The sequence below is a fragment of the Methylobacter sp. genome, from assembly GCF_023227905.1.
Classification (GTDB): Bacteria; Pseudomonadota; Gammaproteobacteria; order Methylococcales; family Methylomonadaceae; genus Methylobacter_A.
Map to the genome: position 1 here is coordinate 1 of NZ_JALOCF010000019.1, position 57,671 is coordinate 57,671.

The following is a 57,671-nucleotide window of genomic DNA, read 5'->3' on the forward strand; positions in this document are numbered from 1 at the left end:
CAGAAGGCTTGATCTACGAGGCAAGGTTGATCCTTAAGGGTACGCCCAAGCTCTTTCTGTCTCAGTACCAGGGTAGCTAACCATGGCAGAAGTAAAGATACAAGGGTACGCATTGCGTACCTTTTGGAGATTGGTTTCCGTTGCAAACGGTACGCGATGCGTACCCTTGATGAATGGTTAAGCACCGCCCAACAGTCATATCCCAACCGTTGGCGGCGGCTTTTACATTAGCTCCTCATCATCCAGCACTGGCGGACAACTGCAAAACACATGCCGGTCGCCATACACATTATCGATACGCCCGACCGGCGGCCAGTACTTATCATCATGCTGATCGCTGTCCGGAAAAAAAGCCTGCTTTTTCGAATAAGGCAGCGTCCATTTTTCCAGCAACAAGCGATGAGTGTGCGGCGCATTACGCAACAGGTTGTTTTCGGTGTCGGCAGCACCGGTTTCTACGGCTTTGATTTCTTCACGAATAGAAATTAACGCGTCGCAAAAGTGGTCAATCTCGGCTTTATCTTCGCTTTCGGTGGGTTCTATCATTAAGGTATCGGCAACCGGAAACGACACCGTCGGCGCATGAAAACCATAGTCAATCAGGCGTTTAGCGATGTCTTCAACGGTGACGTTGCTGGTCTTTTTAAAAGCATGACAGTCGATAATGCATTCATGCGCCACCCAGCCGTTTTGACCGGTATATAAAACAGGATAATAAGGCGCCAGCCGTTTGGCGATGTAATTGGCATTCAAGATTGCGGTCAAAGTAGCGCGTTTTAAACCGGCGGCCCCCATCATCGCGATATACGCCCAGGAAATGGAGTAGATGCTAGCCGATCCCCAGGGAGCGGCAGCTACCGTGCCGATGGTGCCATGCTGGCCTTTGGCGGGATTGACGTCTTTAACAACCGGGTGATCGGGCAGAAAAGGCGCCAGATGCGCGCCGACGCCTATCGGGCCAACGCCCGGCCCTCCTCCCCCATGCGGAATGCAGAAGGTTTTATGCAGATTAAGATGAGCCACATCGGCGCCGATCTTGCCGGGGCGGCTTAAACCTGCCAGCGCGTTAAAGTTGGCGCCGTCCAGATAAACCTGCCCGCCGTGCTGGTGGATCAGGTCGCAAATTTCCCGGAACGCCTGTTCAAACACCCCGTGCGTGGACGGATAAGTAATCATTAATGCAGCCAGCGTGTCGTGATATTCGGCGGTTTTTGTGCGCAAGTCCTCAACGCTGACATTGCCGTTTTCATCGCAGGCCACGACCACGACTTTAAGCCCCGCCATTGTGGCACTGGCAGGGTTAGTGCCGTGCGCGGAAGCGGGTATCAGGCAGATGTTACGCTGTGCCTGGCCTCTGACTTCATGGTATTTGCGGATGACCAACAGGCCCGTGTATTCGCCTTGGGAACCGGCGTTGGGCTGCAATGAAAAAGCGTCAAAGCCGGTCAGGTCGCACAGCATGTCTTCCAGCTCGGCAAACAGCTGCTGGTAGCCGTGGGTTTGGTACAACGGCGCGAACGGGTGCAACCCGTTAAATTCAGGGTAGGAAATGGCCTGCATTTCCGTCGCGGCGTTCAGCTTCATCGTGCAGGAACCCAACGGGATCATCGACCGGTCCAGCGCTATATCGCGCCGAGCAAGCCTGCGCATATAGCGCATCATTTCGGTTTCGGAATGATAGCGGTCGAAAACCGGATGTAGCAGGATTTGATCGTTACGGAGCAAGGCTTGCGGGATGCATTCTGCCACTGCGGCGTCCAGGCCATTGATGTTGGGAAGGTCGGTGTTGGCAGGCGCAAAAACCCGCCAGACACTCCTCAAATTTTCCCGCGTCGTGGTTTCGTCCAGCGAAATGCCGATATGGTCCGCATCGATAATGCGCAGGTTGATATTGGCTTCTGCGGCTTGCGCGGCGATGCGCTTCGCCCGGTTCGGGGTGCTGACAACCAGCGTATCGAAATAACAATCGCTCAGCACTTGATGGCCCAGCTGGGTGATTCCTGCGGCCAGAATTTGCGTGTAGCGATGCACCCGCCCTGCAATCAAACGCAAGCCTTCGGCGCCGTGGTAAATCGCATAAAATCCGGCGATCACCGCCAGCAGCACCTGCGAGGTGCAAATATTGCTGGTGGCCTTGTCCCGGCGGATATGCTGCTCGCGGGTTTGCAGCGCCATGCGCAGCGCAAGCTGTCCGTGGCTGTCTTTGGATACGCCGATAATACGGCCCGGAACCGAGCGCTTGTATTCATCCTTGGTGGCAAAATACGCAGCATGAGGGCCGCCATAGCCCATCGGCACGCCAAAACGCTGGGCTGAGCCGACCACAATATCGGCGCCGAACTCGGCGGGCGGTTTAAGCAACACCAGCGCCAGCAAATCGGCCGCGACCGTAACCAGCGCCGATTTGGCCTGGGCGATGGCGGTGACTTCGGTCAGGTCTCTTATTTCGCCTTTGCCGCCGGGATATTGCACCAGCAGCGCAAAAAAGTCGTATTGTTCCAGGTCGTGATAAGGGTCGGCGACGATAACTTCATAGCCTAGGGAGCGGGCGCGGGTCTTGATCACGGCGATAGTCTGCGGATGGCAGTCCTGATCCACGACTATGCTGTTGGCAGCGCTCTTGGACAAGCGCCGCGACATGGTCATGGCTTCTGCGGCCGCGGTAGCCTCGTCCAGCAACGAGGCGTTGGCCAGCTCCATGCCGGTCAAATCGATAATGACTTGCTGATAGTTGAGCAGCGCTTCCAGCCGCCCCTGGCTGACTTCGGCCTGATACGGTGTGTACGCCGTATACCAGCCTGGGTTTTCCAATACATTGCGTTTAATCACCGCCGGCATAGTGGTGTCGTAATAGCCCATGCCGATCATCGAGGTGAACACTTTATTACGTTCGCATATTTTACGCAGATGCTTGATTACTGCGCGTTCGCTGATCGTTTTGGTCAGCTTTAACGGTTCATGATTAAGGATATTGGCCGGAATGGCCTGTTCGATGATGTCGTCCAGTTCGCTTAAGCCCAGCTCTGCCAGCATAGCCTGGATTTGCTGCGGGCTGGGGCCGATGTGGCGGTTGATGAAATTACCGCGCATTTCCAATTGAGCCAAGTCGGAGCGGGATGTGGTCATAATGTCACCGATGGTAGCGATGAGGGACAAAAGGCAACGGGGTCACCGTAACTGAAATCTGATGATCACGAACCATTGTATATAAAGGACCGTCCAATTCAACGGTAAACGGCTCAAGCAACGCCATAGCAATCGGTCGCCCCAAACTGGGTGAAAAACTACCGCTGGTAACATAGCCTACCGCGATGCCTTCACTGTTACAAATTATGCTGCCTTGCCGCACGGGTATTTTGCTATCGATCAGTAGCCCGACGCGGATTTTCTCCGGTCCGTATTGCAACTGATCCCGAATTTTGTCGACGCCGGGAAACGGGTTATCTCCTTTTTTAACCAGCCACTGAAGACCGGCCTCTATCGGCGTGATCGACTCGTTAAGTTCATGACCGTACAAGCATAGCCCCGCTTCCAGTCGCAAAGTATCCCTGGCCGCCAAACCTATCGGTTCCACATCGTCTTCAGCCAGCAACAGGCGGGCAAGCCGTTCCGCATCCTGCTGGGCTGCCGAGATTTCAAAACCATCTTCGCCGGTATAACCGCTACGGCTAATGTTGCATTTTATGCCGTTGATGCTTGTGCCACAGGCTTGCATAAAGGAAAGTTCAACGGCTTTTTCTGAATATTTTCTCATGACCGATGCGGCGGCAGAACCTTGTAAGGCGAATAAAGCCTGGCCTGTCAACTCATTAAAACAGCACCGGTCGGATAAACGGTTATACAGGTAATTAAAGTCTTTGTCCTTGCAAGCGCCATTCACAACAATCATCAAACCCGTTTCGATGCGGGTAACGATTATGTCATCGATAATCCCGCCATCATTGTTAGTCAATACCGTGTATTTTTGTTCGCCGGGTTTAAGCCCGGAAATGTCGCTGGGTATCAGTTTCCCAAATTCATGAACCGCATCATCGCCTAGAATCAGAAACTGCCCCATGTGAGAAATATCAAAAAAACCGGCGTGACTGCGGCAGTGCAGATGTTCGTACAACGTACCTTTACCGTATTGCATTGGCATAAGATAGCCGGCAAACGGCACCATCTTGGCGCCCAGTTCGAGATGCAGATTGTAAAGTGGCGTTTGTTTTAACATAGGTATTTATCGTGGCTTGTGAGCAAACTTTAGTTTAACGATTGGTTCAGTCAATTTACCACGAAGAGCTTGAAGAAAAAACATAACAACAATAGCAAATGGCTGACACGAATTACGAGCCAACATCCCAAGCTGCCCGCACCTTTCTTGTTTTAGTTTTTTAGATTAAAGCCATAGCTTGTATAATCCCCGCTTTGTTTCGGCTTGATATCTTGCTGCACTCATTTCTTATTTAAATTCTCAGAGAACTCTATGGCGCTGTATTGTGGAATCGTCGGTTTACCCAATGTGGGAAAATCAACCTTATTTAATGCATTAACCCGTGCGAAAATCGCGGCCGAAAATTATCCTTTTTGCACTATCGATCCTAATGTTGGCGTGGTTCCGGTGCCAGATCCCCGAATGGACAAGCTGGCGGAAATTGTAAAACCTGAGCGCACGCTGCCTACGACGATTGAGTTTGTAGACATCGCGGGACTTGTTGCGGGCGCATCCAAAGGCGAAGGCCTGGGCAACCAGTTTTTGGCTAACATCCGCGAGACGGATGCTATTGCCCATGTTGTGCGCTGCTTTCACGATGATAACGTCATCCATGTTGCCGGAAAAATCGATCCCCTCTCTGATATCGAAGTTATCAATACCGAATTGGCGCTGGCCGACATGGCTTCCGTCGAAAAAGCCCTGCTGCGCGCAAGCAAGGCAGCCCGAACCGGCAACAAGGACGAGCAGGCAAAAAAAGACGTGCTGGAAAAAGTTTTCAAGCAACTGGACTCCGGTGAACCTGCGCGAACCCTGCCGTTAACCGACGACGAAAAAGCCCTGATCAGAGATCTTTGCTTGATGACGATCAAACCGGCCATGTACATTGCCAATGTTCAGGATGACGGTTTCGAAAACAATCCGTTCCTGGATAAAGTGAAGGCACTGGCCGAAAAAGAAGGTGCCATGGTAGTGCCGATTTGCGCAGCCATAGAAGCGGAAATAGCCCAGCTGGATGAAGACGAAAAGAAAGAGTTCCTGGATGACCTTGGACTGGAAGAGCCCGGCCTGAACCGTGTCGTCAGAGCCGGCTATAAGCTGCTGAATCTGGCCACCTACTTTACCGCAGGCGTAAAAGAAGTCAGGGCCTGGACGATTCCGGTGGGCGCGACCGCTCCCCAGGCGGCTGGCGTGATTCACAGTGATTTTGAAAAAGGCTTTATCCGCGCCGAAGTTATCGCCTATCAGGACTTCATCGACTACAAAGGCGAACAAGGCGCCAAAGACGCCGGCAAATGGCGTCTTGAAGGCAAAGACTACATCGTTAAAGACGGCGACGTCGTGCATTTCAGATTCAACGTTTGACAAAGCGCGAGCGGATATTTATAATTTCCGCTCTTTAAACGACCTGTTTAAATGGCGATATAGCTCAGTTGGTTAGAGCACGGGATTCATAACCCCGGGGTCGGTGGTTCAATTCCACCTATCGCCACCATCCAAATCAAGCACTTAGGTGAATACCAAGTGCTTTTTTTATGCCTAAAATAAAAATTGTCCCAATTTTGTCCCATTCTAAAAAAAACACCCGCAATGCTTGCCGATTTTTCAGGCATATCAAAATGCAATCTATGCGACATTAATTACCAGTCTTGCATTTGTAGCAATCCCAAAAAGGGCAGTGTAAAAACTGCCCGTTATTATCAATCAATAGGATTGAGATTTTTAGCACCATTACAGTAATAATAATCAGCCAAAGTTGTTGTGTCCTCGCTTCCCCTAGCCCCCCACATGCCTGCTGAATATTGACTGTGATTTGATTTGTCAGTAATGACTACAGTATTTGCGTTGTATTTTGTAGCGCGCTGTTTGTGCCAGTCTAGACAGTCTTTACCTTCGGCGCTGCATGGTTCTTGCATCTTGTACACACAGGATTTATCAGGGACTTGGTTTTCGATTCTTACATATTGCCAGTTTGGGTATTTTAAATTTGTGCAGCCCGACGCTAACAGCACAGTGGCGACAATCATTACTTTATTTTTCATTATTATTTTCTAGTTAAATTAATCAGCGCCCACAATACCCCAACATCAACAATCGCTCAAATTAAAATAAGTACAAAAAAGCCGGTGATTAAACCGGCTGTAATTAGTATCGAATCGATATTATTTTGCGTCCATTGCTCGAGTGATACGGATAACTCGTTCTCCTTGCTTCTCAAGCTCTGCGATTTCGGCGGCTTGCTCCGGTGTGCCGTTAAACCTAAATATGTGTATCGGTTTCGCCAGCTTGGGGGTTGCCAATACTTCCAGTGCCGTCAGTCGTGCTTTAAGGTTAGCCATTGTCTGCGCTCCAATGAACGGCATCTGCGCCCGGCATAAACACGCCTAAGGTATTACTTTGGCTTTGAAATATAAACACCATGCGCCCCTCTGCATGTGCCTCGTTTATCAGCTCCCATTCGTCCGGCGTTGGCATATCTTCAACCTCGATAGTGAACCATGCCTTCTTTGGTACAGCCGCTTCCAACGCCGTCAGTCGTGCTTTTAAATTGCTCATTCTTCAATCACTCCAGATTTTACGGTAAAGACGACAACATGTTGACCATTAGCCTCTGCTTGGCTTATCTGTTGCTGTTCTTCGGCTGTAGGGGCTGCACCTTTGCAATATATGATTATGCCGGGTTGCGGTGATGTGGCATCTTCGGCGGTGCGTTCAAGGATTGCTACTCTTTGCGATAGCCTCATGCTTTGCCCTCCAAAGCGGCAATTCTTTGGGTCAGTTCGTCAATTTCGATAATCTTAGACTGTGCCGCCAATGCGGTTATTAACTGGCTGCCAATATCAGGCGGTATCTGTCCGGCCATGGTTGCCCGGATAATCTCGCCGCCTTGTTCAGTCAATGAACCATTAACCGGCAAGGATAGAGGCATAGCTTGCGGCTTTAGTGCTGGACATACCCTATCAAGCAGAACCTTTGCCGCTGCTGTGTCCCCGCCTTTAGCCTGTTGTATCAGTGTTAGGATTATTTCCGGCATAGCCTCGGCAATGGATTTTCTTAATAGGGTGGCGGGGGTTTTGTTCTTCGGCCTGCCTTTGGGGTTTCCGGTCTGTCCCGGCTTAAACTTTGTTGATTGCTTCATCTGATTGAATCCTGCTTATTTCAGGTTTTTTTCTTTAAAATGCCCATACCCCGCACCAGCTAAACCCGCTAAAGTATCTAAAAGGGGTTTAGCTGGTTTAGCGGGTTCAAGGTAGGCGTGTTTTCACAAAAAAACGGGATTAATGTAATACTCTGGTAAAGGTGGCCGCCCGGTAGGGGGTTTCGGTTTTCTCTGCATCATTAGCCAGTTTTCCTCAATCAGAACACTACAGGCCGCCTCGACTTCCTCTTTATCCTTCAATCCATGCCAGCCTTTGTCATAAACGGCTTTAGTAGTGAATGGACTGGACACAATCCCGGCTTTTATCTTATCGGCCAGCCTTACCGCTGCTTCATGCTCTGGACTCTCGGCCATGGCATAAATGCGCCTAGCGTGGGATTCCAGATAATCGCACCACTCAACCGCTAACATTGCCGCTTGTGCCGATACATTGCCCTGCGCCTTACCGTCTGCAATGTCGATACAGTGAAATATTAGGGCAAGGCTTGGCATTAGAGAGCGGAATTTCCCGAAGTGTTCAACCATCAAGGGGTTAGATTCCTGCTGAATCTTGACTGTTTGCAATGCCGTCAGCCATTGATTAAATACCGTCTGCGCGTCATCATCGAACCTAAAATAAGGTCGGTCATCATATTCAGATTGAACTGCGCCGCATCCGGCAAAATCCAGTTCAGCCAATGCCTTCATAATATCGAAGGCTCGGCGCTTTTCGGCCTTGTTCGGTACAGTGTCAATCAATCGCCAGCGTTCCGGCTCATCAGGCCACACGGCAAGCTGTAGGCGTTGCATCAGGCCGTCATTAGCTCCGTTCTGTGCTTGGTATAGATACCGCCTTAACTTGTCCGGCTGTATGCCCCCTAACAAGCTGATACAGATATTAGGGGCTTCGGTTAGGCCGCGCCCTATCTTAAAATCCGTATAGCTGCCATTACCGTTCCAGCCTTCCAGAAAATAGGCGCGTTCGTCTGCGCCGTCCTCTCTGTCCCATTTCACCAATAAGGCGGTTAATTCATCTCTGAACGTCAACAGGCCGCGCGGGTTCTGGTTCTGCAAAACCGTCATGCTCTGTACGCTGGTTTCATTCGTCTTGAATAGTCGGCGCGTGGGTTCTGGTTGTGCGTTCTCGGTTAGTTCAAGATAGTCAGCCTTTAATTTCTGCAAGTCATCCCCTTTGACTACGCCATCTTTGCCTTTACCTTTTGCCACACTTTTTAATTTAGATTTAACATCATCAACCATTGCGCCGTTAGCCATAGCGTCAAACTCTGCCCCGGCCTTGTCACGCTCGTACTGTTCGCCATATTCAGCTTGCAGGCGTTCCAACAGGTTCATGGGTTCTTTCATGCTTGGGCTTTTCAGGACAACCGAAGGCCGCCCGATAGCTGCGCCCCACACATTAGGGATAATCTCCCAGTCATCCAGTCTTTTAGGTCTGATACTGCACCCCGCGCCTATGATTGAGCCAGCAATAACAAGGCTTGAAATGGCCGCAAAGTCCGGGGGTGTCTGCATCCGGTGCGATACATCAGCCAGCCATTGCCGGAAAGGTTCGGGTATCAATTCAGGCGACAAGGCTTGGACGGGTGGCGTTTTGGTTTCAATCTCGTTAGGTTCTTCCCATTCAAAAAGGCTAGAGCATGAACCCGCTAAACCCGCTAAAGTCCAATTATCCGGTATTGGCTCGGCGGTTTTAAGTTCTGCCCGTAGTTCTTCCCTTAATGCCTCGTGCCAGTGTTCATCAATAGCCGTGTAGCCGTCCCAACCACTTATTAGGCTTTGCAGCCAGTCCACCACATCACCCGCAACAGGCAATCCAGACAATACCACTACTTTGCACTGTGGCGGCGATTCCAAAGCCATTAACGCCCGGTAAATGTCCTGCATGTAGTGTTCGCCCGGTTCGTCTGCATCTGGCAACAGATAAACCAGCTTATAACCGTTCAAGGGTGTCCAGTCGGCTTGTTTTGCCGCCTGTGAACCGCCAAGGCTGCTAACGGCTACAATACCTATACTTTGCAAGGCTGCCGCTGATTTTTCGCCCTCTGCGATAAAAACCGCTTTATCTGTTGGGTGCGCGGCCAGCTTATCAAGCCCAAATATAGGCCGTGGGTTTAACTCGATACCCATTGTCCAGCCTGAACCGCTAGGCTTAAAGAATGGCACTACTTCCTTTTTGCCGTCTACGCCCTGATACCGGGCAACAACCCCGAAGGGTGCGCCGTCCTTAGCGCAATAGTTCCACGAATGAATTAAAGGTTTGCCGTTATATGCTAGGGGTATTTTCATATTAGCCCCCAATCGTCAGCTAGCTTTGCCAGTGCTTCGGCAAACTCAAGGCCGTATAAAGCCATAGAGAAGGCTAAAATATCACCGCCAGCCATGCCGCATGAAAAACATTTAAACGCGCCTGTCGTCAGATTTACCCGAAAGCTGCCGGGCTTATTGTCGCAGTGGAAACAACACAAGCCGCCATTATTCCAGCCCTGCCTTTTTAATGGCGCGTTGGGTAGTTCGTGCCGGTAAAAATCTACCGGGCTTAGTCGTTGTTTGATAAAATTAACATTCAGTTTTTTGTTAAGCATTGCCGCCCCCTAAGTTTGCCGCTTGGGGGCTTCCACTCATACCGCCAAAAATATCAGTCTGTGAAGTCTGATACATGCAAGGCAGTAACCTATAAAAAGCGCATTTACCAAACCCTTCACGCCGATAAGACACTATAGGCATACCCTCCTTTTTCAGCTGATGAATGGTTGCGCTCAGTCGCCAGCCGCCCGCGTCTTTAGTCTGTTCAAGCGTTGAAAGTTCTTCGCCAGCTTCAAGCCGTTGTCTAACTTCGTCTTTTGTCCATTTTGCTTTATTTACAAGACCTCCCATGATTAAGCCGCCTTATTCTGTGATTCAATCCATACTTGGAATTTGTCAGGATTAATAAGAACCTTTCGCCCGATTCGAACTATTGCGCCAGATTTGGCAAGACCATTTTGGTTTTCATTAAAGATTAGGGAGCGTAAGCCTCCACGAGTAAAGGCCGGCTGTTTTTCTACGAATTGATTAACTGTTAAATAGATTAGAGCTGTCATAATTCACCATCGTTTATTGATTAATAAAGTTTGTCGCCAGCGTTTACCGCTTTTGATGGTGAAATGATAAGCATTTGATTTATATAACAAAACAAGTGAAAGCGGGTATTACCCCCATGCACCCCCATTGATAAATTTAAGGCAAAAAAAAGGCGCAATTAAGCGCCCTCTTGGATAATAGTTATTCTAAGTCATTTAAACTTCAATAGTTTTTGTTCCTGCCAGAAGTCATTAAAGGTGCTTTCTGCCATAAGAAAAGCAGTATCAAAGCCGCATAACTCAGTGTATATCAGATACTTGGTATAGCCTTTAAATTGCGGATAATCTTTTAGTCTAACAGGCTTGTCGCCTTGTTGCTCTAGCCCTTTGCTAGTCATCCAGCGTATTAATGCCTCCAACCTCAAATTAAACTCTTTTTCGTCATCAGGTTTAACCCACTTACCAATCGTGCCAACATTCCCCACGGCTTCGGTGAGTGAGTCATCCTTTACCAATTCAGATTGCTCATAATCTATAGGTTTTAAGAACGGATTCAACATGGCATCTATACGGGCAAAAAGCGCTGCATCTTCATTAGAGATTGTTCGTCCGATATATTTAGTCAAGTGGGTTATTTCATAGCCTTTTGACTCAGCCCATTTAAGCCAGTTGGCCGGACTATCGTTTTCCTTAAGAATACCAGCTTTGATAGCAACATTAGCTAACCTTATGAAAATTGAATAAACACGCAAGAATCCTTTTGCTTCGTCACTTTGCGGGGTTCCATCAGGCAACTCTTTTGCTTCTCGCTTATGTTCTTCAATGTCTATATTAGGCCAACCAATTGTTATTAGTTTTCCAGCAAGGTCTTTGCTCCACTCGTCAGCCATAGGCCAGGTTTCACCGTAAGGGGGGAATACACCCACAGCTGTATCTAGGTATTGATTTTGCCCATTAGGTGCAGTCCTTTTTCGTCCGCTTCCATCTATATATTCAATCATCAAACACCACCAAAGATTTTAGCGTTCATACTGGCAACCACATTACTTACATGGCCGTCTGATAAATGCGCGTAACGCTTAACCATTTGCAATGTTTTATGTCCCAAGACTGCCGCTATATCGGCCATACTTGCGCCATTCATCGCCAGATATGAAGCTGTGCAATGTCTTAAGTCATGCCATGTAAAATCCGTTATCCCCGCGTGTTTTCTGGCTGTTTCCCAAGGCTGCTGTAAATCAATCGGGTTCAATGGGTTTTTAATGCCCGGGAATAGCAATGGCGTATCAAGCCGCCGAACTCTGGCATGTTCCCGTAACAACTCCAAGCAATGCCCAGCCAAAGGTACGCGCCGCCGGTCGCCGTTCTTGGTTTCATGCAGAATTAAAAAGCCGTCTTTTAAATCAACATCCGACCATTTCAGGTTGAATAACTCGGCCTGTCTCATGCCGGTAGACATTGCCAGAATCACACACGTATAAAGCAATTTGTTTCTGGATTTTTTGCAGGCAATTAATAGGCGCTCGCGTTCGTCATCATCCAAGAACCGGACACGCCCACGCGCCGCCTTTGGCTTTTTGATGTTTTTCATAGGGGAATCTTCCAGCCATGCCCAATCCCGAACCGCTGTAGTAAACACGGTACTCAGTGAAGCCATATATCTCAATACAGTGGTAGGACTGCGCGGCTTGCCTCTAAATTCCTCATTTAAGAGCTTTTCTTTAACCAGCGTTAAAGTGTCGGCTGTAACATCGGCCAGCAACATATAACCGATTTCCTCTTTCCAGCGTCTTAGGTGGAGGCCGGTGTGGTCGTCTTGAACCTTGGTAAGTTTCGCGCCGGATAGGTAGCGGTCAATCATTTCGGCAACTGTGTGCTTTTTGGCTTCCACGGTTTTGAAATGCCGCCCTTCTCTGATTGCCGACTCAGTGTCTTGAATCCACTTGTTAGCGTCAGTTTTTCGCTTAAAGGTTGCGGTTTGTGCTGGATAGCCTTTTAGCCGGATTTCTGCCGTATAGCGTAATGTTCCGTCTGTAGCTGTGCGGGTTTTTATTCGTGCCATGATTGCCTTTATAGGATAGCTGTAGTTTCTTGATTTCATAAACACCATTTCTTGCACTTATCCGGTTTTTCCATCTCAGATTAATTGATTTTATAAATTCACTTTTTCTCACATTAATTGCACCTAGTGATTTACCTTCTCACATTAAGTGATTTTATCTTTTAGAATTTCCCACATTAATTGATTCTATCCAATACCAAAAAATTAGAGGTTTGGGCAGCCTTACACTACAAAATCCCAAGCTTGTGTATTTCCTTATTGAACTCATCTGCCCTGGGCGCTGGCAATTGCCCATTGAAATATGCCTTGATTTCGTTTCTCCGGGCATTCAAGTGTTCGCATAAAGCCGTTGTGTTATAGCCGTGCCGGGCTAATTTGGGTTCCAGGGTGTTTAAGTCTGGCGACAGCACGGCTTCTATAATCTCGACATCGACCGGTTTTGTGCCTGTGGTTGCCCCCTTTATCAAAGCCAGCGTCAAGTAATGGCAGATTTGTAACGGAGTAATTAACCGTTCCGCTAATAGATTGATGGCATCTGGTGTAACGATTTCATGAATTTGAGCCTTGGGCTTGCTGCACTGCGTCAATACCCATTCAATATAGCGCTGTTTCTGTTGCCCCCAACTGTCCAGGCTAAACAATTTGGCCCTGGCACCGACTTCTTCCATGGCGGGCCTGTTGAGGTCATTGCCAAGTTTCGGATGCCCCACCATGATAATAGTCAAAGTACCTTTGGCGTCCTCAATCGTTTCTATTAATTGTTTTAAGCTAATTAACGTCCGCCAATGGAGATCGTGGGCACCATCTATAAAAAAGGCGATCGGCTTGTTAATTTTACGGATTAATTCCTGAAGTTTCCTTTCCCTGATTTCGGTCTGAGTTGGCACTTTAAATTCTTTTGCCGTCGGCAAATCTGCGAACAGCGCGGCGTACAAAGTATTGATGTTGACGCGGCGCTTATCGGTTGCCAACGATTTAGCAACGATCACCTGATTCTTCTTTTTAAGGCTATCCTGGAAATGCCTGATAATGGTCGTCTTTCCGACACCGACAATGCCGGTCAGAGCGATTATCCCCCCTGATAAAACCGCGATTTCGAGACTACTTAATACACCTTTAAATGCTTCCGTCTCAAAGTAATCGGTTTTATCCAAGTCTTTCACTAAGCCATAGTATTGCATCATTTCACCATACATTAATCACCTCCCAAGTGCTCCACCGAGCTTAACGTAAAATACGCACGAATTTTTTCCAGTACCGTCTTCTTGTCCAGCGATTCATCGAGGATCGTATTGATGGCATATAACTGTATGTCGGTTAACCTGGACAATGGTTTGCCCAGATAATCAGCAATAGCCATCTTGGCATCCAGCTTGTTTTTAAAGGTGGCCGATTGCAGGAAATGGCTATCATCAAAGGGGGTGGATTTCGGTGTTTCCATAGGCACAATATTGGCTTGGGTCAACAGGACTTGGTCGCTGCTCTTGCTGCCGGATAAAGCGGAACGTGGCAAGCTAATGGTTTTGGCTAGTTGCCCAATCCGATCCGCCTTTATTTCAATGTTGCTCTTTTTGTGCTTACGGAACTTGCCGAACGGAATCGGCCCTTCTTCAGGATAAAATGGTCCCTGTTTTTCGTTATTGAACTCGACATAGAGTTCATTGTCGAAGATTCCCCATAACAAAGTGATGTCTTGCCCCGCCATCTCATGGCTCAATTGATAACGAATGCCGTCAATACCGACACAGGCGTTACTGTCCGCTTTATGCTGTTCGGGCTCGCGGGCAAAGGTGCGGAATCGATCCCAAGAACACATTTCCTTGAACCCTGGCTGTGGTAGGTTTTGTAACCAATCTTCCGTACGGGAATGATCTTCATGCCGGTGATCCATCGCGTTATATTCCAGTAAATACTGGTGTAACCATGTATTGGCTTCTTCCATCGTTTCCGGCTGTTGGAGATGGTACAGGGTTTCCAAGGAGGATTTGATGGTCAGGAACGAGCGTTCAACCTTGCCCTTTGAGCGCGCAGTGGTGCGTCGGCCATCACTGCCTTTTGGCATATGCACCCGCACTTCGACACCCAATTGCTTCATGACCCACAGAAAGACGCGGCTTTTTGACACCGGGCCGGCATCCATATAAATGACCGATGGGATACCCTGGAAGGGACACTGTTTGTCTTTCTTGGGGGACATCGCATTAAATAGGAACAGCAGCGCGGTCATCGCGTCTTCGCCTTTGATCACATGGTATTCTTGATAGCAGAAGCCACTGCGGTCATCAATGACTCCGGCCAAGGCCAGGTATTCCGAACCCTCTTTTAGAACCTTGCCGAAAAATGCCGGTTTTTTCAAATCTGAGGGCGAGAAATCAAATTGCCAGCATTCATTGCTATGGGTGGCTTGAAAGTGCGTCCAAGGCGGCTCGATGGTCAGAGTGTGATGGTCATAGCCCCATTGTGTTAAATAGCGGCTAATCGTGCTGAGTTTGAGTAGGCCGGGTTCAACTTTAACCAATCCTTCGGTGGTTTCAATGCCGTGCTTTTCGAGGAGTTCTATACAGGCTTTAGTGGATAAACGACGCCCATTTTTGTTGGTCGTCCTCAGTTTCAGCGCGGCAATCAATTCGCAATAACGCCGCATGTCCTCTTCGGTCAGTGTCCTGGGTTTATTATAATCGCTGCGGAATGCCAAATAAGGCAATTGATGCTTCCGTAATTGCCGTCGGAGTGTGGAGGGTGAAATGCCAAATGATTCGCAGGTTTGCTTAATAAGCTGTTTGCGTTGGGTATTTCTGGGCGACAGGGCATCCAATTGGTTTTGAAGTACTATCAGCACTTCAAAAGGGATGCGTTTATGCGGCAAGACCTTTACCCTGTTTAGTCCGGGTAATCCCGTGCTTACCCATCCAGTTGCGCAAATTGGCAGAGGTGGTGCCATAACGTCCGGCAATAAAAAACAGGGTGGCACCATTGGCCAGCAAGGCTTCGATTTCGGGGCGGAACGGGTCGAGCTTGCTCTTACCCGGCCCTTTGGGACGGCCTAACGACATACCAGAGGCTTTCTTTGCGCGTAAGGCTTCTTTCGTCCGTTGCGAAATCAAGTCTCGTTCGATTTCAGCGGCCATCGAAAAGGCCATCGCGATAATCTTGCTCTGGATGCTTTGATCAAGCCGCCAATTGCCTTTCACAGAATAGACATGAACACCCCGTTCCATGGCAATCGATAAAATTTCCATGCATTCCAGCATACTCCGCCCTAACCGGGACATTTCGCTAACAATCAGGCTATCACCTTTTTTGAGGTCTTCAATGATCTGAGCAATTTTGCGTTTATGCCAGGAGATTTTACCGGAGACTTTTTCTTCAAGGAATTTAACCTGGCCCAGATTATGGTGGTTGGCCAGCGTCAAAATATCCGCCTTGTTTTTTTCTACATCCTGGTCTGCGGTCGATACCCGCAGATAACCGATAGTTTGTGCCGTCATTTTGCCAAAAATATCTATAAAATCATTAAAGGTAAAGAAAACCCTAAAAACAGGCTTTATAATAACTTAAATAAGATCGAAAACACAGTGCTTTTCATTACCTAAAGAAGGCATTAAAAACGTTCGTTTTTCCTTTCGTATTTTATGGCCAACAAAGCCAAAGCTGACGCTGGCTTCTTAACTTTGAAAGCTAACTATCGGCCACAAGCGGACAATCAAGACCAGAATATTCTATCCTCAAAAGCAGACTTTCAAGATGTTTTGTTATCGTCGACAAACAGATTTTATTCAATGTTTGCATGTAAGCCCCAAACTGGAACAATTATGCATTTCAGTGATCAAAATAATAGTTGGCTGGCGAAACTGGAATCAGGTAAAGCAATATTTCGGCTAAGACCCTAGAGGCGCTAGCCGTAGAGACCCACTTTTTAAATCAGTCTGTAAGGAGATTAACATGAAAACATTCGCCCTATTATTCATAATCGCTTTTATAGCATTGAACAGCCCCTTCGCGTTTGCCGCTGAAGAACAACAGAAGACGATGACCGAAAAGGAGATGCAAGAACGCCTGAAGCAGATGGAAAAGGAAATGACTGAAATTCGCCAGACAAAGAACCCCGAAGAGCGCACACGGCTAATGAATGAACACATGGGGCACATGCGCGGCATGATGACGGATGACATGGGATGCGGCACGGGAGGCCATATGATGGGACATGAGCCAAAACAATAGAGTACCGCAAATTTGGATTCACTTCGTTCGACCCAACCTGCTTTACTGTAGCGAAAAAATCAGAGAGGGTGGGCACATGCTTTTTGTGCCCACACGAAATAGGATGCCACTATCTACGAGGATGGGCAAAACAGCGTTGCCCACCGGGCTACAAAACCGAACATTTTTATTTGTTGCTAACAGGTACTAAGAACAATCCTATTTAGCGTGTAGCAGCCTCAATCCGTTTGCAACGACCACTAAAGAAGCCCCCGTGTCGGCCGCAATGGCTTCCCATAAGGTTGCCAGGCCTGCAAAAGCTAATAGTGCAAAAGCGGCTTTGATCGTGAGTGCAAAGATAATATTTTGCCGGATAATCGCCAGTGTTCTTTTGGAATGGCTGATTAGCCAAGGGAGCTTAGAGAGGTCGTCACCCATTAATGCAATATCCGCTATTTCTATCGCCGCATCCGAACCCAATACCCCCATGGCAATACCCAGATTGGCCCTCCCTAAAGCCGGGGCATCGTTAACACCATCACCGATCATCGCAACCTGTCCATATTTTTCGACCATTTGACTGACGATCTCAACTTTATCGGCCGGCAACAATTCAGCATGCACTTCATCAATGCCGATTTTGGCCGCGATGTTATTAGCCGTAACCTGATTATCACCGGTCAACATCACCAGGTGTTTGATTCCTTTTTTTCGGAGGGCTTGTAAAATCGCTTTGATTTGAGCACGAGGCTGATCAGAGACGGCAATCAGGCCGCAAATGTGCCGGTCATTGCCAATGGCAATAACAGTTTGACCGGTTTGTTCAAGTGCAATCGCTTTTTCACTGATTTCCGACACTTCCTGACTACGCTCTAATAGATAACGACGCGATCCTAACCAGAAATCAGTGCCATTAAATAGTCCGGTAACACCTTTACCAGGCAGAACCGTCACGTTGTCAGCGCTGGCTATACTGATACCTCTATTTTCTGTGTATTGTAAAATGGCTTTAGCCAAGGGATGGTTACTTCGTGCTTCCAGTGCCGCCGCACGACTTAACAGTTCTTCTTCGCTATGGCCATTAAAAGGATAAATACCGGTGACTATCGGCTCACCGCAGGTCAGCGTTCCGGTTTTATCAAAGGCGATCGCATTAAGATGGGCGGGTGCTTCGATATAAATACCACCCTTGATGAGAATGCCTTGTTTAGCGGCGCTGGCCAATGCCGCGACAATACTGACCGGCGTTGAAATGACTAACGCACAAGGGCAGGCGATCACCAGTAACACTAAGGCACGGTAGAACCACTCGTTCCAGATGCCCTCTAAAAACAACGGCGGAATGATAAATACGGACAGTGCTAAGATCATCACCGCCGGGGTATAAATGCGCGCAAACTTCTCCACCCATTGCTCGGCTTCTGCTCGCTGGCTATGGGCTTCTCCAACAAGGCGAGTGATATGCGCCAGGGTGGTATCCGAGACGAGTTTGGAGGATTTGATCTCCAGTGTTCCTTCACCATTGATACTACCGGCAAACACTTCATCGTCAACTTGCTTGGCAACAGGAATGCTTTCACCGGTAATAGGTGCCTGATTGACCGAACTGAAGCCTCCAATCACATCGCCATCCAAAGGGATTTTATCGCCCGGCGCTACTATGAAATGGGTGCCGATGCTGACTTCTGCGGCGGGTACAATACGTTCCTGTCCGCTTTCATCCTTGATCGTAACCGTAGAGGGTGCCAAATCCAGTAAAGCTTCTACCGCATGACGGGCACGACCAATACTCCAGCTTTCAATCGCCAGGGACAGTGAAAATAAAAAACTCACGGTGGCTGCTTCAAACCACTCATCAATGAACATGGCACCGATGACGGCAACCGTCATCAACAAATTCATATCGGCACGCAATCGTCTCAGCGCATAAAAAGCTTTAACAATCACATGCCGGGCACCTAAAACCACCGCCAGGCCAAAGGCGATTTTTTCAGGCAAAGGCATGGCTTGCTGAGTATGGGCGTTCAATAAGCTAGTGAGATAGTCAGTGATAACCTCCCAGTTTAGAGACCAGTTTTCAGGATGATGGAGAAAAGTTTGTACATCACTAAAAAAGCCACCGGTCATAGCGATATGAATCAACATGCCGACAAGGATAAACAAACCGCTGAGCGAGGTATAAACAGTCTTCGAACGGTGAAGTTGTTTTACATCAGCTTGCGCCTGACCCGCCTGCCAGCGCGTCGCCTTCATCCCGGTTAAGGCAACCGCTTTAATGATGGTTTTTTCAGTCACAGGCTCGGCGTCAGGCAAAAGTGTCATTCGCCCATTTAAAATATCAAAAACCAGATTGTCACTGCCACCTACTATCGGGCCTATCGCGTTTTTTAAAATGGCGACTTCTTCAACACAGTCCAGACCTTCGATCTTGAAAGTCATGCCACTCGCAGGCATGGATACGCTTGGCTGGCTGTTATCCGGTTTCTTTCCTGCACAACAATCCACATAGGCCAAAAGACGCAAGGCATTGATCACGACGACGACAGTCGAGCCTTCGTGTATCAATACCGCTAGGCCGATACCGGCCCAGCCAAACAGGGTGGCAGGAATCAGCAATGCCACCACGCCCAGCGACACGTACAGGTTCTGGCGAATAATGCGCCTCGATGCGCGGCTCAAGGCCACGGCAAAGGGCAGTTTGCTCAGATCGTCAGCCATCAGCGCCACGTCCGCGGTTTCCAGCGCCACATCGGTGCCGGCGCCGCCCATGGCAATCCCGACCGTGGCACGCGCCATGGCCGGCGCATCGTTGACCCCGTCGCCGACCATGGCCACTTGGCCGTAGCGTTGCCCGAGTTCTTCCACGGCCTTGACCTTGTCTTCCGGCAACAGTCCCGCTTTCACTTCGTCCAGGCCAACCGCGCTGGCGATGGCGCGGCCCACGCGTTCGTTGTCGCCGGTGAGCATGATGGTCTTGCGGATGCCGATCTGGCGCAGTCGCTCCAGTACCTGCTTCACTGTTTCACGCGGGGTATCAGCCAAAGCCACGACGCCGAGAAACTGCCCGTCGGCCTGGATGAGCATGATGGTTTTACCTTCCGCCTGGAGGCGCTCTGCGTGCTGCTGAATTCCTTCCGGGATGGCTTCGCCGTCAAACAATTTGGTGTTACCAATGGCCACCTTTTGCCCGTCAAATTCGGCTCGCACTCCTTTTCCGGTAACGGCCTCGACTTCCCCAGCCTCACTCCAACTCAAACCGCGCCCCTTCGCCTCCGTCACCACCGCCTGCGCCAGAGGGTGGGCGCTGCGGCTTTCCACGGCGGCTGCAACGGTCAGTAGATGTGCCTCGTTTCCGCTGACGGCGACGACATCGGTCACCTTGGGCTTGCCGATGGTCAGAGTGCCGGTCTTGTCGAAGGCGATGGCCGTGAGCACGCCGAGATTTTCCAGATGCACGCCACCCTTGATCAGCACACCGCCGCGCGCGGCGCGCGCGATGCCTGACAGCACCGCCGACGGGGTGGCGATGGCCAGCGCGCAAGGGGAAGCCGCCACCAGTACCGCCATGGCGCGGTAAAAGGATTCAGCAAAGGGGAAACCAAACAGCGGTGGAAGCGCGATGAGCAACCCGACTCCTACCAGCACGGCCGGGACAAAGATCCGTTCAAAACGGTCAGTGAATCTCTGGGTAGGCGATTTTTGCGTCTGCGCTTCGGCCACCATCTCCACCATGCGCGACAGCGTGCTCTCCTGCGCCAGCTTGGTGACCTCGACGACCAGCGCGCCCTCGCCGTTGACCGTAGCGGCGAATACCTTGTCGCCCGGCTGCTTGTCCACCGGCATGGATTCGCCGGTAACCGGAGCCTGGTCCACCGCCGAGTTGCCGGACGCCACTTGGCCATCGGCGGGGATGCGCTGGCCGGGCTTGACGATTACCCGGTCGCCGCGCTGCAATGCTTCCACCCGCACCTCGATCTCAGCGCCATCCCGCTGCACGATGGCCGTCTTGGGCGCAAGTTCCGCCAACGCCTCGATGGCCTTGCGAGCCCGATCCATGGCCATATGCTCCAAGGCATGACCCAGGCTGAACAGGAACAGCAGCAACGCGCCTTCTTCCCAGGCGCCGAGCGCCGCCGCGCCGGCCGCCGCGACAATCATCAGGATGTCGATGTCAAAGCGGCGGCTGCGCAAACTCTGCCAGGCATCGCGCAGGGTATAGAATCCGCCTGCCGCGTAGGCGCCCAACAACAGGCCGAGTGCCAGACCGCGCGGCGCGGCGGCGAGACCTGCAAGCCAGCCGGCCAGCAATAGCAAGCCGGCAACGCCGCTAAAAATAAGCTCGCGATGCTCGGCGAACCATCCGGCCTCGCGGCCTTCTTCCAGCACGGCATAGCCGAGCGCCTGGATGCGCCGGACAATTGCCGAACGCTCAATTTTCTCGCTGTCGAATTCCAGGCGCAAACGTTCCGCGGCGTAGCTCACCGAAGCTTCCAGCACGCCGTCTGTGCGTTGCAGCGCGTGCTCGATCACCGTGGCGCAGGTAGGGCAGTCCATGCCGTCAATGCGCAGGCTCTCATGACGATAGCGGTTGCCGAGCTTGACCCCGGCCGCATGCGCCAGCTCGCGCACCCGGCTCACGCTGAACTGCTGTGGGTCGTAGTGCAGGCAAAGGCGGGCGCTACCATCTTCGCGGATAACATGCACCCGCTCCAACCCTTCGGCCTGCAACAATTCAGTCAGCCGCCCCACGCAGGCGTCGCGCTCATCGGCGACATCCGGCAAGACCAGGGACAAGTCCAGTTTAAGTTTTTCAGCCATGATGCTCCTTTGTAGTTGATTTAAAGATGACAAAAGTTGTTTATGCTAAACGACGACACTTTCTTACTCGGGATGGTCTTGGTTGCCAGGTTTTTGGCTAAGCCGCTTCCAGCCGGGCAGGTGATGAAGCGCGAGGGTTGCAAAAATCAGCCCTCCCGTGATAATCGCCAACACATACATCCCGAAAGCGCTGGCCATGCCCACTGCCGCTGTCGCCCAAAGCGTTGCGGCAGTCGTTAGTCCAGCAATACCCCCCTTATCCTGAAAAATGACGCCCGCTCCGATAAAGCCTATGCCCGAGACGACTTGTGCCGCGATACGGGTCGGATCATTGGCCACATGGACGGATATCAAACAAAATGCGCAAGCACCGATAGAGATCGCCATGTAAGTTCGAATGCCCGCATCACTCGTATGGCGCTCTCTTTCCCAGCCGATCAAGCCTCCTATCAGCGCAGCGAGAATCATACGCAAGGCATAAAGAAGTTCAGTTTCAGTATCCATTTTTTTCGTTTATCTCCTCATTTATAGACAAAGGCCACAAGGACCAGCTCCGCCGTACTCTGCCAAAAATCCTGCACAGTCAAGACACGCGCATTGCCTTGCTAAAATCGGCAAGCAGCGGGTGGACAGCCCCATACCGTCACAGTGCTTCTGGCAACTGCTTCGCCTTTGCCGGCGAAGGCGAAGACTCATCAGTGAAATCCTCCTCTTCCTCATCTCTTCGATGTGCCAGTTGATATAGAATTGGCAGTACGAGTAGCGTTAGTATGGTCGATGACAGGATGCCGCCGATCACCACGGTTGCCAGTGGCCTCTGTACCTCGGCTCCGGTTCCCGTGGCAATCGCCATCGGCACGAAGCCGAATGATGCCACTAATGCCGTCATCAGTACCGGCCGCAGTCGTGTCAGAGCACCCTCATAAATCGCCTTATCCAGCGACATGCCTTCGTCGCGCAGGCTACGAATAAAAGCAATCATTACCAGACCGTTCAGCACCGCCACACCGGAGAGCGCGATGAAACCAACCGCCGCCGAGATCGACATCGGAATATCGCGCAACCATAGCGCGATCAAACCGCCCGTCAGCGCAAAAGGAATACCGCTAAACACCAGCAGACCGTCCTTGGCGTTACCAAACATCATGAACAGCAGTGTAAAGACCAGCATCAATGCCACCGGAACCACGATCTGTAATCGCTGCGTAGCCGATTGCAATTGCTCGAACTGCCCGCCCCAGGTCGTCCAGTATCCGGACGGAATCTTGACTTGCTGCTGAAGCTTTTCCTCGGCCTCGGCGACGAACGATCCGATGTCACGACCACGCACGTTGGCGCTGACAACAACCCGGCGTTTTCCATTTTCCCGACTGACTTGGTTAGGTCCTGGAGCCACCTCAAGGCTCGCAACTTCTGCCAGCGGAATATAGGTCGTTCGGCCGTCGCCGAATTGCGTTCGTGGCAATGAGATCGGTAAACGTTTGATCGCTTCCAGATCGCTGCGCAGGTTCTCAGGTAAACGGACGATAATGTCGAATCGACGGTCACCCTGGAACAACGTACCGGCTTCTGTCCCACCAATCGCGGTCGCCACGGCATCCTGAACATCGCCGATGTTCAAGCCATAACGTGAGGCTTTCTCCCGGTCAATGTTGACCGTGAGCATCGGCAGTCCTGTCGTTTGCTCGACTTTAACCTCCGATGCGCCAGGAATTTTTTCCATAACCACTGATATTTTAGTGCCTGTATCATTCAGAACATTCATATCATCGCCAAACACCTTGACTGCCACGTCGCTACGTACGCCTGAAATCAGCTCATTAAAGCGCAACTGGATAGGCTGGGAGAATTCATAAATATTGCCGGGGAGTTTGTTGGCCGCTGTTTGCACCGCAGTCAGTAGTTCATCCCGCGTTTTATTAGGATCAGGCCACTGCTCACGAGGCTTGAGCATGATGTAACCATCCGAGATGTTGGGGGGCATGGGGTCTGAGGCGATCTCGGCGGTACCGGTTCGCGCAAATATCCGGTCAATTTCCGGAAACTGCTGTTTCAGAGAATCTTCAATCTGCTGTTGCATAGCGATCGATTGTGACAAACTGGTGCCTGGGATGCGCATCGCCTGAATAGCAAAGTCCCCTTCATTTAGACTCGGCACAAACTCACTGCCCATCCGCGTCGCCAAGAGACCTGACAGGATTACCGTGACGACAGCAAACGTCAACACCACAGGTTTGTTAATCATCACCTGATCCAGCGCTGCCGCATAAACACGCTTAGCCGTCTGCATCAGCCTATTTTCTTTTTCGGCAACTCTGTCACCAATAAAAAGAGCCACCGCCGCTGGGATAAAGGTGACCGACAGAATCATGGCACCCACTAAGGCAATGACAACCGTGAAAGCCATTGGATGGAACATTTTGCCTTCCACGCCGGTCAAGGCGAAGATCGGCAAATACACCACCATGATGATGGTCTGACCGAACAAGAGCGGACGCCGCGCTTCTTTGGAGGCAATGAAGACCTCCTGATAACGCTCATTGCGGGTCAGAGTACGGCCTTGCTGCTCCTGGGCAGCGCTAAGCCGCCGCACACAGTTTTCCACGATCACCACGGCGCCGTCAATGATGACGCCGAAGTCGAGCGCACCCAGGCTCATCAGATTCGCGCTAACCTGGTACGTCACCATGCCCGTGAAGGTGAACAGCATTGACAACGGAATCACCATCGCCGTGATGATGGCCGCGCGGATGTTGCCAAGGAACAGAAACAGAATCACAATCACCAGCACGGCACCTTCGGTTAAGTTCTTCTTGACCGTATTGATGGCTTTATCAACCAGCACGGTTCGGTCATAGACAGTAATTGCCTCAACACCTTCAGGCAGTGTGCGGTTAATCTCCTCCATTTTTTTGTCAACCGCCTGAGAAACACTCCGGCTATTTTGGCCGATTAACATGAAGACCGTTCCCAGCACCACCTCGCGGCCATTTTCAGTGGCGGCTCCCGTGCGCAGTTCCCGGCCGATCTCGACCTCACCCACGTCGCGGATACGGATCGGAACACCCTGCACACTGCCGAGAATGACATTTCGGATATCGTCTATCGAGTGAACCTGTCCCGGCGCACGGATCAAATACTGTTCGCCGCGCTTCTCGATGTAGCCAGCACCGACATTGTTGTTATTGCGATCCAGGGCCGTCACGATGTCCTGTAAGGTCAAACCATAGGAAGCCAGCTTTTCTGGTATAGGTGCGACCTGATATTGCTTGGCAAAACCGCCGATAGAATTGATCTCAGTTACACCCGGCACGTTGCGCAGTTGCGGTTTGATGATCCAGTCCTGAATCTCGCGCAGGTCGGTTGCCGTGTAGGGCGAACCGTCGGGCTTCTTGGCGCCGTCTTTGGCTTCGACGGTCCACAGATAGATTTCCCCCAGACCGGTCGAGATGGGCCCCATCGCGGGGGTTACGCCGGAAGGCAGTTTATCTTTGGCTTCCTGGATGCGCTGATTAACCAGTTGCCGCGCAAAGTAAACATCAGTGCCGTCCTGGAAGATCACCGTCACTTGTGATAAGCCATAGCGCGACAGTGAGCGGGTTTGCTCCAGATGGGGCAAGCCTGCCATGACGGTCTCGATCGGATAGGTAACACGTTGCTCGGTCTCCAGCGGCGAATAGCCCGGCACCGATGTATTGATCTGCACCTGGATGTTGGTGATGTCCGGAACGGCATCAATCGGCAGTATCTTGTAATTGTAGATACCGAGTGCCGCCATACTGAGCACGGCCAGAAGAACCAGCCATCGGTGCTCGATGGCCAAACGGATGAGTCGTTCAAACATGATGGAAAGCCTCCAGTACTGAGGGTTTCTTCACGAAACCGAAAAAATCGTGCGCTAAGCTTCGCCGTTCCAGCCCAACACGATGATCGCCATCCCGAGTAACGCAATGCCTGCTCCAACCCAATCCAACACAGACAATCTCTCTCCATCCACCACTCTGAGCCAAACCAGAGCGGTAGCCACGTAGACACCGCCATAAGCGGCGTAGACCCGACCACTGGCGGCCGGGTGCAGCGTGAGCAGCCATACGAACAGTGACAGGCTGATCATTGCCGGCAGCAGCAACCATGAGGAACCACTCTTGCGGAGCCACAAATAGGGCAGAAAACAGCCGATGATCTCGGCAAGGGCGGTAAGGAGGAAAAGAGCTGCGGTTTTCAGTATCAACATAATTCGCCCCCTTGGGTGGTAATAATGATGATGCGCTCTCTTCACGAGGACGCGGCGTGCATAACCTCGAACGATTATAACGATCTGAACTGGCTAGTACCTCAATGCTCATGTGAAGCTCCTGCTTTACCTTGCTCGGATTTAATGATGAAGCTGCCATTGACAGCGTATTCGGTGCCGGGCTTGAGTCCTGTCACGATCTCAGTCACTTTGCCATCGGATAGTCCGGTCGTGACCGGTTGGGCGATAAAGCCGCCCGGCACGCGAATAAAAATCGTCGGCTTGTCGTTGATAGTCTGGATGGCATCGGACGATACGGAGATCGGCACTTCGGTTTCTTTGGCAACAATCTCGACAGTGATAAACAGTCCGGGGCGCCAGGCCATCTGAGGATTCGCCAACGTCACGCGAGCCTTGGCGGTGCGAGTCTGTTCGCCGAGAAGTGAGCCCACATAGGACACTGTTCCTGATGCTACGGAGTCGAGTGCCGTGGCTTTGATCGTGACCTTCTTGCCGACCTGGACGACATTGAGGTCTTTTGCCGACACGATAATCTCGGCCCACACGGACGACAAATCGGAAATCGTGAAAATGCTTGCATCTTCTTTCACCGCCTCACCCAAGGCGACATGCTTTTCAACCACCATGCCGTCGAACGGCGCTCGAATTTCATAGCGGTTGAGTGTATCGGCGTTGGTCGATACCTTTGGACTTGCACCAAGCGCTAACAGCTTCTGTTGAGCATTACGGACTGCTATTTCCGCTTCGTTCATTACTTGTCGGGCCTGCAGAAAGTCCTGTTCCGCCGAAATTTTTGCTTCCCACAGGTGCTTTTCCCGCGCAAAGGTGGTGCGGGCTAATTCCAGGCGTTTCTGCGCGGAAAGCAACTCGCTGCGTTGTTCCGATAATCCGGTACTTGCAATAACCGCCAGCAATTGACCTTTCTTAACCTGGTCGCCGAGGTTGGCCGATATGGCCTCAACCACACCGGCAAGGCGAGGGACGACGTGCGAAGTTTTGTCTTCATTGAAGCGGATTTCGCCAGGGAGTGTCGCTACACTGCTAATGGATGCAGCACCTGCCGTCTGGATTGTTACGCCCGTTTCCGTGATCTGCTGATCACTCAACTCAATTTTCCCCTCTTCCTTGACCAAGGAAAATTGATACGACTGGTTATCATGCTGAGCGGTCAAGGTAGCTTCGAATACATGCGGTTCTTCGATGGACTGGACACTTTGCAAAAAATCTTTTTCCGGCACAAAATCGACCCTCTGTTTCTCGCCATCCGGACGCGTTACAATCGCCGAGACCTTGACGGCGTTTGGCGGGAGAGGCTTTTCGTTTTTGAGCGGATAGGCACGGAAGTGCGCTTCACCATTGTCTTCTACCAGCGAAGTTTCCAACGCAAAGCCATCTTTGGTGAATAGCTCGCCGCCATGTGGGCCTTTAGTCTGACCGGTTGTTTTTTCTTGGGTCTCTCCGGGTTCATTATTGACAGTAGGCGCCTCCAGACGGAAGATAAAAAAGGCCAACACGATGCCAACCGCGATCAAGCCAAAAATAGCCAAAACCTGATTTTTTTTCATTGCACTGTCTCCTGTTTACGATGGGTCAGAGTCTCATCAAAACTGCCGCCGATCAAGCGTTCTAACTCAACTGCCGACTTGTGATAATCAGAAAGCGCCAGTAAATACTGGCTTTTTGCTCCAAATAAGGTGCGCTGTGCATCCAGGACATCCAGAAAACCAAACTTACCGAAACGATAGCCTTCGCGGGCGGCATCGTAGGCGCTTTGGGCGCCAGGTAAAATATCCTGCCGGAGCGCAGAAACTTCGGCATAAGCCGTGCTCAGCTTCTGATAGATTGTATTTAATAGGGTTGTGATTCGCACTTCTGCGCTGCGGTGATCTTCCTCCGCTCGGCTTAGCCGGTGCTCGGCTTCGCGGATACCGCCTTGGTTGCGATTAAATACCGGCAGCGGCATGGAAAACCCGACGACTAGCGCGTAATCATTGGGCATGAGGTACTTGCTCGCGCCTAAGGTTGCGGTCACGTCCGGGATGGCTTTTGATTTTTCTACACTGATCAGCGCTTCACGCTGGGTGATTTCGGTAGCCCAGCGGGCTAAATCCGGATTGTTATCAAGTCGTCGGCGCAATGAATCCAGGGAAGGTAGCGACATAACGGCATCTAAATCTCCCTTGACGGCCTCAAACCGGGGTTCGGTGTTGCCCCAGGTTGCGGCTAAACGCTTTCGCGCGGCTTCCAATTCTCTCTGGGCGCGTAACCACTCGAATTGAACTGAGGCCAGGGCAACCTTGGCTTTGGTTTCTTCGACAGGTGAAACCTTGCCCGCTTGTACGCGTGCAGAGGTCGTCACCATCATCTGATTTGCCAGTTCTTGAATTTGTTTCGTGAGGGTCAGGCGCTGTTGGGCCGTCAGGACCTCAATGAAAACTTGGGAGACTTGTGTTAGAACATCGACGCGCTTGGTTTCATAATTCCAATCTGCCAATTCTTTGGTCAGGGCGGCAGCCTCCATTCGGGCCGCACGCTTACCGCCCAATTCAATTAACTGACTGAGTTCTAAAGTCACCACATCGCCGTCAAATCCCTTGATGACTTGATTGCCAAAGTTTGCCGCATTAGCGCCGAATGTTGGATTCGGAAAAAAACTCGCTTGCAGGGCAGCGGCTTCCTGAGCGCGGGTTTCCCAGGAAAAAGCGGCCAAGTCTGGATTCTGGGTCAATGCCAAGGCCAGCGCCTGAGGTAAAAGCAAGGTTCCAGTCGGGTCCCCGGACGCACTTGGATCGCGACCCACTGGGTTCTGGTCTTCCAGATGGGCGAGCGGCATTGTCTTGGCTGTCGGATTAGCACCGACCGGACCGGTTGTAATGATTACACTGAGGGCGATGCCAAAGGGCAGCGCATAATTTGAGTACATGAATAGTCTCTCCGTAGCGTGAATGGAACGAACGCCGAGTAGACAAGCAGGCGCTAAACCTGCACCATCGACTGGCGGGTTACGGCTATGAAGAGCGGGCTAAATCAGAAGAACAGTACTGCGAATGGCAAGCAGATGGGAATCGGTGAACAGCGGATCGGGGAAAAAAGACCGCCGTGTAATGACCCTGGCGTAGGGGATGAGGAGAAAAACAAGGAAAACCAGGGGCAAAAGTCCAAGATCGACCGATGCTTTGGATAAATCTGTCAAGGGAATATGAGCGCCGTGGTCATCGCCGACCACGGGAAAGTCCTCGCAAGGCGAATCCATGTCCGTAAAATAGGCACCGGTCTCGGCCTTGGTTGGATAGACTTTATCCGTATCGGCCCCATGGTCATGGCCGGCACGCTCCACGGCCACATGACCGTCCGTCCCGAAACACAGCACAAAGGCCGAAGCATCGCTATGGCCCAAGCCGAAATGGCCTAGAACCGCGAGCATCAGCACAAAAGAGAGCCAGGTTTTGGAGCGACGTAGCATATTATTCATTGTAATGAGTGTATCCTATCGCTAAAAAGAATTCAAACCTTGAACTATTTTTCGATGCATTTGCACCATCTGTTTTTACCCAACTGATAGGATGGCTTGCGGAACACGATCTCGCCCCAAGCGCCGCAAAATGTTCGTCGTGATAACTGGTAAAAACTTACCAGTTAGTCGTCATAACTCAAGTATTATGAAAGTCATCTTTTGGGGATCGGATATACTTGGTTGGTTGACTGTCCGCTGTTGAGGCGGAATCGGATGGTCGATGAGCGGGATGCCGAATGTCGCTTATGGGTCGATAGCGCCAATTGATCTTCATCATCCGAATGACTCCTTTTTACAGCATTATAAGATCACTTAATGTGAGAAATGCTAGCCGATAAAATCACTTAATGTGGGAAGCTAAAAGTTCAGGTGCAGTTAATGTGAGAAAAAATGAATTTATAGAGTCAATTAATCTGAGATGGAAAAACCGGATAAGTGCAAGAAATGCTGTTTATGAAATCAAGAAACTACATCTAATCAGCATGGTTTCTGTCGGCTTAAGGCAGTTGGTAAGTAATAATATTCTTGCGCTCCACACTCTACCTATTAAAATGATAGGTATGTCTAAAGTAATTCCAATAAAAATGAATGATGCCGATGCACTCTCAATATTGCACGGATGCGTCGCTAATGATTCCAGAGTCTTTATTTCCCCACATGCAAAAGAACGCATGCTTGAAAGGAATATTACTCTTAAACAGGTACTTGCCTGCATAGAGAAAGGGAGAATTACTGAATCACCATATCGAGATGTTAGAGGTGACTGGAGATGCAGTATAGAACATTACACATCTGGCAACGCCGTAACCGTAGCGATTGCCTTTAAATATAATAACAGCGGTGAACGCATAGTCGTTGTGACTGTGTTTTGAACGAGGTAGCAGACATGTATCATTATCAAGAAAGTGGATTAAATAATATTTGGTTGGTTAATGGTTATGACATTATCGACGATCCTGACTATGGCGAGTGCGTATCAATAACTGATGTTGCCGGGCTGAACAGAGCTATAGCCCACAATCTTATGTTTAATAAGCCAACACTTAATGGCTCTGAGTTCAGGTTCTTGCGCAAAGAATTAGACCTATCGCAAAAAGCATTAGCAGACTTGCTTGGCAACGATGAGCAAGCGGTAGCTCGATGGGAAAAAAAAGGAAAGGTGCCAAAATGGGCCGATAGATTACTCAGAGCATGTTTGATTGAATTTTATGGGGAAGATACTGGTATTTTAGAATTAATAGCAAGGATTAAAGATATTGATGAAAAAGACCAGGAAAAAGAAATATTTGAAGATTACGACACTGGTTGGAAGCGAGCCGCTTAAATAGCACAGCACCCACGCAAAACCCGCTACGGCGGGTTTTTTATTGCCTGGAGTTCATGGCTTTCTAAACATCACCTGCGTTTACCTTTAGAGGATCGACATTCACTGAACTGCGTAAGCACCTGTATGGGGCCAAGAGAAGACTGGCCAACAAGCCACTGAACTCCTCAAATCTGAGGAATTAAAAAGCAGGAATTCCCGCTATTCATTCAAAACAACAATTTAAGCAGGGCTTGCTGGATGATTATCTCATTCAACAACTAAGAAACCCATCGCTTAAAATGGTTCTTGCGTAAGTCCTAAATGATTTTCAGGATTTTAAATATTCAATAGTAAAAAACGGCCCATCAAGGGCCGTTTTAATTTGTACCGTATCAAATTAACCTGCATTTTGGTTTGGATTAGGATTTGGCGCATCGTCGCTAAAACTGCAAATCCCGATTAGTAAAAACCACTGCCGGTTGCTTGCCCAGAATGCGGACCAGAACCGAGTTCATGGTATTGGGATCGTTATCAAACCCCCCATGGGTATCACTCTTGGCTATCGCTCCCGCTTTACCCTCTTCTCCCGAAATAACGATGCCCGGCAAGCCGTTGACTGGACTGCTCAGCAAGCCCAGCACTTCCGCGTCCTCTTCAAGAAACTTGTGCATACCCAGCAAAGCCACTTCCCGAGCACCTTCGAAAGCATTGCTAACCAAATAAAGCAGGGATTTGCCGTAAGGCCCGACATCATCATCGAGCTCGCCGACCTTGCTCAGGATATACAGGCTGGGTTGAGGGCACGTGCCATCCGCTATCTTTGGGACAACCACTTTCTTGAACAAATCCATTCTGATCGCGGGCGCCATAAACTGGAGCGTCTTCCAGGATATCCCCAGGCTAACGAGCGGGTCGATAGCGTGAGCGGTGAGTATGGAGCCGGCACTGTGGGCGACTACATGGAGCTCCCATTTTGCTCCAGCCCCTTTACCGAAGCTCGCTTTTGCCTCCTTGGCGAACTTTACAATGAGCTGCATTGCGCCGGTGCCGCGCTCAGAGGCGAGCCGTGCATTTTCCTTCATTTCCCGCCACAAACTGCCGCCAGGATAAGCCAGGGTTAATTCGAGCACCCGATCCCTGGCTTCCCGCACATGGTCAAGAAACATGCCGCGCGCCCGCTCATCGGCCGCAGTGAACTGGTCCTCGAGAATATTCATCGTCGAGCTGAACCAGTCGCTCTCCCACATGATGTGCAGCGGGTAAATCTCGTTGGCGAGGCAAACGTCGCGATAAGCAATAATGCGTTTGGCGACATCCTCTTCGCTGTTCAAACCCCCATGGATGAACAGCATCACCCGGCGCTTCTGCCAGCCCTTGGTTCGCTCGGGAATGGTTTCCACAAACAGCCTTCTCAGGTCTTCTTCCGTCGTCCAGTAGTCGCCCCGGTCGGATAAATCACCGTTGTTGCCAATATTGATCACGTAGGGCCGTATCTCATTCAACGGGATCACTTGCCCGGCGCGGAAAGCGCCGCTCATCACATCAGCCGCGCCTTGAGCCCAAAGGTCCGCTTTGACCGGCACACCGAGCTGTGCGACCCAGACATCGGTGGTATGGAGCATGAAATCTTCGTAGGGCAACAAGGCAAACCCATCCTTGCCCCAACCCGGACCCCAGGAATTTTGTATTACGAATCCCTGGGTACTGTAACCGACAATCGCGATGGCATGTCCCGCATCGGCTTCCCCCTTCCGCTCGATCACGGGAAGTTTAATTTTAGATGCTTTGCTGCCTCGGCCCGACTCGAATGTGGCGGTGCCTGGCCCCGGCTTTTCCCATCCTGAATGCACCATCAATGTCGCATAGACGATGCCGACTTCATGAATGGCCGCATGCACATGGCGAACCTGCCTGAAATCGACCCGGTAATAGGCGCCGCCCGGCGTCAGGATTGCGGCATCGGCACGCTGCTGGTCAAAATGCTGGGGGCCGTGCAAGTCGTCAGGCCACAACGCACGCGTACACACCCCGTGGCGTTCCCAACCTTTCATGGCGCCTCTCGCGGAGGAACCATCATAGTTTTCGCCCGGCCATTCATCATAACGGCGGGCAAGCTCATAAAGCATGCGGGGGCTGATCTGCCGCTTCACCTTGCGTTGATGGAGCAAATAGTTGATCACCGCCGCCAGGGCAAAGCCCGTGCAGGCGCCTTCCGTTCCTTGATCAAGGACTTCCGGCACAAAGGCGCAGTTGCACACCTCATCCGACAGCGCCTGAAGCGTAGGGTGATAGACCCAGTCCCGAACATCGATCTTGTCCGGAAATGCGTCCAGCGTCCTGCCGATTTTTTGCCCTACGCTTTTTTTGGCAGGCTCCTCACGTCTTGACGGCGATTCCGGCCGCGTCGTTTTAGGCTCCGATTTCACGGCAACTGCCCGTACCGATTTGTCCTCCTTGGCGGACACACGTTTCTTTGTCATTAGTATTCTCCTCAGTAAAGCTCACCTATTCCCGCAATCCCTGCTGTCGCCTTGTTTTAATAACGTCCGGCCGGATTGCATCGCTATCTCAGGTATTTAATAACCGCATATTTTGAAAAATTCCTGCTGTATAGGCCATAAGCGGGACTGGCATAGCTGCCGTAAACATTGACCGATGCGCCGCCGGCTTTGTAATACTCCGACAGTTGAGATTGCGTATTAATTTTTACCACCGCGTCGCCACCCGCTGCACGAGCCTTTTCCACGACATCCTCACGAACAGACTGCGTATCCTCTCCCGTCCAGCCGGTATCACGGTTGTCGTCGATAAAACCCAGTATCTTGAATTTACGGGGCGGCTCGCCGGTATCCCAAATTTCCATGCCATCAATAACGACCTTGGCCCCGCCCTTACCTTCTATTATCCCTACCTGGGTACTTTCAAAAACCTTGTATTCAGTGGTTGCACATGCGCATCCTGAAAGCAGGAGCACGGTAGTTAATGCTGTCATCGTTGTTGTTTTCATATAGTTCCCTTTATTTCCATGCCGACACCCAATCGCAGTGATGAGGCGTTAACGGTAAATGCTAAAGAAATAGTTGCAAACGGTACGCGGTGCGTACGAGATTGTGAAAATATTCGTTTTTAGAAAAAATTAAAGAATTCACCACGAAGGCACGAAGGACACGAAGCTTTATTTCTTCGTGTCCTTCGTGCCTTCGTGGTGAAAAATGTTTTTAGCCTAATTTGGATAATACTTTCACAGTCTCGTGCCCTTTCCTCATTAGGTCGTTCAGAGCGTTCTTTTCCATCTTCTAGGATATCGACTGAATGACATCGACCAACAGGTTTGGATAAACACCGAACCAAATCAACGCTATCGTTAAGACGGCCAGCAGGGTTGTGGAAACCCAATCGTAAGCAGGCTTAATTTCCGTGATTTTGATGTCCATCGACATAACCACGATAATCCTCAAGTAGTAATAAAGCCCCAGCCCGCTGCCGACGATAATCGCGGCCAACAATCCCCACAATCGGCCATCGGCAGCATCGGTAAAAATATAGAATTTACCGATGAATCCGGCCGTCAGCGGAATCCCCGCCAACGACAGCAGCATTAGGGTAAAAACCGCAGCCAGCCACGGCCGCCGCCAAAACAACCCCCGGTATTCGGATAGTTCGTCCGCTTCCGTCTGCGGCGTTGACAGCACCGAAACAACCCCGAAAGCGCCGATCGTGGTAATAAAATAAGCCAGCAAATAAAAACTGACAGACTCGACCACCCACCCTGAAGGAACCCGGCCGCCGGCAATGAATGCAACCAACAGATACCCCATGTGAGCGATAGATGAATAGGCCAGCAAGCGCTTGACATTATTTTGCAGCAGCGCCAGCAGATTGCCGCCCAGTATGGACAAGCCGGCAATGCAGCTTAAGACGTTCAGTAAGGGCGCATAAGCGTAACTGTCGGTGCTGATGAAATACCTCAGCAGCAAGGCGAAAACCGCGCCTTTTGAAACAGTCGCGATAAATCCGGCGATCGGCGCGGGCGCACCTTCGTAGACATCCGGCGTCCATAGATGGAACGGTATCAAGGAAAGCTTAAAGCCCAGCCCGGACACGATCAGGATAATTCCGCTCAGAACCGTGACGTTCATATCCGATCGGCTTGCGATATAACGCCCGATGCCGCTGAAATAAAGTTCCCCGCATTGCGCATAGATCAACGCCATGCCCATCAACAGGAAGGCCGAAGACACGCCGGACAGAACCAGATATTTGGTCGCCGCTTCCAAAGGCCGCACCAGATTGAGCGGGTAGCCGATCAACACAAACAGCGAGATGCTGAGTATTTCAAGCCCTATAAAAAAGCTGGCAAAATGACTGCTGGCGACCAGCACCGCAGCACCCAGCAACGCAGTCAGCAGCAGCAACGGAAGCTCTTCATTCTCTCCTTCGCGCACTTTGAAATAGTCGTAACATAATCCCAGCACAGCAAGGCCTGCCGACAGCAGCAGCGCCATATAGAACAATGCGTAAGCATCCATCCTGAGCAATAATGTGACCTGAACCGGACTTATCCGCCATACGATGGCCAGCGCCGCCAGTCCCGCGATGATGCCGACCGCGGCAATGCTAAAGGACAAAATAAAACTCCGCCTGACGGCAATGCCGAGCATAACCGCAATCGCAGTCCCGGCAATAATGAGGATAGGCGCAAGCGCGATAAGCTGGTTACTGTTCATTCTCGCCCCATCGCAATAGAATTTTTCATTGCCGGAGCCGAGACATTCAACACGGCTTGAGGACTCAGGCCAAGCCAAACCGCCATCAGTACCAGCAACCCTAACGATACCCATTCACGGCGACTGGCATCGACTAACGGATAAGACTGACGCAGCGGGCCGTAGAAGGCTTTTTGCATCACAATCAACGCATAAACCGGGGCCAGAATCAGCACCAGGGCGGCCACCGAGGTCAATATCCTGTTGACGCCGAAGGCTCCCTGCAACACCAGAAACTCGCCGACGAAGTTTCCTAACCCGGGCAGTCCCAGCGAGGCCAGCGAAAAAAACAGCGTCAACACGGACAATAGGGGCAATACCGACCAGAGCCCGCCCATATTGCCCATTTCCCGGGTATGCAAGCGCTCCTGCAATGCCCCGGCTATCATAAACAGCGCGGCAGCGCTGATGCCGTGCGCCAGCAGAGTAATCACCGAGCCCTGCAAAGCAAACAGGTTCCAGGAAAATACCCCAAGCAGAATAAAGCCCATATGACTGATACTGGTGTAGGCAATCAACCGTTTCAGGTCGGATTGCGCAAACGCCATGACTGCCGCATAAAGCACGCTCACGGCTCCCAGCGTCATCGCCACCGGGGCAAAACGGTGCGCCGCATCCGGAAACAACGGAATGACGAAGCGCAGCAAGCCGTAAGCGCCGGTCTTAAGCATGACACCGGCCAGGATCACGCTGCCCCCGGTTGGAGCCTGCGTATGAGCATCCGGCAGCCAGGTATGGAAAGGCACCGCAGGCAGCTTGACGGTAAACGCGATAAAAAAGCCCAGCATCAGCCAGAATGCGGCATCGGGTTCCAGCGCAGTATCAAGCAATTCAAAATAATCGAAGCTGTAGCTTCCAACGTTGTTATGGCGTATCAGCACCAGGCCTATGATCGCCAACAGCATCAGCAGACTGCTCACCTGGGTAAAAATGAAAAACTTTACTGCCGCATAAGTCCGGTTTTCATGGCCCCAGATGCTGATCAGAAAATACATCGGGATAATCATTAATTCCCAAAAGAAAAAGAACAGGAACAGGTCAACGGCCAGAAAAACGCCAACAGTACCGGCCAGGCACGCCAACAAATTAAAGAAAAAGAAACCCTGGCGGCGGTCGATTTCAGTCCAGGAACTGCTGACCGCCATAAACCCGAGCAATACTGTCAGCGTAATCAACAGCAGACTTAACCCGTCCATAACCAAATGAAAACCGATGCCAAAGCGCGGAATCCACGGGCCGTGAAAATCGGCGAGCCAGACCGGCGACAAGCCCGCTGCATACTCCGCCCACGAGTGCGGCACTATCAGCAACGCCGCCTCAACAGCAAGAGTGGCGATCGCTATCCAGCGCGGCGCGCTTTGACGCCAACGCTCTGAAAATAAGGCAACAAGCCCGCCCAGCAGCAAAACGCAGATAAGCGCCGGCAGTATCATGACAGCCACCCTATCGCGATAATGACCACGGTGCCGAGCGCCATAGATGTAGCGTACCAACGGACGCACCCGGTCTGGGTTGCACTGATCATCGAGTACATTCCTTGGCTGAGCAACGCTATCGCAGCGTAAATGCCATCCACCGCATCGTCTTTATTGAGCCTGGCGACCGCTTTAAAAGGCCGCACTATTAGCATGTCGTAAAGCGCATCCATGCCCCAACCGTTAAGCCAGAATACCCGTATTCGGTTTGCCCAGCCTGAGCCGATGAATCCGCGAACAGAAAAGCCGCCAAGGTAAAACAGTATCGCAATCAACAAGCCGATAAACGGCGCTGCCAGGGTAATGACCGAAACAAGACTAAAACTGTCCTCAAGATTAAACAACGCAGGAAATACAGAGTCCAAAGGGATACGCAGCATGCCGCCCAAGAGTGCCAATAGAGCCAGCAAGGCTAAAGATAATCTCATACGCCAGCCAAGGTGGTTTTCAACGGCCTGCGGCTGGATACCGAAAAAGACCACGAACACAAGACGAAAACTGTAGATGCCGGTAATTATTGCCCCCAAACAACCGGCCGCCCATAAGCCCGGAGAGACGCTGTAAGCTGCCGCTAAAATCTCGTGTTTGCTGTAATAGCCGGAAGTAAAAGGCAGTCCGGACAAAGCGGCGCTGCCGATTAAAAAGCTCACGAAGGCCAGGGGCATGGCTCTACGCAACCCGCCCATCTTGAAAATATTGTGCTCGTGATAAAAACATAAAATCACCGCACCGGCGGCAAGGAACAATAGTGCCTTGAAGAAGGCATGAGTCAGCAAATGAAAAATCGCCGACGACCAGGCCCCGATGCCTAAAGCCAGAAACATGTAGCCGATCTGGCTGATCGTCGAATACGCCAGAATACGCTTGATGTCGGTCTGCACAAGCGCCGAGCAGCCCGCCATCAGCAAGGTCAGCGCGCCAATCACCGCAACGGCGAATTGAACCGGCGGCGCCATCGCGAACAGGGCATGGGTCCGGGCAATCAGGTAGACGCCGGCAGTGACCATCGTGGCGGCATGAATCAGCGCACTGACCGGCGTAGGGCCTGCCATCGCATCGGGCAGCCAGGTATGCAGCGGCAATTGCGCAGACTTCCCCAACGCGCCGCCCAGCAGCAAGGCCGCGGCAGTTACCGGCAACAACGCGCCGGTAGTCCAATGGCTCGTAGCGCGGAGCATCAGGGTCTGGATATCAAACGTGCGCAGTTGCATGAACAACAGGATCATTCCCAGCAATAAGGCCATGTCCCCTATCCGCGTCATTACAAACGCCTTGCGCGCGGCATAGCCGTTGTTCGGGTCTTCATACCAAAAACCGATCAGCAGATAACTGCCGAGACCGACCCCTTCCCAACCCAGGTAAAGCAGCACCAGATTGTCCGCCAGCACCAGCACCAGCATCGCGGCCACAAACAGATTCATATAAGCGAAAAAACGCGCATAGCCGGGATCGCCTTTCATAAACCCGGCGGCATACAAATGAATTAAAAAGCCGATCCCGGTCACGACGAACAACATCGTGACCGATAAAGCGTCGAGATAGAAGCCGAACGGTACCGACAGACTGCCAACGGCCATCCACGATCCCAATACCCTGCTGTAAGGTTGCAGTGTTCCATTCAGGAATTCGGCCCCGAGCAAGACGGACAATAACGCCGAGATCGCCACGCTTCCGACGCCTATCCACGAAATAGTCAGTTTGGAAAGCCGCCCGCCCGCCAACACCAGGATCAAAAATCCCAGCAACGGAAACAACGGCACCCAACCCAGCAATTCGATCATTTTCAGCCGCTCCTTTTTTCCGTTGCCATTAAGTTAAAGCACGAATGTTTGTGGGGGCGACTCTTCAGTCCCCGTTTGTTAAAATCGCTCCCACAATATAAAAGCAATTCCATCACGTTCACCTATCCCTTCATACTGGTCAGCGAATCCGCATCCAGCGTATGGAAACGGCGGAAAATTTGCAGCACCAAGCCCAAGCCGACGCCCACTTCAGCCGCAGCCAGCGTTAATATCAGCAGGAACATGATTTGCCCGTCCGCCTCGCCCCAGGACGACCCCGCGACAATAAAAGCCAGACCGGTAGCGTTGAGCATGACTTCCAGGGACATCAAGATCATAATCAGGTTACGCCGGACCAATACCCCGACCAGCCCCAGCACAAACAGCACGACAGACAGCAACAAGCCATGCTCCATAGGAATCCCGTTCATGGCCTTCTCCCGTTTTTTGTTACCTTGAGCATCGGCTTTCCCAAGTGATAAGCGCCGACCAGTCCGGCCAGCAACAACATCGAGGCCAGTTCCACGGCCAGCAGATAAGGCCCGTACAATGCTATCCCCACCTGTTTGGCGTCCACTACCCGGCCGGTTTCGGCGCTTTCGCCATAACCGACGATAATCAGCATTTCCACGAACAGAATCAATGCCAGCAGTGTCGGCCCGATCCAGACGCCCGGCTGTAGCCAAAGACGTTCCTGCTCAATGGTCTTTTGGCCTTGGTTGAGCATCATAATCACAAAAACGAACAGCACCATAATGGCTCCAGCGTAAATAATCACTTCCAGCACCGCGGCAAAATGCGCCCCCAACAGAAAGAACAGCACGCCGACGGCCAGCAGCGATAAAATCAGGTACAGCAAGCCATGCACCGCATTGAGCCGGGTGATCATCATCACCGTGGCGAAAACGGCAACGGCGGAAGTGAGATAAAATAAAGTCAGCGCCATAAGCTTGGCTCCATCAGGGCAATAAAGTTTTTACATCAACCGGCGGCGCCTCATTTTCGGCCTGTCCCTTGGCTTTGCCGCCAATCGTCATCCCGGCCACGCGATAAAAGTTGTACTCGTGATATTTGCCGGTTCCGTCGATTAGCAGATGCTGTTTTTCGTAAACCATGCTCTGCCGGTCGTATTCGCACATTTCAAAATCCGGCGTCAGTTGAATCGCATGGGTCGGGCAGGCTTCCTCGCACAATCCGCACATAATGCAGCGGGAAAAATTAATGCGGAAGAATTCGGGATACCAGCGCCCGTTTTCGTCCTCGGTTTTCTGTAACGCGATGCAATCCACCGGGCAAGCCACCGCACAGAGATTGCAGGCCACGCACCGCTCTTCGCCGTCAGGGTCGCGAGTCAACACAATCCGCCCTCGGTAGCGGGCAGACAGCGCCGGTTTCTGTTCCGGGTATTCGACCGTATCCGGCTTGACGAAAGTGTGTTTTAAAACTTCCCATAATGTTCGCAATTGGCTTAGCATCGTTTTTCCCTCTCGATTCGTCGGTTATGAACTTTTTATTCACCACAGAGGACACGAAGAACACGGAGACAAACTCTGTATTGCGTCTTGCGTGCTTTCGTGGAACTTGTTTTCCACCGTCCACCGTAGGCCGGAATAAGCCTGTCCGCGCATTAAGCGCTGGACAGGTGTTTCCGGCATTCCGATTGCCGGAAACAACCGCCCTGGCTGCCGCCGGGCGGTCTTATTCCGGCCTACACTCTTTTTCCTATCCCCCACATCGCCTTAACCCTGCAGTGCCAACACAACGCCGCCGGTAACCAGCAGATTCAACAGCGCCGCCGGTAGCAGCACTTTCCAGCCGAACGCCATCAATTGATCGTAACGAGGCCTCGGCAACGAGCCTCGTAACAAGATAAAAAACATGATGCCGATAGCGGTTTTCAGGCAAAACCACAGCAACGGCGGTAGCCACGGCCCCAGCCAGCCGCCGAAAAAAAGCGTCACGATCATCGCCGAACTGAGCGTAATGCCGAGATACTCGCCGACGAAGAACATGCCGAATTTCATGCCCGAATATTCGGTATGAAAACCGGCCACCAGCTCTTGTTCGGCTTCCGGCAAATCAAGCGGTGTCCGGCGGCTCTCGGCAACGACGGCAATCAGGAAAATAATGAATCCGAAAAACTGCGGAATGATGAACCAGCCGTCCCGCTGGGCTTCGACAATCTCCCGTAAATTAAAGGTGCCGGACAGCATCACCACGCCCATGATAGAAATGCCCATAAACACTTCGTAGCTGACGGTTTGCGCCGCTGCGCGAAGGCCGCCAAGCAGCGAGTATTTATTGTTGGACGCATAACCCGCCAGCACAATGCTGTAAACAGCCAGCGAAGTCAGCGCCAGAAAGTACAGCAGCCCGAAGTTGAAATCGATAATGCCGACGCCCGGCGCAAACGGAACGACCGCGAAACCGGTCAGCATGGTGATGAAGACGATAGTGGGCGCCAGGATAAACACCGGCTTGTCGGCAAAAGGCGGCGTCCAGTCTTCCTTGAAAAACATTTTGATCATGTCTGCCGCGACCTGCATCAAGCCGAACGGCCCGACCCGGTTGGGGCCCAATCGATCCTGCCAGACCGCCAGCAAACGCCTTTCCACCCAGATCAGCATGGCCGCGACGACGATCACCGAGACCAGAATGCCGACAATATCGGCCGCTTCGCCAAGACCCGCATTCATAACTGCGCCTCCTGATTAGCTTTTTTTAAAACCACCTGAGTCCAACCTTGCATAAACTGGAACGCAGGCAATCCCGCCGTGATTCCCAACAAACCGGGAGGCAGCGTAAGCTCGATCTGCACCGGAATCTTTACAGCCGAGTTTCCTGCGATGCTGCTGATTTCCACTGGCTCGCCGCTTTCGATTCCCAAAGCTTCAGCATCAGAAGGATTTAATAAAACGCAGAAATGGGGCAATCGTTCGGCCACCGACGGCGAATGCAGACTGAGTTCCTCGGTAGCGAAAATATGCGGCAACGGCACGATTCGCCAGCGGCCCGGCGTCGGCACGAACCCGGGCGGAATATCTTCAAACCAGGCTCGGCTACCGGCCGCTTCGATCAACCTTACCCCTGCATCTCCGCCGGATAGATGCCCGCCTGTTTCCTGCTGGAATTTATTGATCGCCTGGTTGGAGTTCCACCCCGGCGCCCAAATAACCGGCAATAAAGCCGGCGGCACTTGCGCGGTATCGCCTTCCATCGAAAAAGCGAACGGCGTTTCGCTGTCTCGAAGCTGGGCAGGTTCGCTGACATTGACATCGGCGTGCATCGCCGTACGGCCGCTGTAACGGTGCGGTTGCCTTGGGATCTTGCTGCCTTTGACTTTGTAATCCGCCTCCGGCGCGGCACGAACGATATCGGACAGAGTGGGGAAGGCACTTGCGCAAGCGGCTGTAAGCGCATCGTGATGCGGCCATTGGCAATCGTCCATGACACGGGTCAGCCACTGCCAACCGGCGCATATCGATTCGGCTCCCGGATAAACCGGGAAGTAACGCTGAGCCCGTCCTTCGTTATTGACCCAAGTGCCTTCGGATTCGGCGAAAGTCGTCGCCGGCAATACTAGTTCGGCATGACCTGTGGTTTTATTTTCCAGACTGTCTATCGCCACGACATGATCGGCAAGCTGCAAAAACAAGTCCACGTTGCGAACCGGAGCCCGGCGGTAGAGATCGTTCTCAAGAATGATTACGCTGTCGGCCAAACCGTTGCCGACCCGCTCGAAAGCTTGCGATAGCGGCCTTCCGCCCATCATGGCCAAACCCAGGCTGTTACATTCGGGAACCGTAAAAGCCAGTTGTTTGTCGGCTGACGGCAGCGCCTTGGCGACGTTATAGGCGGCCTGGATAACCGCAAGGCTTGCGCAGCCGGTTCCCGACACGATCAATGGGCGCTCTGCCTGTCTCAAGGCGTCGGCAATGCTTTTAGCCAGCGCTTGTTCGGCATCGCCTAGAGCGGCAGGCGCGGGAGCCGAGGGATCGAGCTGATGGGCGATCGCAAAACCCAGGCGGGCAATGTCTTCCGGGCTGCCCCGGAAAGTTTTCGCGTCGACATCATCCAGGCGCGTTGCGCAAATGCTGGCGATAAACACCGGCGTTGAAACATGTTTATCTAAATTCCTGATCGCAATATCCTGCCAAGGCGCTATGTGCACTTTAAGACCAAGGTCGAACGAGGCGTTGCGCGCCGCCTGACGCAGCGACAGCGCCAGCCTTGGGGCGCTGTGGGTGACGTCTTCGCCGAGAATCAGCACTGCATCGGCTTGTTCAACTTCGCGCAGGGACGGCGAATGAATGCCGCCGTGCGTCATCAGTTCGACAATGGTGTTAAGTAAGCTATGTTCGGTATCATCCAGACCGAGGAAGAAGTTTTCTTCACCGACCAGCGCGCGCAGCGCAAAATTGGCTTCCAGCGAGGCGCGCGGCGAAGCGATGCCTATCGGCGGTTTGGCGCTTTTCAGCAGGTTGCGGAAATGAATTTCCGCAGTATCGACAGTGATATCCGGATAGCCTTTGAGCTGGGCTTTCCGGATGCGCTCGGGACTGTTGACGAAGCCATAGCCGAAACGCCCCCTATCGCAGAGAAAGTAGCCGTTGATATCGCCGTTATAACGGTTGATGATCCGCCTGAGCTCTCCGTAGCGTTCGCCCGGCGCGGTATTGCAGCCCAGGCCGCAATGAACGCAAACCGACGGCGCGGTTTGCAAATCCCATTTGCGGACATAATGCGCGCTGAAGGTCTTGTCGGTGAACACCCCGGTGGGGCAGACTTCGACCAAGTTGCCGCTGAATTCGTTTTCCAGCGCGCCATCCTCGAAACGGCCGAAATAGACGTTGTTATGTACGCCCAAAACTTGCAGATCTTTGCCTCCGGCGTAATCGTCATAAAAACGCACGCAACGGTAGCAGGCGATGCAACGGTTCATTTCGTGATTGATAAACGGGCCGAGATCCTGGTTGTTATGGGTTCGTTTCAGGCCCCGGTAACGCCGGAAAGTATGGCCGGTCATGACCGTCATATCCTGCAAATGACATTCGCCGCCTTCCTCGCAGACCGGGCAGTCGTGGGGATGATTGGTCATCAGCAGCTCGATATTGTCGCTACGGAACTTTTGCGCCTGTTCCGCATCCAAGGAAACACGCAAGCCCTCGGCTAGCGGCGTCATGCAGGCCATGACCAGCCGTCCGCGCAGGTCTTCCGCATCCTTGTACTGAATGACTGCGCATTGCCGGCAAGCGCCCGCCGAGCCCAATGCCGGATGCCAGCAAAAATAAGGCAGGTTCAGACCCAGCGACAGGCAGGCGGACAGCAGGTTGTCGCCGTCCTGAACGTCATACGACCGGCCGTCGATTTCGATGCGGGCCATTACGAAGACTCCTTATGAACGCTCATGAAATGATTTCCACCGCTTGCCCCCTCTCCCTCAGGGAGAGGGTTGGGGTGAGGGGATATATAACGCTCAAAATCCTCGCGAAAATACTTCAGCGCGCTTTGCAATGGCTCCATGGCTCCGGGAGCCAATGCGCAAAAAGTATTTCCGGGGCCCAGCATGCGCGTGAGTCCGGCCAAGGTATCAAGGTCTTCAATGCGCCCCTTCCCTGCAATGATGTCTTTCAGCAAGGTTACCGTCCACGGCAGTCCGTCCCGGCACGGCGTACACCAGCCGCAGGATTCCTGGGCAAAAAACTGCTCCAGGTTCAGCACCATTTGTACCGGGCAGGTCTTGTCATCGAGCACGATCATGATCCCAGTACCCATGCGGCTGCCGGCTTTGGCTACAGCATCGTAATCCATGACCACGTCCAGATGCTCGGGCAGCAAAAAATCGGTTGACGCGCCGCCGGGCAAGAAGCCGCGCAACTTGTAGCCGTCCTGCATGCCCCCGGCATAGTTCTCGATAATTTCCCGAATCGGGATGCCCATCGGCAGTTCCCATAAGCCGGGATATTTAACGCGGCCGCTTACCCCGAACAGCTTGGTGCCCTTGTCTGCGCCCCGGCCCAGCCCCTGATACCAGTCGACGCCGTAATGCAGAATATGCGGCACATTGCATAAGGTTTCGACATTATTGACTACCGTCGGCTTGCCCCAGAGCCCGGTGACCAACGGAAAAGGCGGCTTGGCGCGGGGCGTGGCCCGCCTTCCCTCAAGGGCATTCAGCAGCGCCGTTTCCTCTCCGCAAATATAACGCCCTGCGCTGGTATGCAGGGCTATCTCCAGGTTGAAATCGGAATTCAAGATATGTTCGCCCAGGTAGCCCTTGGATCGGGCTTCCTGCAGCGCATTGTCCAGACGCTGCCGGGCAAGATGATATTCCCCGCGCAGGAAGATATAGGCGGCATTGGCCTGAATCGCATAAGCCGCAATGATCATGCCCTCGATTAACTGGTGCGGGTCTTGCTCCATCAGCATCCTGTCCTTGAACGTTCCCGGCTCCATTTCATCGGCATTGGCAATCAGGTAGTGGTTTTGTGAAGCTCCGCCATCCAAGGCAATCAAACTCCATTTGAGACCGGCACTAAAACCCGATCCGCCACGGCCCCGCAATCCGGCATCCTTGACCCATTGTTGTACGTCTTTCGGTTGCAATTCCGTAAGCGCCTTGCGCAGCCCTTGATAACCCCCGGTGCTTTCATAATCGGCCAATGTCGCAAAGACGCGGTCCGGGAGGATGTTTTTAGTCAGCGGCTTATTCATCTGTTCCATAGCGCGTTACCTTCCGAGAATCTCGTTAACGGCATCTTCGGTAAGGTCGAGCCTCAGCTCATCCCCAACCATCGCGACCGGCGCATGGTCGCAAGCGCCCAGGCAAACAATCGGCAGTACGGTGTATTCGCCGTCCGCAGACATTTCACCCAGTCCGACATTCAGATGACGGCACAGGAGTTCGCCTACCCGGTCGCCGCCCAGCATCCAGCAGGTGACACTGTTGCAATAATGGATGACAGTCTTGCCGACCGGTTGGCGGTAGATCAGGTTATAGAAGGTCGCCACCCCTTCCAGTTGCGCAGGCTGCATATCAAGCAACTCGGCGACAGCAACCAGGCACTCATCGGAAACCCAGCGCCGGTGTTTCTGGACGATTTTCAGCGCCTCGATAGCAACCGCAGCTTTATCCGGGTAATGGCTTATCTCGGCGTTAATCTCCTGGATTTCTTCGGGGCTTAAAATTAGCTTGTTCATGTCAGCGGTCCACGTCAGCCATCACAAAATCGATACTGGCCAATATCGCAATCAGGTCGGCGACCATCATCCCGCGGCACATCATCGGTATCATTTGCAGATGCGGAAAAGAAGGGGTGCGTATACGGGTGCGGTAGGACATGGTGCCGCCGTCGCTGGTCACATAATAGGCGTTCAAGCCTTTGGTGGCCTCGACGGTTACGCTGGCTTCGCCGGACGGAATCACCGGCCCCCAGCTGGTATTCAGGAAATGCTGGATAAGGGTTTCTATATCATGCAGCGTTCGGTCTTTGGGCGGCGGCGTGGTCAGCGGATGATAGGCCTTATGCGGCCCTTCCGGCATGTTATCCACACACTGTTTGATGATGCGCAGGCTTTGGCGCATTTCCTCTACCCGCACGGTGCAACGGTCGTAACAGTCACCATTATTGGCGGTGGGTATTTCAAATTCGAAATTTTCGTAGCCTGAGTAAGGCCGCGCTTTGCGATAATCCCATGCAAATCCGGTAGCCCGAAGGTTCGGACCGGTCACGCTCCAATCGATGGCTTCTGCGGTGTTGTAAGCGCCGATTCCCTGTGTCCGGCGCTTCAACGTGCTGTTTTTCAGCACCAGCTTGTCGTATTGATTCAGCCGGGCCGGAAAATAATCGATAAACTCGCGCAGGCGTTGATCCCATCCTTTGGGCAAGTCCATCGCGACGCCGCCGATCCGGAAATAACTGGAATGCATGCGCGCGCCAGTGATCGATTCAAGGATATCGAACACCTTTTCGCGGTCGATAAACATATAGAAAATCGGCGACATCTGCCCCAAGTCCTGGGCATAAGTACCGTAAAACAGCAGGTGGCTGGCAATACGATAGAGCTCGCAGATCATCACGCGGATGACCTGGGCGCGTTCCGGCACTTCGATTCCGGCCAACCGCTCCACGGCTAGCACATAAGGCAAGTTGTTCATCGAACCGCCCAGATAATCGACCCGGTCCGTATAAGGAATGTAGGTGTGCCAGGACTGGCGTTCGCCCATTTTTTCCGCGCCGCGGTGGTGATAACCGATGTCCGGCAGCGCGTCGACAATCTCTTCGCCATCCAGTTGCAACGCGATACGGAACACGCCATGCACGCTGGGATGATTGGGGCCCAGATTCAGGAACATGAAATCGCTGTCTTCGCTTTGCCGCCGCATGCCCCAATCCTCCGGTATGAAACGCAAGGCATCCTGTTCGATGTCCTGCTGCTCATCGGAAAGGCTAAAGGGTTCCACTTCGGTCGCGCGGGCATAATGGTCCTTGCGTAACGGATGACCCTGCCAGGTCGGCGGCATCAGAATGCGCTTCAGATGCGGATGGCCTTCGAAGGTGATGCCGAACATATCCCATACTTCGCGCTCGTACCAATTGGCCGAAGGCCAAAGGTCGCTGATAGTCGGAAGGGACAAGTCGGGGGCGGTCAACGCAACCTTGAGACGAATGTCTTGGTTGCGGTCAAACGAAAGCAAGTGATAAACAACGGTAAACTCACTATCGGGGAACCCTTGCCGGTGCGCACGCTGACTCTCGTCAATGGCGGTCAAGTCGAACAGCAAGGTATAGGGAGAAGCCGCCTGCAATTTTAGATAGCTGAGAATCGTGCGCAGGTTAGTTTTTGAAATCCAAAGCGTGGGGATGCCGTCGCGGGTCGGCTGGATGGTAAAGTCATTAATGCCCGCTCGTTCTGTCAGTTCGCGTACGATTTGCGGAGCGTCAGAAAGCATGGCGATGCTGTCAGTGTTACCGTCCAATGTGGTCATCTCCTTAATTCATCGATTGAAATATTCACCACGAAGCCAAAAGTAGGCGACACGAAGAACACGAAGTAGGTAGGGTACGCATCGCGTACCAATTTCCTGGATCAAATTCCAGAAAGGTACGCGATGCGTACCCTACGGTGCTGCAATCTGACAATAAATTTAGTTTGTCTTCGTGTTCTTCGTGTCGCCTAGAAGCGCCTAGTTTTGGCTTCGTGGTGCACAAACGGCGCGCCCTACACATCGGCTATATCTCGTCCGGACTTCTCAACTGCTGCGTACGCATCCTTTCTTCCGTCAGCAAATCGCGGTAACTGGGTTTGAGTGGTTTTATCACCGTTTGCTCGCCGACCGTCCAGCTTAACGGGCGCCTTTCCTTGCCTATGGCATCCTGCAACAGCAATAGTCCTTGCTGTAATGCCTCAGGCCGGGGCGGGCAGCCCGGTACATAAACATCCACCGGCAAAAATTTGTCCACCCCCTGCACGACGCTGTAAATATCGTACATGCCGCCGGAGTTGGCGCAGGAGCCCATGGAGATGACCCAACGCGGCTCCAGCAACTGGTCGTAGAGCCGCTTGACTACCGGCGCCATTTTCCTGAAAACCGTGCCTGAAATGACGATCAGGTCTGCCTGACGAGGCGATCCCCGGATCACTTCAGAGCCGAAACGGGCAATGTCATGGCGGCTGGTGAATGCGGTTGCCATCTCCACATAGCAGCAGGACAAGCCGAAGTTAAACGGCCAGACCGAATTGGACTGCCCCCAGGCAACCATGTCCTCAAGTTTGGCGAACAGGAAGTTGCGCCGCAACGCCTCTTCATAAGACTGCTGCCCGGGTTGCGGAGCCGGATCTTTATCCGCCTCGGTTAGAGTCCAATGCTTCATAGTTGCTCCTATGATCCGCTGTCGGATGAATCAATGCGCTGCCTGCGGGTGCGCCAATCAAGCGCGCCTATGAACCACAGGTAAATTAATGCCGCGATTAATACGCCGATAAAAATCAACGCTTCGATAAAACCGGCCCAGCCTGCCTCTTGCAGCGCCACCGACCAGGCGAACAGGAACACGCTTTCCATATCGAAAATAACAAAAAAGATCGCCAGCAAATAAAACTGGACGGAAAAACGGATATGAACATCACCGACAGGCACGATGCCCGACTCAAAAGGCTCGTCGGCAGCTTTGGCGCGATGCCTCTGCCCGAGCAGATACGCACCGCCGAGCATGATGCCGGTAATAGCAACTACGGCTCCGAAATAGATGATCAATTGCAGCAGATTGGCGGCGAGAATAGCTTCGGAATTCTGCATATCAAAGAGCCTCGTTTTATCGATAAACCAATTAAAGATATGAACTCTGCTACGGAAGCGCTTTCAGCCTATGATCCTTTTTCGCGCCAAATGCCCGGCACCGCTGGTAAAGGCGTTCATGGCCCTGTTTACGTATGATTCCGGCAATATCCAATCCTGAAAATCAGCTGGAATGGATGAGCTGTGTTTACAGGTTAGAGAAGGCTAATCGTTTGTACAATCCGTAAAAATGCCTATTGATGAGTAGCATTCATTGATATGAGCGTCCCCTCGAAATTGCAAGATTCTATAAACCACCTATTGGGCCTTTGACAAGCATGGGCAGCAGGTTGGTGACAGACCGGAAATATGCGCTGTAACGAGCCGCTAAAGCTCGTAGTTATACGTATTGATACTATGGTTTTGTTGTGAAATTATAAAACTCGATTTTTCATTGATCCGTTCCGCATACAGGGTGTCGCTGGCGGCAGGGTTCTAGTTTGGCTTGCCGGGTTCGTTCCTGGCTTGAACCGTAGCCGACACTTAGAAAATAAGCACTGCAATATATCCGACTGCATGTTCAAGAGATAGGCTGCCCAACCGACTGAGGAGAGCCAACGATGAAACGCTTAGCGATCGCAATCGCCCTTTCAGGCATTATCTGCTCTCTGAATGGTTGTGCCGTTTATGCCCGTCCATACGACAGCGTCGGCATTTCTTATGGTTACGCCCCTTACGGCGGATACAGCTATGGGACTTATGGGGTTTACGGCCAGTACGGGTATGGTCCCCGCTATTACCGCTACAGTCCGCGCTATTACGGCCACAGATATAGTCCACGTTATTATGGTGGAGGCTGGAAGGGCTACGGTCGGCCCAGTTATGGCTGGCAGGGCCGTAGTTGGCAAGGACGGGGTTGGAGAAGCCCGGGAGTGCAAGGGCGCGGCTGGCGTGGACAAAGTCCGCGAAGCCCGGCTTGGCGAGGAGGAGGCAGAGGTGGCTGGCGAGGACAGGGTTCGCGTTGAAGCCTAAGTTGATGCGGCAAAGCCCGCTCCTTTAGTCCATTCGGTAAATGAGAAAACTGATGTTACGCAGTCAGTTGAATTTAAATTGCTTTAACAAAGGTGTCGCTAACGCGACGTTTATTTAAATCGGGTTCTCGCACCCGAAGGCGAGATACTTTTACACCCTGTGCGTAACATCAGTGAGAAAAGACAATGATGCCAGGAAGATTATCAATTGCGCCAATGATTCTTGTTGCGTTATTAATCAGCGACGGCGCCTTGGCGCGTGACGGCGGTCAACACGAAGACCGCTCGGCTGACGTCAGCGGGAGCGGTTCCGGCAGCGCCCGTGGGCGCGCTTTTAATGAGGGCCGCAAAAGCAATCCCGGTATTGGTCATAAACGCGCTTCCGGAGAAAGTCATGGAAAATCTCGACAGCACAACCGTGACAGGGAAAGTCTCCTGATAGAATCCCCCTACTCCCGGCCGGAGTTCTATTACTGGCCTTATTATTCCTTTCAGCCCTATTATTCTTCACCGTCTACGGTAACGCCTTTTAGCCCGCCTTCTTATATCGATCAAGGAACGGCACTTAGTGTGCCATCGTTCGGGCCGAACAGCGGGGACTATTGCTCCAGCCCTGCCGGCTATTATCCCTATGTGCAGGAATGCCCGTCCGGATGGCGGAGAATTACTCCCCAGCCCATAGAGCAGCAGCCCGGCTATTGGTATTACTGCACTCATCCTTCGGGCTATTATCCTTATAACAGGGATTGTGCAACTATTTGGCGGAATGTTGTTCCTTAACGGAGGTATATCAAATGTTACAGATTCTGATAATTATAATTTCCGCTGTCTTGCTCAGCGCTTGCTCGACAATGCCGAGCGGCCCCAGTGTTTTAGTGCTGCCGAGCGCCGATAAAAACTTTGACCAGTTCCATAATGAAGACCTGCTATGCAGAAACCTTACCCATAAGCAGGTTGCGGCAGTGGAAGATGACATCGATTCCAAAGATGAAGCCCAACAAAGTTATGACATCGTCTATATCCAATGCATGTACAGCAAGGGACATCGAGTTCCCGTGCCGGGATTAATGTATGACATGGAACAAGAAGAATTGGATCAGCTCCCGCCGGATATGCCTGTACCTCCGGACATGCCCGCATCGCCTCAACCCACCAAACCGAAGCAACGTTAAATTAGCGTAAATCCTGCGCCAGCAAACCGGCATTGCCGCCTAAAGCGGCAGTGTTTACCGAGACTGTTTGCTCGATGGCGAAACGGCGCAGATAATCGGGTCCGCCCGCCTTCGGGCCAGTGCCGGAAAGCCCCGTGCCGCCAAAAGGCTGCGCGCCGACCACAGCGCCGATCATATTCCGGTTAACGTAGATATTGCCGACTTTTACGCCCTGCCGGATCGCATTAAAGGTGCTGTCTACCCGGGTATGCACGCCCAGTGTCAGGCCGTAGCCGGTCGCATTAACCGCATCAATGACTTGATCGAGTTCCGATTGGCGGTAGCGGATCAGGTGCAATACCGGACCGAACACTTCCCGGCTCAATTGCGATAAAGACTGTAGCTCTATCAGGCTGGGCGGGAAAAAACTGCCCTGCTCCAAACCGTCCGGCAGCGGCAGTTGGTAGAGCAATTGCGCCTGTTTCTGCATGGCTTGCAGATGTTCAGCCAATGGCGACAGCGCGGCATGATCGATAATCGGGCCTATGTCGGTTTGATAAACGCCGGGGTTGCCGACAGTTAGTTCCTGCATAACGCCGATCAGCATGGCGATGGTTTTATCGGCGATTTCCTCCGGAACGAACAAGGTCCGCAGCGCCGAGCAACGCTGCCCGACACTGTTGAACGCCGAAACAACCGCATCCTGCACCAGTTGTTCAAGCAACGCCGAGCTGTCGGCAATCAGCACATTCTGTCCGCCGGTTTCGGCAATCAGCGGCACGATCTTTTGATGATGCTCGGCTAATTGCCGGTTGATAAACTGCGCCGTTTCCGTGGAACCGGTAAAAACCACGCCCGCAATTCTGGGATCAGGCAATAAATGCTCGCCAAACGAACGGCCGTCCACAGGCAAGAACTGCAACACCGATCCGGGGATGCCGGCTTGGTGCAGCAAGCGGACGCAATGCATCGCAGTTAATGCGGTCTGGCTAGCCGGTTTGGCGACGACCGTATTGCCGGCGACCAGCGCCGCAGCGATCTGGCCGACAAAAATGGCGATCGGGAAATTCCACGGGCTGATGCAGACATAGACGCCGCGTCCGTAATGGTAAAGCCAGTTCTCCTCGCCGGTGGGGCCGGGCAGCCGGATCGGCTTTCCGAACAACTCCAGCGCGGACTGGGCATAATAGCGGCAAAAATCGACCGCTTCCCTGACTTCCGCCAACGCATCTTTGATGGTCCGGCCGCCTTCCCGTACGCACAAGGAAACCAGCTCCAGCCGGTTTGCTTCCAGCAGATCGGCAGCCCGTTTCAAGCACTCGGCGCGTTGCGAAACAGGGCACAGCCGCCAGCTGACGAATGCTTCAGCGGCTTCGGTGACCGCTTCGCCAATAGCCGCCGGTTCTGCAAACGTTACCGTGCCGACCGTTAGCCGGTTATCGTAAGGGTTGACGATAAGCCGCTCGTTGCCATCGCAGGGGCTGCCGTTGATTAACGGCATGGCCGTCCAGTGCATATCGGCCAACCCGTCCAGGGTTTGCTGCACCGATTCCAACTGCTCGGGGTCGGCCAAATTCAGCCCGGAGGAATTTGGCCGCTGTTCGCCGAATAAATCGCGAGGCAATACGATCATAGGATGACTGGGCGGTATCTTTACCGCCGCTACCGGATCGCTGACCAGTACGTCGATGCTAATGTCCGACCGGCTGATTTGATTGATAAAAGATGTATTGGCGCCGTTTTCCAGCAAGCGTCTGACCAGGTAAGGCAGCAACTCATGATAAGCGCCGACCGGCGCATAAACGCGGCAAGGGATCTGCCAGTTCTGGACTTCGATGATTTCCCGGTAAAGGCTCTCGCCCATGCCGTGCAAGCGCTGAAATTCGTAACCCGGATGCTGCTGCCCGAGTTGATGGATCGCGGCAACCGTATGGGCGTTATGGCTGGCGAACTGGGGATAAAAGACATCCGCCCTGGACAGAATAACCTGCGCGCAGGCCAGATAGGATAAATCGGTCGCCGACTTGCGGGCAAACACCGGGTAATCGGCCAGGCCGTTTTCCTGCGCCCGTTTAATTTCGCTGTCCCAGTATGCGCCTTTGACCAGACGCAAAGGAATCTTCCGGCGTCGGCCTTCGGCCAGTTTAGCCAGCCAGCGGATCACCGGCAGCGCCCTTTTTTGATAGGCCTGCACCGCTATGCCCAGCCCCGGCCAGCCGTCTAAATCGGGATGGTTGAAAACAGCGGCAAAAATATCCAAGGACATATCCAGGCGTTCGGACTCTTCCGCATCAACGGTAATCGCAATATTAGCCGCGCGCGCCGCCTGCGCCAAGGCCAGCAGTTTATCGCTTAACTCTTTGACGGCGCGGGCATGTTGCAATGGTTCGAAGCGGGGACATAAAGCGGATAATTTAATCGATAGGCCCGGATTGGCGTGAATATCGGCAGAGGCCGCATGTCCGGCCAATGCATCGATAGCCGCACGATAGGCATTGAAATAACGCTCCGCATCGGCCTTCGTCAGCGCCGCCTCGCCCAGCATATCGAACGAATAGCGGAACACCGGGTCCTGCTCGCTGCGCTGAACGGCTTGCTGTATGGTCTCCGCAAAGACAAACTGCAAGGCCAGATGCTGCATGGCCTGCTTGACTGCGGCGCGTATTAGCGGCGCGCCCATCCGGGCCAGCAGTTGGTCGAAGGCCGGAGAGCCATTATGCGTATGCGCTTCAAAGTCTCCGGCAAATAACAGCGCTCTGGTCGCCAAATTGACCAATAGAGAATCGCTGTGATGCAAATGGCTTTGCCAGTCGACGCCGCTGAGCTTTTCCTGTAACAGCAGGTCTTGCGTACGGCTGTCGGGAATGCGCAGCAGGGCTTCGGCAATACCCATTAAAATAATGCCTTCACGGGAGGTGAGCTGATATTCCTCAAGAAAGGCTTCAATCGCGGATTGCTGATGTTTTTTTGCCCTGACTGCGGAAGCCAGCGTTCTGGCGCACTCGGTTATCGAAGCCGGGTCGTAACCGTTTAATGCCGATATATTCAACAATGGCGCGAATTGCAGTTGCTGTCCGCCCCGCCTTTCATTGAAAGGCCGGGGAGAGGGCTTTCTGAAAAGCGCAAACCGCGCCCATACGCAATACAGTAATTCGCTGATAAGGCTTTTTTCATCGGCTAAATGCGCCTGATGAATTATTTTTCGTAATTCGGCTAAAGATTTTTGAGTCATAGAGCTTAACCCCATCAGCAAGAATCCCCGGTTTCTTGGCAGACCCTCTTAAAAACCGGAAATTGGATCAAAAAAGTAGTCCGATCAATTGCTTTCATTGTTCCATAGCGGTCAAGCAAGTCAATCCCTTTTGTTGCCGCTTTGCCAAACCCAGTTAATCAGCGTCCAAAGAGCCTTTCGCCGGCATAAGAATTAATCGTCGATGTGATGCCCGTCACAGAAAAAACATGACCCACGAAGCCAATAGTCAGATCTGTCTGGCCGTTAAAGGTAAACCAAAGCTTTTTAAAGCCGGATTTTTGTGGCTCTTGTCGGTAATGAGCCGCACCAGCTAAGCGGAAGCTCATGCGTGGATAAGTAATAGTACCTATTGAACGAGAAATTAAAGTCTTTATTCTGTTTTGTATATTTGCTTTTTTAACTTTCTAAAATTCAGATCCTGTTGTAGCTTCCGTTTTTCTTAACAGCACATGGAGTGAAAGCTGCTTTAAGCCATCCTGAAAATGGCGTAACTTGTTCACCTTTGATTCCTATACCCGACAAATGCAGCCACTTATTGATTTTTTTGGGATTAACGATTTCACCCCGCATGGTTATTGCCTGTCGTGGAAGCCGCTCTTGCTTTGGCTTCACGTCATCTCAGACGTGCTAATCACGCTCGCCTATTATTCCATCCCCCTGACTCTGGTCCACTTCATTCGGCAGCGTAAGGATTTTCCCTATCCGTGGCTGGCCGTCATGTTTGCCGGATTTATTATCGCTTGCGGCACCACGCATTTACTGTCGGCTATCACGATCTGGACGCCCTTGTATTGGCTGGACGGCTTTTTTAAAGCCCTAACGGCAATTGCATCGGTCTCTACCGCTGTACTGATGATATGGGTAATCCCCCGCGCTTTATCCTTGCCCAGCGTCGCTCAACTGCAAACTGAAATACAAAAAAGAAAACAAACAGAAGAGGCGTTGCGGGAAAGTGAATATCGCTGGAAATTTGCCATTGAGGGCTCCGGCGACGGCGTATGGGACTGGGATATTGTCTCCGATGAGATCAAATATCCGTCGGGGCGTTGGAAAGAGATGCTGGGGGTATGCGGAAAACGAAACCCTACTCAACAAGAGCTTTTAAATCTTGTTCATCCCGATGACCAGTCCGGCTTTATACAAGCAATACAAGCCTATCTGGGTGAAAAGTCAGTCATTTTTGTCGTTGAACATCGCTTGCGCTACAAGGATGGGAGTTACAAATGGGTTCTGACACGCGGCATGGTGGTTAGCCGTGCCGAAGACGGCAGTCCTTTGCGCATGATCGGCACGCATCAAGATATTTCCGTTCGTAAACGCGCGGAAGAGGCGCTACGGCAAAACCAGAAGAAACTGCAAGAAGCGCAACGGATCGCACATGTGGGCAGCTGGCAACTGGACGTAACGGCTAACCATATCATCTGGTCGGAGGAACTTTACCGCATATTGGGTTTAAACCCAGGGCTACCGCCACCGGATTGCACAGAGAACTCCCGGTTATTCACTCCTGAGAGCTGGAAACGGTTGAGTACTGCTCTGTCCCGCATACAGAAAACGGGGATTCCCTATGAACTGGAGCTTGAAATAGTCAGAGCGGACGGAATACACGGTTGGATATTGGCACGCGGGGAAGCCATCCGCAACGACAGTGGGGCCATTGACCGTCTTCATGGCGTGGCGCTGGATATCACCGAGCGCAAACAAATGGAGGAGAGACTGCGCGACAGTGATGCTTTTAATGCCAGCATACTTAACTCATTGACCGCACATATCGCGGTGCTGGATGCGCAGGGCGTTATTGTTAGTGTTAACAACGCATGGCGGCAATTTGCAAAAGAAAACGGCTTACCGGAATCCGGGCAGGATCTGCTGGGCTTTAACTATCTGGACGCATGTAAAAACGCCTCTGATCAACCGTGCGGCGATGAGACAAGCACCGCTCAAACAGGTATTGCCGAGGTGCTGGAGGGTAAACTGAACATATTTCATTTAGAATACCCGTGCCACTCGTCCAATCAGCAGCGCTGGTTTAATATGACCGTATTGCCATTGCAAGGTTCCCGCCGCGGGGTTGTGGTTAGTCATGAAAACATCACCGAGCGCAAATTGATGGAAAATCAGCTCAAAGCCAGTGAGGAGAAATTCCGTTCGATTATTGAAGCGACCCCGGTGCCGATAGTGCTGAATGATGAACAGTTAAACATTACCTTCCTGAATCCGGCATTCATACAAACCTTCGGCTACAACATAGATGACGTCCCCACTCTGGCAGACTGGTTTTCGAAAGCCATTCCTGATCTTGACTATCGCCATTGGTTCGAAACTACCTGGCAAACCTCACTGGAAAAAGCCAGGCAGGAACATTCCGACTTTTCGCCTTTAGAGCTGGCTGTTTGCTGCAAAAACCAGCACATTAAAACCGTGTTGGCGAGCGCAGCGGCGATTCACCGCGATTTTACAGGCGAACATCTGGTGATCCTGTACGACATTACTCGCCGCAAACAGATTGAAGCCAAACTCAACGCCATTTTCGACGCCTCGGTGGAAGGCATTATCACTTATGACACATTCTGCATCATCGAATCGGCGAATGCCGCCGTGGAAACCATTTTCGGCTATCAACCGGAAGAACTGGTTGGATGCAGTGTTTGCAAACTGATGCCCTCATACTGTAATTTACTTAAAACAGTGAACGGCCAGATTCAGGAGATTGAAGGCCTGCACAAAAACGGTTCCGTGGTGCCGTTGGATCTGTCCGTAGCGGAATATTCAATTAATGATACCCATTATTTTACCGGCATTGTGCGCGACGTCAGCCTGCGCAAACGCCGGGAGCAGCAAGATAAGGAACATCTGGACGAACTCGCCCATGTCACGCGCCTTGGGCTGATGGGCGAAATGGCGTCCGGCATCGCGCATGAGGTCAACCAGCCCCTGTCCGCGATTTCCAGCTATACGCAGGTCAGTTTAAACCTGATCAATACTGAAACCCCCGATCTGGTAAGGCTTATCGAGATTCTGCACAAAACCCAGCAGCAGGCTTTACGGGCGGGACGGATCATTCATCGCATGAGGGAATTCGTCAAATCCCACACCCAACATCGTTCGGCCGCCGACGTTAATGCATTGATTCACAACTCTGTCGATCTTTGTCTGGCTGAAATTAAACAAAACCATATAAAACTGACATTTACGCTGGAAAACAACCTGCCGCCCATTTATGTCGATCAGATACAAATTGAGCAGGTCATTATAAATTTGGTCAGGAACAGCGTTGATGTCTTAAAAGAATTATCCGTGGAGCAACAACGCCAGTTATCTATCCATAGCCGGCTGACGCTCAATGACAGCATACAGGTCAGGGTCAAA

48 protein-coding genes and 1 tRNA gene (1 of these 49 running past the window's edge) are annotated in these 57,671 nt (G+C 52.0%); 9 read left to right on the top strand and 40 right to left on the bottom strand.

The window, feature by feature from the left end:
* Positions 1-222 precede the first annotated feature (222 nt).
* Together gcvP and gcvT are read right to left on the bottom strand one after the other, a co-directional pair.
* Positions 223-3,126, bottom strand: coding sequence for an aminomethyl-transferring glycine dehydrogenase (gene gcvP, locus M0R47_RS09550; protein ID WP_292553660.1), 2,904 nt, complete (start codon positions 3,124-3,126; stop codon positions 223-225).
* Positions 3,127-3,130: 4 nt separating this feature from the next.
* Positions 3,131-4,213, bottom strand: a complete 1,083-nt coding sequence (gene gcvT / locus M0R47_RS09555; RefSeq protein WP_292553662.1) for a glycine cleavage system aminomethyltransferase GcvT — start codon at positions 4,211-4,213, stop codon at positions 3,131-3,133.
* 252 nt (positions 4,214-4,465) lie between these two features.
* Between gcvT and ychF the strand changes: the two genes are divergently transcribed.
* The gene (gene ychF / locus M0R47_RS09560) at positions 4,466-5,557 is read left to right on the top strand and encodes a redox-regulated ATPase YchF (RefSeq protein WP_292553665.1); all 1,092 of its coding nucleotides are present in this window, start codon (positions 4,466-4,468) and stop codon (positions 5,555-5,557) included.
* Between the two features lie 53 nt (positions 5,558-5,610).
* A tRNA-Met gene (locus M0R47_RS09565) sits at positions 5,611-5,687 on the top strand.
* Between the two features lie 205 nt (positions 5,688-5,892).
* On the opposite strand, the gene M0R47_RS09570 is transcribed toward M0R47_RS09565, so the two are convergent.
* From M0R47_RS09570 to M0R47_RS09635, 14 genes are all read right to left on the bottom strand, one after another.
* On the bottom strand, positions 5,893-6,234 hold the full coding sequence (locus M0R47_RS09570; protein ID WP_292553668.1) for a hypothetical protein: 342 nt from the start codon (positions 6,232-6,234) through the stop codon (positions 5,893-5,895).
* A gap of 120 nt (positions 6,235-6,354) precedes the next feature.
* Positions 6,355-6,531, bottom strand: a complete 177-nt coding sequence (locus M0R47_RS09575) for a hypothetical protein (protein ID WP_292553671.1) — start codon at positions 6,529-6,531, stop codon at positions 6,355-6,357.
* The gene (locus tag M0R47_RS09580; RefSeq protein ID WP_292553673.1) at positions 6,524-6,748 is read right to left on the bottom strand and encodes a hypothetical protein; all 225 of its coding nucleotides are present in this window, start codon (positions 6,746-6,748) and stop codon (positions 6,524-6,526) included. The genes M0R47_RS09575 and M0R47_RS09580 overlap by 8 nt, the downstream gene beginning before the upstream one ends.
* Positions 6,745-6,936: a hypothetical protein gene (locus M0R47_RS09585; RefSeq protein ID WP_292553676.1), complete on the bottom strand. Its 192-nt coding sequence runs from the start codon at positions 6,934-6,936 to the stop codon at positions 6,745-6,747. The genes M0R47_RS09580 and M0R47_RS09585 overlap by 4 nt, the downstream gene beginning before the upstream one ends.
* Entirely contained in the window at positions 6,933-7,331 is a 399-nt protein-coding gene (locus M0R47_RS09590) for a DUF5681 domain-containing protein (RefSeq protein ID WP_292553679.1), read from the bottom strand. Before M0R47_RS09590 ends, M0R47_RS09585 begins: the two co-directional genes overlap by 4 nt.
* Positions 7,332-7,454: 123 nt before the next feature.
* Positions 7,455-9,638 carry a DUF3987 domain-containing protein gene (locus tag M0R47_RS09595; RefSeq protein ID WP_292553682.1) on the bottom strand — a complete coding sequence of 728 codons (2,184 nt, stop codon included), beginning with the start codon at positions 9,636-9,638 and terminating at the stop codon, positions 7,455-7,457.
* Positions 9,635-9,934 carry a CHC2 zinc finger domain-containing protein gene (locus tag M0R47_RS09600; protein ID WP_292553685.1) on the bottom strand — a complete coding sequence of 100 codons (300 nt, stop codon included), beginning with the start codon at positions 9,932-9,934 and terminating at the stop codon, positions 9,635-9,637. The genes M0R47_RS09595 and M0R47_RS09600 overlap by 4 nt, the downstream gene beginning before the upstream one ends.
* Positions 9,927-10,226 carry a helix-turn-helix domain-containing protein gene (locus M0R47_RS09605; protein ID WP_292553688.1) on the bottom strand — a complete coding sequence of 100 codons (300 nt, stop codon included), beginning with the start codon at positions 10,224-10,226 and terminating at the stop codon, positions 9,927-9,929. Before M0R47_RS09605 ends, M0R47_RS09600 begins: the two co-directional genes overlap by 8 nt.
* A gap of 2 nt (positions 10,227-10,228) precedes the next feature.
* The gene (locus M0R47_RS09610) at positions 10,229-10,432 is read right to left on the bottom strand and encodes a hypothetical protein (protein WP_292553691.1); all 204 of its coding nucleotides are present in this window, start codon (positions 10,430-10,432) and stop codon (positions 10,229-10,231) included.
* 191 nt (positions 10,433-10,623) lie between these two features.
* Complete coding sequence (locus tag M0R47_RS09615) at positions 10,624-11,412, bottom strand: hypothetical protein (protein ID WP_292553694.1); 789 nt, start codon at positions 11,410-11,412, stop codon at positions 10,624-10,626.
* On the bottom strand, positions 11,412-12,512 hold the full coding sequence (locus M0R47_RS09620; protein WP_292553696.1) for a site-specific integrase: 1,101 nt from the start codon (positions 12,510-12,512) through the stop codon (positions 11,412-11,414). The genes M0R47_RS09615 and M0R47_RS09620 overlap by 1 nt, the downstream gene beginning before the upstream one ends.
* A gap of 188 nt (positions 12,513-12,700) precedes the next feature.
* Positions 12,701-13,669, bottom strand: coding sequence for an AAA family ATPase (locus M0R47_RS09625; RefSeq protein ID WP_292553699.1), 969 nt, complete (start codon positions 13,667-13,669; stop codon positions 12,701-12,703).
* Positions 13,669-15,324 (bottom strand): IS481 family transposase, encoded by a 1,656-nt coding sequence (locus M0R47_RS09630; RefSeq protein WP_292553813.1) that lies wholly within the window; start codon positions 15,322-15,324, stop codon positions 13,669-13,671. The genes M0R47_RS09625 and M0R47_RS09630 overlap by 1 nt, the downstream gene beginning before the upstream one ends.
* Positions 15,325-15,328: 4 nt before the next feature.
* On the bottom strand, positions 15,329-15,961 hold the full coding sequence (locus tag M0R47_RS09635) for a recombinase family protein (RefSeq protein ID WP_292553702.1): 633 nt from the start codon (positions 15,959-15,961) through the stop codon (positions 15,329-15,331).
* Positions 15,962-16,415: 454 nt separating this feature from the next.
* Here M0R47_RS09635 and M0R47_RS09640 point away from each other — a divergent pair, with 454 nt between their 5' ends.
* Positions 16,416-16,694: a hypothetical protein gene (locus M0R47_RS09640; protein WP_292553705.1), complete on the top strand. Its 279-nt coding sequence runs from the start codon at positions 16,416-16,418 to the stop codon at positions 16,692-16,694.
* A 198-nt stretch (positions 16,695-16,892) separates the two neighbouring features.
* Here the strand turns inward: M0R47_RS09640 and M0R47_RS09645 are convergent, their stop codons facing one another.
* From M0R47_RS09645 to M0R47_RS09675, 7 genes are all read right to left on the bottom strand, one after another.
* Positions 16,893-21,491, bottom strand: a complete 4,599-nt coding sequence (locus M0R47_RS09645; RefSeq protein WP_292553708.1) for a heavy metal translocating P-type ATPase — start codon at positions 21,489-21,491, stop codon at positions 16,893-16,895.
* A 63-nt stretch (positions 21,492-21,554) separates the two neighbouring features.
* Positions 21,555-21,995 (bottom strand): MgtC/SapB family protein, encoded by a 441-nt coding sequence (locus tag M0R47_RS09650; RefSeq protein ID WP_292553711.1) that lies wholly within the window; start codon positions 21,993-21,995, stop codon positions 21,555-21,557.
* A gap of 139 nt (positions 21,996-22,134) precedes the next feature.
* Positions 22,135-25,335: a CusA/CzcA family heavy metal efflux RND transporter gene (locus tag M0R47_RS09655; protein WP_292553714.1), complete on the bottom strand. Its 3,201-nt coding sequence runs from the start codon at positions 25,333-25,335 to the stop codon at positions 22,135-22,137.
* A gap of 54 nt (positions 25,336-25,389) precedes the next feature.
* Complete coding sequence (locus tag M0R47_RS09660) at positions 25,390-25,725, bottom strand: YnfA family protein (protein ID WP_366513186.1); 336 nt, start codon at positions 25,723-25,725, stop codon at positions 25,390-25,392.
* 101 nt (positions 25,726-25,826) lie between these two features.
* The gene (locus tag M0R47_RS09665) at positions 25,827-27,311 is read right to left on the bottom strand and encodes an efflux RND transporter periplasmic adaptor subunit (RefSeq protein ID WP_292553716.1); all 1,485 of its coding nucleotides are present in this window, start codon (positions 27,309-27,311) and stop codon (positions 25,827-25,829) included.
* On the bottom strand, positions 27,308-28,669 hold the full coding sequence (locus tag M0R47_RS09670; protein WP_292553719.1) for a TolC family protein: 1,362 nt from the start codon (positions 28,667-28,669) through the stop codon (positions 27,308-27,310). The genes M0R47_RS09665 and M0R47_RS09670 overlap by 4 nt, the downstream gene beginning before the upstream one ends.
* 99 nt (positions 28,670-28,768) lie before the next feature.
* A complete protein-coding gene (locus M0R47_RS09675; RefSeq protein ID WP_292553722.1) occupies positions 28,769-29,218 on the bottom strand; it encodes a hypothetical protein in 450 nt (149 codons plus the stop codon).
* Positions 29,219-29,607: 389 nt separating this feature from the next.
* Here M0R47_RS09675 and M0R47_RS09680 point away from each other — a divergent pair, with 389 nt between their 5' ends.
* The gene (locus tag M0R47_RS09680) at positions 29,608-30,132 is read left to right on the top strand and encodes a DUF4258 domain-containing protein (RefSeq protein WP_292553724.1); all 525 of its coding nucleotides are present in this window, start codon (positions 29,608-29,610) and stop codon (positions 30,130-30,132) included.
* A gap of 14 nt (positions 30,133-30,146) precedes the next feature.
* A complete protein-coding gene (locus M0R47_RS09685; protein WP_292553726.1) occupies positions 30,147-30,584 on the top strand; it encodes a helix-turn-helix domain-containing protein in 438 nt (145 codons plus the stop codon).
* A gap of 422 nt (positions 30,585-31,006) precedes the next feature.
* Here the strand turns inward: M0R47_RS09685 and M0R47_RS09690 are convergent, their stop codons facing one another.
* From M0R47_RS09690 to ndhC, 15 genes are all read right to left on the bottom strand, one after another.
* Complete coding sequence (locus M0R47_RS09690; protein WP_292553728.1) at positions 31,007-33,046, bottom strand: C1 family peptidase; 2,040 nt, start codon at positions 33,044-33,046, stop codon at positions 31,007-31,009.
* Between the two features lie 83 nt (positions 33,047-33,129).
* A complete protein-coding gene (locus M0R47_RS09695; RefSeq protein ID WP_292553730.1) occupies positions 33,130-33,573 on the bottom strand; it encodes a hypothetical protein in 444 nt (147 codons plus the stop codon).
* A gap of 289 nt (positions 33,574-33,862) precedes the next feature.
* Positions 33,863-35,293 carry an NADH-quinone oxidoreductase subunit N gene (locus tag M0R47_RS09700; RefSeq protein ID WP_292553733.1) on the bottom strand — a complete coding sequence of 477 codons (1,431 nt, stop codon included), beginning with the start codon at positions 35,291-35,293 and terminating at the stop codon, positions 33,863-33,865.
* Complete coding sequence (gene nuoM / locus M0R47_RS09705; RefSeq protein ID WP_292553736.1) at positions 35,290-36,765, bottom strand: NADH-quinone oxidoreductase subunit M; 1,476 nt, start codon at positions 36,763-36,765, stop codon at positions 35,290-35,292. Before nuoM ends, M0R47_RS09700 begins: the two co-directional genes overlap by 4 nt.
* The gene (gene nuoL / locus M0R47_RS09710; protein WP_292553739.1) at positions 36,762-38,588 is read right to left on the bottom strand and encodes an NADH-quinone oxidoreductase subunit L; all 1,827 of its coding nucleotides are present in this window, start codon (positions 38,586-38,588) and stop codon (positions 36,762-36,764) included. The genes nuoM and nuoL overlap by 4 nt, the downstream gene beginning before the upstream one ends.
* A 122-nt stretch (positions 38,589-38,710) precedes the next feature.
* On the bottom strand, positions 38,711-39,019 hold the full coding sequence (gene nuoK, locus M0R47_RS09715) for an NADH-quinone oxidoreductase subunit NuoK (protein ID WP_292553742.1): 309 nt from the start codon (positions 39,017-39,019) through the stop codon (positions 38,711-38,713).
* Positions 39,016-39,534: an NADH-quinone oxidoreductase subunit J gene (gene nuoJ / locus M0R47_RS09720; protein WP_292553745.1), complete on the bottom strand. Its 519-nt coding sequence runs from the start codon at positions 39,532-39,534 to the stop codon at positions 39,016-39,018. The genes nuoK and nuoJ overlap by 4 nt, the downstream gene beginning before the upstream one ends.
* Positions 39,535-39,547: 13 nt before the next feature.
* Complete coding sequence (nuoI, locus tag M0R47_RS09725) at positions 39,548-40,063, bottom strand: NADH-quinone oxidoreductase subunit NuoI (RefSeq protein ID WP_292553748.1); 516 nt, start codon at positions 40,061-40,063, stop codon at positions 39,548-39,550.
* 264 nt (positions 40,064-40,327) lie between these two features.
* Positions 40,328-41,284, bottom strand: coding sequence for an NADH-quinone oxidoreductase subunit NuoH (gene nuoH, locus M0R47_RS09730; RefSeq protein WP_292553751.1), 957 nt, complete (start codon positions 41,282-41,284; stop codon positions 40,328-40,330).
* A complete protein-coding gene (gene nuoG / locus M0R47_RS09735; RefSeq protein WP_292553754.1) occupies positions 41,281-43,971 on the bottom strand; it encodes an NADH-quinone oxidoreductase subunit NuoG in 2,691 nt (896 codons plus the stop codon). The genes nuoH and nuoG overlap by 4 nt, the downstream gene beginning before the upstream one ends.
* Complete coding sequence (gene nuoF / locus M0R47_RS09740) at positions 43,971-45,302, bottom strand: NADH-quinone oxidoreductase subunit NuoF (RefSeq protein WP_366513187.1); 1,332 nt, start codon at positions 45,300-45,302, stop codon at positions 43,971-43,973. The genes nuoG and nuoF overlap by 1 nt, the downstream gene beginning before the upstream one ends.
* 15 nt (positions 45,303-45,317) lie before the next feature.
* On the bottom strand, positions 45,318-45,788 hold the full coding sequence (gene nuoE, locus M0R47_RS09745; RefSeq protein ID WP_292553759.1) for an NADH-quinone oxidoreductase subunit NuoE: 471 nt from the start codon (positions 45,786-45,788) through the stop codon (positions 45,318-45,320).
* Position 45,789: 1 nt separating this feature from the next.
* Positions 45,790-47,541, bottom strand: a complete 1,752-nt coding sequence (gene nuoC, locus M0R47_RS09750; protein WP_366513188.1) for an NADH-quinone oxidoreductase subunit C/D — start codon at positions 47,539-47,541, stop codon at positions 45,790-45,792.
* Positions 47,542-47,821: 280 nt separating this feature from the next.
* Positions 47,822-48,463 (bottom strand): NADH-quinone oxidoreductase subunit B, encoded by a 642-nt coding sequence (locus M0R47_RS09755; protein ID WP_292553765.1) that lies wholly within the window; start codon positions 48,461-48,463, stop codon positions 47,822-47,824.
* An 8-nt stretch (positions 48,464-48,471) separates the two neighbouring features.
* Positions 48,472-48,888 (bottom strand): NADH-quinone oxidoreductase subunit A, encoded by a 417-nt coding sequence (gene ndhC / locus M0R47_RS09760; RefSeq protein WP_292553768.1) that lies wholly within the window; start codon positions 48,886-48,888, stop codon positions 48,472-48,474.
* 599 nt (positions 48,889-49,487) lie between these two features.
* On the opposite strand from ndhC, the gene M0R47_RS09765 reads away from it, so the two are divergent.
* From M0R47_RS09765 to M0R47_RS09775, 3 genes are all read left to right on the top strand, one after another.
* Complete coding sequence (locus tag M0R47_RS09765; RefSeq protein ID WP_292553770.1) at positions 49,488-49,892, top strand: hypothetical protein; 405 nt, start codon at positions 49,488-49,490, stop codon at positions 49,890-49,892.
* A 192-nt stretch (positions 49,893-50,084) separates the two neighbouring features.
* Positions 50,085-50,678 (top strand): hypothetical protein, encoded by a 594-nt coding sequence (locus M0R47_RS09770; RefSeq protein ID WP_292553772.1) that lies wholly within the window; start codon positions 50,085-50,087, stop codon positions 50,676-50,678.
* A gap of 14 nt (positions 50,679-50,692) precedes the next feature.
* Positions 50,693-51,070, top strand: coding sequence for a hypothetical protein (locus M0R47_RS09775; RefSeq protein WP_292553775.1), 378 nt, complete (start codon positions 50,693-50,695; stop codon positions 51,068-51,070).
* A gap of 1 nt (position 51,071) precedes the next feature.
* On the opposite strand, the gene putA is transcribed toward M0R47_RS09775, so the two are convergent.
* Both putA and M0R47_RS09785 read right to left on the bottom strand, forming a co-directional pair.
* Positions 51,072-54,281 carry a bifunctional proline dehydrogenase/L-glutamate gamma-semialdehyde dehydrogenase PutA gene (gene putA, locus M0R47_RS09780; RefSeq protein ID WP_292553778.1) on the bottom strand — a complete coding sequence of 1,070 codons (3,210 nt, stop codon included), beginning with the start codon at positions 54,279-54,281 and terminating at the stop codon, positions 51,072-51,074.
* A gap of 432 nt (positions 54,282-54,713) precedes the next feature.
* Complete coding sequence (locus tag M0R47_RS09785; protein ID WP_292553781.1) at positions 54,714-54,872, bottom strand: hypothetical protein; 159 nt, start codon at positions 54,870-54,872, stop codon at positions 54,714-54,716.
* 27 nt (positions 54,873-54,899) lie between these two features.
* Between M0R47_RS09785 and M0R47_RS09790 the strand changes: the two genes are divergently transcribed.
* Positions 54,900-57,671, top strand: the 5' portion of a protein-coding gene (locus M0R47_RS09790) for a PAS domain S-box protein (protein WP_292553783.1). It continues 243 nt past the right edge of the window; 2,772 of the gene's 3,015 nt are visible here — the first part of the coding sequence; its start codon is at positions 54,900-54,902; its stop codon lies beyond the right edge, outside the window.

What these genes read in the sequence shown, in the direction of transcription:
- ychF (WP_292553665.1), top strand. Translation starts at nt 4,466, where the DNA reads ATGGCGCTGTATTGTGGAATCGTCGGTTTACCCAATGTGGGAAAATCA.
- M0R47_RS09655 (WP_292553714.1), bottom strand. Translation starts at nt 25,335, where the DNA reads ATGTTTGAACGACTCATCCGTTTGGCCATCGAGCACCGATGGCTGGTT.
- M0R47_RS09620 (WP_292553696.1), bottom strand. Translation starts at nt 12,512, where the DNA reads ATGAAATCAAGAAACTACAGCTATCCTATAAAGGCAATCATGGCACGA.
- M0R47_RS09585 (WP_292553676.1), bottom strand. Translation starts at nt 6,936, where the DNA reads ATGAGGCTATCGCAAAGAGTAGCAATCCTTGAACGCACCGCCGAAGAT.
- M0R47_RS09600 (WP_292553685.1), bottom strand. Translation starts at nt 9,934, where the DNA reads ATGCTTAACAAAAAACTGAATGTTAATTTTATCAAACAACGACTAAGC.
- M0R47_RS09575 (WP_292553671.1), bottom strand. Translation starts at nt 6,531, where the DNA reads ATGGCTAACCTTAAAGCACGACTGACGGCACTGGAAGTATTGGCAACC.
- M0R47_RS09570 (WP_292553668.1), bottom strand. Translation starts at nt 6,234, where the DNA reads ATGAAAAATAAAGTAATGATTGTCGCCACTGTGCTGTTAGCGTCGGGC.
- M0R47_RS09595 (WP_292553682.1), bottom strand. Translation starts at nt 9,638, where the DNA reads ATGAAAATACCCCTAGCATATAACGGCAAACCTTTAATTCATTCGTGG.
- M0R47_RS09690 (WP_292553728.1), bottom strand. Translation starts at nt 33,046, where the DNA reads ATGACAAAGAAACGTGTGTCCGCCAAGGAGGACAAATCGGTACGGGCA.
- M0R47_RS09700 (WP_292553733.1), bottom strand. Translation starts at nt 35,293, where the DNA reads ATGAACAGTAACCAGCTTATCGCGCTTGCGCCTATCCTCATTATTGCC.
- nuoE (WP_292553759.1), bottom strand. Translation starts at nt 45,788, where the DNA reads ATGAACAAGCTAATTTTAAGCCCCGAAGAAATCCAGGAGATTAACGCC.
- nuoF (WP_366513187.1), bottom strand. Translation starts at nt 45,302, where the DNA reads ATGAATAAGCCGCTGACTAAAAACATCCTCCCGGACCGCGTCTTTGCG.
- nuoC (WP_366513188.1), bottom strand. Translation starts at nt 47,541, where the DNA reads ATGCTTTCTGACGCTCCGCAAATCGTACGCGAACTGACAGAACGAGCG.
- nuoM (WP_292553736.1), bottom strand. Translation starts at nt 36,765, where the DNA reads ATGATACTGCCGGCGCTTATCTGCGTTTTGCTGCTGGGCGGGCTTGTT.
- M0R47_RS09605 (WP_292553688.1), bottom strand. Translation starts at nt 10,226, where the DNA reads ATGGGAGGTCTTGTAAATAAAGCAAAATGGACAAAAGACGAAGTTAGA.
- nuoH (WP_292553751.1), bottom strand. Translation starts at nt 41,284, where the DNA reads ATGAATGCGGGTCTTGGCGAAGCGGCCGATATTGTCGGCATTCTGGTC.
- M0R47_RS09580 (WP_292553673.1), bottom strand. Translation starts at nt 6,748, where the DNA reads ATGAGCAATTTAAAAGCACGACTGACGGCGTTGGAAGCGGCTGTACCA.
- M0R47_RS09770 (WP_292553772.1), top strand. Translation starts at nt 50,085, where the DNA reads ATGATGCCAGGAAGATTATCAATTGCGCCAATGATTCTTGTTGCGTTA.
- M0R47_RS09785 (WP_292553781.1), bottom strand. Translation starts at nt 54,872, where the DNA reads ATGCGGGGTGAAATCGTTAATCCCAAAAAAATCAATAAGTGGCTGCAT.
- M0R47_RS09590 (WP_292553679.1), bottom strand. Translation starts at nt 7,331, where the DNA reads ATGAAGCAATCAACAAAGTTTAAGCCGGGACAGACCGGAAACCCCAAA.
- M0R47_RS09755 (WP_292553765.1), bottom strand. Translation starts at nt 48,463, where the DNA reads ATGAAGCATTGGACTCTAACCGAGGCGGATAAAGATCCGGCTCCGCAA.
- M0R47_RS09675 (WP_292553722.1), bottom strand. Translation starts at nt 29,218, where the DNA reads ATGAATAATATGCTACGTCGCTCCAAAACCTGGCTCTCTTTTGTGCTG.
- M0R47_RS09615 (WP_292553694.1), bottom strand. Translation starts at nt 11,412, where the DNA reads ATGATTGAATATATAGATGGAAGCGGACGAAAAAGGACTGCACCTAAT.
- M0R47_RS09775 (WP_292553775.1), top strand. Translation starts at nt 50,693, where the DNA reads ATGTTACAGATTCTGATAATTATAATTTCCGCTGTCTTGCTCAGCGCT.
- M0R47_RS09645 (WP_292553708.1), bottom strand. Translation starts at nt 21,491, where the DNA reads ATGGCTGAAAAACTTAAACTGGACTTGTCCCTGGTCTTGCCGGATGTC.
- M0R47_RS09670 (WP_292553719.1), bottom strand. Translation starts at nt 28,669, where the DNA reads ATGTACTCAAATTATGCGCTGCCCTTTGGCATCGCCCTCAGTGTAATC.
- gcvP (WP_292553660.1), bottom strand. Translation starts at nt 3,126, where the DNA reads ATGACCACATCCCGCTCCGACTTGGCTCAATTGGAAATGCGCGGTAAT.
- M0R47_RS09610 (WP_292553691.1), bottom strand. Translation starts at nt 10,432, where the DNA reads ATGACAGCTCTAATCTATTTAACAGTTAATCAATTCGTAGAAAAACAG.
- M0R47_RS09640 (WP_292553705.1), top strand. Translation starts at nt 16,416, where the DNA reads ATGAAAACATTCGCCCTATTATTCATAATCGCTTTTATAGCATTGAAC.
- nuoG (WP_292553754.1), bottom strand. Translation starts at nt 43,971, where the DNA reads ATGGCCCGCATCGAAATCGACGGCCGGTCGTATGACGTTCAGGACGGC.
- putA (WP_292553778.1), bottom strand. Translation starts at nt 54,281, where the DNA reads ATGACTCAAAAATCTTTAGCCGAATTACGAAAAATAATTCATCAGGCG.
- nuoJ (WP_292553745.1), bottom strand. Translation starts at nt 39,534, where the DNA reads ATGGCGCTGACTTTATTTTATCTCACTTCCGCCGTTGCCGTTTTCGCC.
- M0R47_RS09665 (WP_292553716.1), bottom strand. Translation starts at nt 27,311, where the DNA reads ATGAAAAAAAATCAGGTTTTGGCTATTTTTGGCTTGATCGCGGTTGGC.
- nuoK (WP_292553742.1), bottom strand. Translation starts at nt 39,019, where the DNA reads ATGAACGGGATTCCTATGGAGCATGGCTTGTTGCTGTCTGTCGTGCTG.
- gcvT (WP_292553662.1), bottom strand. Translation starts at nt 4,213, where the DNA reads ATGTTAAAACAAACGCCACTTTACAATCTGCATCTCGAACTGGGCGCC.
- ndhC (WP_292553768.1), bottom strand. Translation starts at nt 48,888, where the DNA reads ATGCAGAATTCCGAAGCTATTCTCGCCGCCAATCTGCTGCAATTGATC.
- nuoL (WP_292553739.1), bottom strand. Translation starts at nt 38,588, where the DNA reads ATGATCGAATTGCTGGGTTGGGTGCCGTTGTTTCCGTTGCTGGGATTT.
- M0R47_RS09650 (WP_292553711.1), bottom strand. Translation starts at nt 21,995, where the DNA reads ATGGATACTGAAACTGAACTTCTTTATGCCTTGCGTATGATTCTCGCT.
- nuoI (WP_292553748.1), bottom strand. Translation starts at nt 40,063, where the DNA reads ATGCTAAGCCAATTGCGAACATTATGGGAAGTTTTAAAACACACTTTC.
- M0R47_RS09635 (WP_292553702.1), bottom strand. Translation starts at nt 15,961, where the DNA reads ATGACGGCACAAACTATCGGTTATCTGCGGGTATCGACCGCAGACCAG.
- M0R47_RS09685 (WP_292553726.1), top strand. Translation starts at nt 30,147, where the DNA reads ATGTATCATTATCAAGAAAGTGGATTAAATAATATTTGGTTGGTTAAT.
- M0R47_RS09695 (WP_292553730.1), bottom strand. Translation starts at nt 33,573, where the DNA reads ATGAAAACAACAACGATGACAGCATTAACTACCGTGCTCCTGCTTTCA.
- M0R47_RS09625 (WP_292553699.1), bottom strand. Translation starts at nt 13,669, where the DNA reads ATGTATGGTGAAATGATGCAATACTATGGCTTAGTGAAAGACTTGGAT.
- M0R47_RS09765 (WP_292553770.1), top strand. Translation starts at nt 49,488, where the DNA reads ATGAAACGCTTAGCGATCGCAATCGCCCTTTCAGGCATTATCTGCTCT.
- M0R47_RS09680 (WP_292553724.1), top strand. Translation starts at nt 29,608, where the DNA reads ATGTGGGAAGCTAAAAGTTCAGGTGCAGTTAATGTGAGAAAAAATGAA.
- M0R47_RS09660 (WP_366513186.1), bottom strand. Translation starts at nt 25,725, where the DNA reads ATGTTGATACTGAAAACCGCAGCTCTTTTCCTCCTTACCGCCCTTGCC.